The sequence below is a fragment of the Parapedobacter sp. genome (assembly GCF_035556095.1).
GTDB lineage: Bacteria > Bacteroidota > Bacteroidia > Sphingobacteriales > Sphingobacteriaceae > Parapedobacter.
The window spans coordinates 115,344-173,014 of the sequence record NZ_DATMFT010000018.1 but is presented as its reverse complement, the minus strand read 5'-3'; the positions used below and the strand labels follow the sequence as shown (position 1 = coordinate 173,014).

Here is a 57,671-nt window from a genome sequence, read left to right as displayed (position 1 = left end):
GCCCGTTGTGTTCAATAAGGCGGTAATGCTCCAATTCGGTGCCCGCTTGCAGGTACGATTCAAACAAAAAGCCCTGTTTGATGAGCCCCACGTATTTGGCACATTCCTGTTCGGACCACCGTTCGTCGGGAAGTGCAATATGCTTTATCTTAAACACCCGGCTACCTTTCGGTGCAGCCACCAGCATGGGGTCGAGGTTAAAACGCTTGGCGAACGCATCATCGTCTAGCAGGCGTACAGATAAACCTTCCAACCGTACACCGAGAGGGCGTTCCTCATCCGGTTCGAGGTTGAGCAATGCGTTGAAATAGCCCTTGATGGGCAGCACCGTATGGCCATCGAGATCCATCCCTTGCATGCGCCGCTGTTGCCAGAAGGGCAGTCGTTCGGTGATACGGAAGAACGCGTCGGCGAGTTGGTCTTCGGGGTATCCATACCGCAGCAGTGCCAAGGTGGGCTCCACCGCTTCGCCATAGCTGGCGCAACGCCATTTCGCGAACGCAAGGCGCTGTTCACTCATGCCCTTATCGTCAAAAACTACCGCTTGCCGGCGTTTATCGTCGTCAAGGATGTGGTCGAGTTCCGGGATGTCCACATCGGCCGTAAACGTTGGCGGTTGATAAGGCATTTTTCCGATGAGTGCCGGGATGGCACGGAGTTGCTGGTCGGCACTCGACAAGAGGTAGTCGGACAGCAGCATATACGCTTTCAGCTGGAGGATAGCTGCTTCATGCTGGCTGTCCAGCCGGTTGGGCATCCCTTCGGCACCCAAGCCATACAGCTGGGGCATATCGAACTGCATCGAGCGAAACGGTTTTTCCGGTAAATGGACGTGCGTTTCCGCAATCGGTGCACCGCTGGTGAAGCCGGCCATTGGGTCGGCAACCGTGATGCGGTCCCTTTCAATGGATGCAACCACGCGAACATGGCGCATCAACTGTCCCAGTAGCCGTTTCTGCCGGAAAAAAGTGCGCACTTGTGCTTCCAACTGGCCAGCTTGATGCCCATTGCCGGCAACGACTTCCACCACATGGCCCCCATTTTCCATGGTGATACGGCAATCGGTCACACCAGCTATCTGCTCAACAACCAGGCGTTCCTGGTCGGCGGCTGTAACCACACTCGCTGCAAACAGGGCCTCGCCGTTGTGCAGTCCCAGCTTGGCGAAATCGATACGGCCCTGGTCGTCGTGGGGCAGGAAGCTGCCGAAGTCGAGCGCCAATCGGTATTGCAGGTCAAACAATCCGTAAGCCCACACATCCATGATGGTCACCCCCGGGTCGTGCGCATTGAAATCTGTCCAGCGCTGACCTGCCAACTCCTGTACCTTGTGCAGCAAGTGTTCGTTGAGCAACGTATATGGGTGGTCGGAAACCGGCTTTCTACGGATGGACATGATCGTTGTTATCAGCTATAATATCGTAGGTTTTATCATTCTGGGGTTATCCCACAAACTGGTGATATGGTAGGTGATCATCTCATCGCCATCGTATCGGAACAAGGTTCTCAGCTGCAGTCTGCACTTGAATGTGCCTTTAACGGGTAGCCACCGGATCGCAAGCCGGTTGCCGAAAATACCGAAGTGCGATCGGGTTTTCCTGATTTTCCGTTGACTGCCGAAGCAATGCATGGCCAGTGCATGCAGTAAAGCGTACCGTCCTTTATCTCGCTGGGCACAGCCAGCGGCTACCTGAAACATCCAACAGCCTTCGCTTTCCACGGTGTCGTCATCAAGGATGTCATGCCATCGACCGTCGGCTGGCACCTGTCCCGACAGGAAAGCACCTTTGGTGCCTCTAACGTGCAATTGACCATGTACGAATACATCGCCTTTGCTGTACTTTCCCAAGGGATCGTCCGTATGTTTGAGCGTTAAGGCCACTTTACCGCCGGCATTGCCTTCTTTATGCCGTATCAACAGGTCGTGGTTTTCGCGGCTCACGGCGATCTCCCAAATGGGGTGGTCGTCACCGGGTTTGGCATACGTAGAAATCACCACGCCGTGTTCGGTCTGCGGCGCCAAGCCGATACCGATTTCCGGCGAATGCGCGAAAAAACCGTCGTCGAGGGTGTTCAGACTCGAATCGATCAGGTCTTCGAATGCGCGTTCGGTGGGCCGGCGTCCGTGCTTGAAGTAGTCTTTGAGTGTCGCTCTATTCCTCCTCGCCATAGATTACAAAATTGTGGTCAATACTCATTTCGTCAATACCAAAATGCGGATTCAATTCATGGCCGATTACGTGCCGCTGCGCGGTGGTAAGCACGGCATGGCGCATGGATGGCCGTACCTCCTGCGTTGGTTTATCGTACCGTTTGAGGCGGTAGTCGCTCGTGCCTCCGCGAATCAGCTGGAACACGGTAAATACGATGTCTTTCACATAGGCGATACGCATGGCGGCGTCCAGTTGGCTAAGCCGAAACGTGTGCCCCAGGTCTGGAACCTGGTCGGTTTCCTTCCAGGGTGCGATAACGGCATTGATCTGTTTCTTGATTTCCTCATGTACCAGTGCCTCGTCGGCGCCGGGCGTAACTACCACCCGTGCCCGCACGATGATTTCCTCGTATACCGGATTAATCACGTCAACCCTTACTACTCCTTGCGGCATGCGCGGGACCAAGAGTTGGTAAATGTCCAACAGCCGGTTAGCCACACAATAGGGATAGGTGCCCGTGGTTGCGCTATACCGTTTTGGAAACACGACCAGGGTGATTACCCCGGGCCGGGTGGCACCGTTGCCATCATTGGCCGTGATGTCGTAACTATCGAGGCAACACACCGCTGCAATGTCTGCAAAATGCTGTAGTACCAACCGTTCGAAATCACGGGGTGTCACTGCTTTTCCCCGATGCGCAATATGTTCGGCAACCCGCGTTAGCTTATCGCTGTCGGTTTCCCTATCGGTACGTCCGAAAAAGGGGACCACCTGCCGTACACCGGAAATACCGGGCACGCGGCAGTTCGTTAGCTGGAAACCGTCGGGCAATGTCGTATCCATCGCCGACGAATCACGCCGTACCAACGTTACATTCGATACAATCCGTTTCAACAACGGCATGCTTTGCGGATTCTTAACCACGGAGACACATAGCCATACCCGCCCCTGGTCATCGCGTACCCGCTCGTCGGGAATATCTTCAAAACGAAGCACGACCAACCCGTTGACCAGGAAGTTGCGTGTGGTATTGGTACGTACTACACCGATTGGCAACGGTTCCCAGTGGTAACCATTCCCCCAGTACCAGGCCACCTCGGGCAGTTCCAGCAAACCGACGTTCTTCTGTTCGGGCACGAGATCGATAAACAGCTGGAGTTCGGAGTGTGCCCGCACGTGGTCTATTTCCAACATGAGGTTAAATGCGTTGGGCACATTGTATACAAAGGCAACAGGTTCGTTGTCTTTGCGTGGAAACACCTGTTTGGCGCCGAAAGGATAGATGTGCCGCAGCACCCCTTTACCCGCCGATCCCGCGTGCGACAGGTTGATTTCATCTTTTGCCGTGTAGGATAACAGCATGCGCTCTACCAGCGGCGAAATGGGGGGATTGAGTGCATCCACTTTCTTTCGCTTCGCCACGTTTTTAATCATGTTTTCAGTAAACAGCTGGCGGTATCGCCGGTTTCCGAATCCCATGTCGGGTTTATCGAGCACAAAACTGATAAACCCCCGCTTGGATCGTGTACCATAGTGGTATTCACTTTCGGGCACCTCCACGGGCAGCATATCGGCTACCGGTATGCCGTTCAGGTGCGTTTCTGTCGCCAACCGGCCGGTGGGAAGTGGCGTGGGACGCCCGGTTTTGTCAGTGCCCATAAACAGGTAAATCGGGTGTTGTGTAGGGATGGTCCGCCAGCGGTAATCCGCCAGGTATCGGGCTTGCAGTTGGAAGGAAAGGTTGTCTATGGGTAATTTGTACCCTTTATAATATGCGGATAGCCCCCCGCTATCGGTGGGCAACTGCTGCCACGTGATGGACAAGCCGATAGCTTGTGTATTCTTCACAGCCATCTCGTAGTTGCCAACGGCAAACCAGGCGCCCTTTTCGTTGGTTAGCCCAAAGGGTGAGAAAGATACGGCATTATCCACCCGGCCGAGCTCATTATACAGCTGCAGGTTGGTGATGCCTTCTACCCGGGTTTGGATGGTAATCTTGGCCAGGTGGAACTGTTCCAACCAGATCAATGGATATAGCCATGCGTTTCGGTTAAGCAAAATTTTCAGTGCCGGATGATGGGTGTCTTGCCCATGTAATTCGTGCGTACACGGTATCGTCTCCGAGAAATCCTCCGGAAGGTCAAATTTGATAACAAACGCTAGCTGGTCAGGGTGGCGCTCCAAGACGTAAGTCGCCACCGGTGTCCACCCGTCGGCGGTGCTGATCTCGAGGTAGAAAATATAGCCAAAAACCTTTTCTAGGTCCAGTTTTCTTGCCAGCGCGTTGCGTTCGTTGTCCGAACCCATATTTTTGGTGAGCACGTGCATCAGCCAACCGTCATGTCCCCAAGGGTTTCGATTGCCCACGACTTTTTCCGACTCGAAGGTCATATCAACATGGCGCAATCCTTCACGCAGTAGCAATGCCGGCGATTCCACCTGCAGACCCACGGGATGCTTCACTTCGACGGTAGCTGTTTTACCGTATGTCGAAGATTCCGCATTACGATGTGTCAGATCGGCCACCATCAAAGCTGTGGGTGCTTTAAGTACATTGGCCGGAAAGACGTTTCGCTCGCTGTTCAAATACACCTTGAACATCCGCTTCAACGCGATGTCGCTCAACTGCGTTGGCTCTAGGGTGTGGAATGCCACCCCCCCGTGCTTACGGCTTGAACCGGTTATCCGGGTTTCCTTCGGAACGACCAGCGGACCCGGTACTTGTTTGATGAATTGGACATACGTATGGTCCGGTGTTGCGGGCAATGTGTTCACATGCAGTACGCGGTCCGCATACCAAGCGGGGAATGCGCTCCAGCGCCCGTTGAAATTGTTGAGTAAGCTGTGTAAACGTTGCAGCGTGGCATAGATAAGCGCCTGCGAGGGCTCCATATTGCCGTTTGGCGAAAAGTCGCTCAGGGCATCGTCCGCGGCAAGTTTCCGTAAACCATCCAGCAATTGGTCGAAATATACGGGTTGCTGCTGTTGGGTATCGTGGTCGGTGTATTTCAGGAATGAGGCAAACGCCAACAGCCGGTCGAGCAGCGCCCGTTCGTCTGCCTGTACCGGTTGAAATAAACCGATAAGCGCTTCCCAGGCCTGCCTATCCTGTTGTCGAGATCCCTGATAATTTCCGTTGCTCACTTAATCGTTCTTTCTTTCAAGTAAAATGGAAATACGAAATTGCTTCGGCTGTTGGTTTTTTTTACCACGTAATGCAGCGCAATGGAGACGTGGTTTTCCGCCTCGTCTAGTAAGGCGATGACGACCTCTTCCAATGTAATCCGGGGCTCGTGGTTCAACACGGCTTGCCGGATGCTGTCTTCCATCAGCGATCGCGTTGTCAGATCCATGCCATGGAACACCCATCGGTCCAGTACATGGCCGTATTCCCACCGGTATACCCGCTGCCCCACCGGTGTGGCAAACAGGATATGTAAGCTCTGCCGGATGTCGGCTTCGCCGGACACCATTTCCACGCCCGTTTCCCACCGGTTGTGGATAAATCGTGGGGGGAAGGCCCATCCGCTTCCCAGATATGGCTTTTTATCTTCCATTACTAACCTCCTATGATGACGGTGGGTAGCCCCACAATAACGGCACCCCCATGGGCACACGTGTCGCCCTGCCGGACCGCTGGCCGGCCGCCGATCATGACGGTAGCCGATCCTTTCACGATCGTATCGGGTGGGCCCACACAGGTACACATATCGCCAACAACGGCCGCCGGAAGGTTGCCAATTAATACCGTCGGTACACCGGGGCCCACAATGGGCCCGCCGACATGCGGTACGGGCGGTACACCCGGTGTCACCATCGGGCAACTGTGCATATCCGTTATACGTGCTGCTAACGCCATATTAATTGATCATAACCATCGCTCCCTTTACCACGGTCTGCCCCGCTGCGGATAGTTCAGCGCTGGCGTTCCCTTTTACCGTAGCTGATGTATCTGCCTTTATCGCTACATTGGAACCGGAAAGGGCAGCGCCAGCGGTTCCTTTCAGCTGCAATTGTCCTTGTGCTTCCATCGTGATGTTTCCTTTCGTGGCAATCTGGATATCTTTTTGCGCATCCAACCGGATGCCGCCATCGGAGAGCGAAAGTTTATTGCCGTTCATGTCGGCAACCGACACCGATTTATCTTTATCACTTGCCCGGATGGTAATTCCTCCGGGGGTAGCTACATTAACGGCACACTGGTCGTCATCTAGCGTAACCGTGATGCCCGACTTGGTTTTGATGCCGTGGATGTCATTTTCCTGCTTTAGCTCTTCGGGGCGCACGCGCTTGCTACTATACAAGCTCCCCAGTATAATGGGGTGTGATGGGTCGCCATGCTGGAAGCCCACCACCACTTCGTCACCCACATCGGGTACGTTCAATGCTCCGTAACCATTTCCTGCCCAGCTTCCGGCCAGCCGCGCCCACACCTGTTTTGCCGGTTGGTCGATCATCGGCAACTGGATGGCTACCCGGAATTCATTTTTCGGGTCGTCGACTAGCTTAACCACCACGCCGACATGTAATCCGGCAACTCCCTCCATATCGGACATCGAAAATCGGCCGCTAGCCACGTTCTCATCCTGCGGGAGTCCCAACGTTACCTGTGTAAGCCATCCATCGTTGTTTACCGTATGCCACACGCCGCCCACGTACCCGTTGCCATTGAATTTCATGCCCATACCTGCCAGTTCTAACAGCTGCCCCGGTTGGATGTGTGCCGAACCGACAAAGGTGCATGTACCCCGGATGCGGGCAAGTCCCTGACGCAGCTTCCGGGCGTCGGCTTCTTGTTGCATCCGCTGCTCATCAGCCACCTGCGCCGCAACGGTATGAACCGCCTGACCGGCAACAGCCTCCAACTTGGCGATATCCATATCTCCCTGGTCGTTCAACGTCGCCGATTCGGCCGAGACGCTCAACACCGATTGGTTGACCGGGTCCCAAGCCCTTACCACCACATCCGCTGACTGGTCCATTGCCGTCCACTCGGCATCGAAAGCTACCATATCCACGCCATAGGTTACCACCAGCGCCGGCGCACCCGCTACGTCGGGAGGCTTAACGGAAATGGACGTTCCGTTGGTAATCAGCACCCAGCCCTGTGCATCTGCGCAGCGGCGAATAAAATCCCAGTCGTTCTGGAAATACTGAACCACCCGCTCGTGGACGACAGTGCCAGACGCCACGTTGGCCTCGAGTTTGTAGTTGCCGATGACCTGTTCAATAATATCGCCGTCAGACATGTCTTCGTAGCAATCCTGCCGGTTACCCTGCGTCATTGGGTAAGCAAGGTCACGGCATTCCACGGCGAGCTTGATGCCTTCGGTACCGTCTACATTCAATTGGAGGGCCGTAACCATCCCTTCAAAAATCGAATCCTCGTCGTCGCCGTACCCCGCGGAAACGGCTATCGCCTTCCCCGGCTCGAACACAGGCCCGTCTGCCACGGAAATCTGCCCCCATTCGGTATCGCGCACATGCAATACCAGCGCTGCTTTTCCTATCCGATTGACTGCGTTATGAACATCCAATGCCACCAACTGGTAATCTGCGGGCATCGGTTCACCTTCAACATACACGGTAACGCGCAATACGCCATCCTTGTTATATGCCGGAGAACGAGCCATCAGCGTACCAATGGGGGAAAGAGCACCCTTGTGCCCGGTTCGACATGCCGTATGCTTGGGAGGCCGTTAACTGCCGCCACATCCATGCTGTACGACATGTCCCCGTAGATTTCCTGGCACCATGAGGCGATGGTTTCGCCCGTTTTGAGTTCGACCACCCTGGACAGGTCGGGCGATTCCAGCCCGGCCTTTTTTGCGGCTTCTTTTGGATCGGCCACGGCCTTGAAGGAAAAGCTCACCTTCACCCGCAACGGATTCCCATCTGGAGCGAACAAGGTGTATTGATACCCGAGCGAGTCGAGCATACCTTTAAACACAAACGTTCCCCAACTCACCACCAGGAAATTGGGCTGGTGGATTTCGCCGTTGATTAAATAGATGACTTCCTCGATGCGCCGGATTTCTTGTTGGATATCCCGTGCCCCTGGAACAGCTCCGGTAGCGTCTATGATGGTATCAAACGATAGCGTTTCTGCTACATGGCTCAGGTAGCCCATCGACTGTTGCTGCACATTGATCGGGTTGGCCTCTTCCATCTTCAGCCCCTTTTTCAGGTCGATCTGGTTGGGGTTTACCTGCACGGAAAACGATTTTCCCGTTGGTTTCTTATACAGCTGGTCGGCAAACGCTTCCACAGCCAATTTGGTCAACTCACCCATATCATCGCTCCCATCTCCATTTTTCGTGTTTCAACCGCTGTCGCGATAGCTCTTTCGCCACCGCTTCCCGTATTTGTTTCATCCACTCGGTTGACGTCTCGGACGAGGTCTGTTTACGCTCCACCGTTGTTTTTACCACAATTTCTTTAATGATAATGGGCATACCTATTTCTCCTGTTTAATCATACTATACGCCAATACCAATTCGCTTATGGCCAGCTCATTTTTTTGGGCATCCAGTTTATCGGTGCTCCATTTCACCGGATAAGCATTCAGGCAGCGCCAGAGGTGCAGTGTTTGTCCTGTTTCGTCGAGCAGATGCACCAGTACGTCGCTGGTCTGAATACGTTCACTACGGTCGCCGTTAATGACCTTCGCCACCCAGTCGACCAAGGAAGCACCGGTCTCACCGGACTTTCTCGGCAACACCGCACGTCGTAAGGTCAAGCGGCCGGCTTTCACGCTTTTAGGAAGGTGATAGGCCAACTCATTGGCGCCGCCCTCGTGCCACGTATCCACATCCAGTTCCATTTCCAAACCGGTTACCGATTGGAATGGAATGGATTCGGTAACCGGTCCGTTTTGGAATTCCACATGGAAATAGAAAGCCACGGGCAGCGCCCAAGGGTCGCCTACCGCCATGGTCCTATCCGTTTGCGATGGTAATGCCTTCGTGAGCTACTTCCAGAGTTTCCACGGCCACTTCATTGCCGTCCGATTTCAGGTCGGTGCCCGTCACTTTAGTTGGCCATGCATTGTTGAGGGTCCAGCTCATCGTGGGGTTGCCTTCTTCATCGAGCAGATTGATGACGACGGTCTTGCGTTCGATGGTATTCATCTTAATGGCATTGAACCAATCCCAGAAGGTGTTATCGCCCTTGAATACTCCTTTCTTGAGCGTCACATTACTCGATTTCTTGATGCCTGGCATCTTGATGGTTGAAAATTCCTTGCTGTTGCCATGGCGGTATTCGATAACCTGGGCTTCAATGTCCAAACCGGATACTTCCTGGAAAGATACTTCCTGATCCGCTATTTTCACTTGGAAATAAAATTTCGGCAACGGCCATACGTTGTCTTGTGCTTCTCCTGCCATAATATGTTTTTCTCAGTGTTAAAAATGCTATAATAAAAAGCTATTGACTATCTACCCCTCCTGCAGCTGTTGCTGGAAGGTGATTTCGATAAATTCAGCCGGCCGTACCACTGCGATATTGACCGTGATGCGCATGATTCCTTCGAGCACATCGTTGGGTGTCATGGTTTCGCCCAGCCCCACACTCACGTTGAAGGCTTCCTCGGGCGATGCGCCCATCAGGCCACCCCGCTTCCATATGCCGGTGAGGAAACTGGCAATCATGCTTCTTACACTTACCCACGTACTGGCATTATTGGCTTCAAATACGTATGCCCGTGCGGCGTTCTTGATGGATTCTTCGAGCATGATGACGGTGCGCCGCACGTTGATGTATCGCCAATCGAGCGAGTTTCCGTCGAGCGTCCGCGCGCCCCATACCTTGATTCCCTCACCCACGAATGCCCGGATGGCATTGATTGCTTTGCCGCTAAGCGGTACGTTGAGGTCTTCCTGTTTCGCGTGCGAAATATTGACGGTCGGACTGGTTACGCCCACCACGCCCACATTTGCCGGTGCTTTCCATACGCCTTTGGTGTTATCCACCAGTGTGTACACGCCGGCTATAGCAGCCGAAGGGGGGAGCAGGTTCAGGTGGTTTTTCATTGATCGCAGCACATCCTGATACACGTTGCTCACCTGGAACAAGATTTTATGTGCTGTAACTGCGGGCAGGGTACCCTGCGCTACCGGCTCTGTCTCGGCTTTATCAGCCTCCGCTTTGCCTTCTTTGGCCTCTGCCTTACCTGCTTTTGCAGCACCTTTCGTTTGGATAACGTCAAAAATGGCCTTCAGTTCGTCCGATTGGCGCGCCTCCGGCATCTCAGCCTCCAGCAGCGTACGCAATGCCGCCGGGTTTGCCAGGTTGCGGAACGACAGGTCGCCGTCTTGCACAATGCTGGTGTTCAACCACGGGTAGTATGCCGCCCCGAAATCGAGGAAATCGCTGGTAACACCCTCACGGAAGCGTTTCACCGCTTCTTCTTCCGCTTCTGCCTGCGGCACGTCGAGGATGGCAAACCGTGAGCGCATGTCGTAACCACAGTGGTTCAATACCGCGTTTTGGATATCGAAGCAATCCGCTGCAGGAAGGTTTACCCCTTCGGGCACAACAACCATGGTTGGCTCCGGCTCGCTAATTAGGGCATTAATGCCATTTTGGAAGTTGTCTTTTTTCAGGTCGGTTTGGTAATCGCCCACCGACACGATGTAGCATTGTCCACCGCCGTTGGCAAAAAACAGCACCATGTTGTAATACAGGGTGTACTTTTTGGTTTGGGTCAACCGGTATCCTTTGCCGCCCGTGGTCAGGTCGGGCGTCGTACCCTGCGCTGCCTCTTCCAAGTTGAACTCCGCCATGGAGGGGCCGCCGAAAAACGCTTGGAATTCTGCCATTGACGCAATCCGGGTAGGCTTATTCAGCAACGTCTTGTTTCCGTTGGCTGCTTTTTCTGTATACCCGACAAATGCAGGTATCGCCGTGGCCACTTCGACCACCGAATTGGGGAATGCGCTCTTTTCGACCACATATACCCCGGGAGTTTTCATTGTAGACATATATCAATCATTAAACATTAGTTAACAATAACAATAGCTCGAAACGGTATCGCGCTTCAATACAGAGTGCGATGTCGGTGAAGGCAGCGTCAAGTGACGGCAGAAGCGCTCCATCCCGTCTACCTCTTCCCATAGGCCCACCCGGAAGGGATACATCTGCTTCAACGGCAATGCATCGGCTGTTTGCACACGCCATGCTTTTCGATTGACCCCTTTAACGTCAACCCATTCGCCTTCTGTGAAGCGGATGGCATCGCGTGCTTCCTTCACGAGAAAGCGTGCTTGGCTATTTTCCGCTGTATTTTTGGGAAACACCAGGAATTCCCAAAAGCGGCAAACCGGTTCTAACTGAACGGTAATGGAGCATGGTAAATCACCTTCGGGCGCCGCTGGGCAGGTGAGTATAGCCCATACACCACCTTTCCGATGAATAGACAGGTTGGTAGGGTAAGGCGCTGCCACGCTCGCGCCATCGCCCATGACGAAATATTGGTCTGGAAAAGCGGGCGACAATTGAAATGAAATATCCAATCCGGCTGGCACAGTTTGTCGGCCATCGGCTTCGCGGATGACCACCCACAGGTTGTTTCCCTGCGCTTTCACCAGTAACCGGTATTTCGTGAGTATCTCTGCGGTATTGCCGGTGGGTAGCAAGTCGAACCGGAAGTTTGCCGTATCGAAGTAGGGGTGTTGCACACCGATGGTGTGCGTAATTTCGTAGTGCGTCATGGCTCGGTACTTCCAGCGCCACCTCCGCCGGCCTTGGTTGCAGTGTCGTGTCCTTCGACACTTGCTGAAATATTCACAATTTCGCCGCTTTCGATGGTTAATAGTCGAATGCGTGCCAACACGGACGGTTGGTAGGATACGCCCAGCATACCCCAAAGGCTCGCTTGGTCAGCATACGATAAATTGACCGGTTCAATGGCGTATCGAGCTCCCGATTCGGGCACCACAAAAGAGGTATGACGTTGCAGAAAAAGCAAGATCGCTGACAACACCCGCACAGCTTCGCCGTATTGCTTTTCCTTGAATAGGACCGCAAATAGAATATGCGCGTTAACTAACCATTTGGGCGCAGTGCCCAATTGGCTATTGCCTGCCGCTTGTCGTTCAAAACGAATGCCAGCGGCGGTTTCTCGTTCCAGCCCCACGATGCTTACGCTTACGCGGTTATCCGCGTTATCTGCCTCAACTTGGATAGGGGCAAGCTGCACGATATCCGTGGATAACGTGAAGGTAACACGTAAAAAGTCGTTCAGTTGCTCAACGAGCGCGCGGAGTGTCTGGTAGATCATCGCATCCAGGTAGATTAAAATTTGTTGGTTAATTAGTAAACGCCTCGTAAAGGTAAGTGGGGATAGCGAAATTTTAATTCGCCATCGGAAAACCTTGGCGCAGCGGTTTGACGTGGCCGGTTTCATGGCCAGAATCTATCTACATCCGTTGCATTTTATGCAGTATATTCCTTAAACACGAACGCTCATGTTCACTGAGATCGGCTTTCCAACGATTCTTTATCCGTTCCACGACTTCGATTTCATGCACAGAAAACCGGGAATACTGAAAGGTGTAAGTGTTGTCGTGGTAATAGTAGGCTTTGCGTGAGGCACAATAAGATATCGGGGCGAAAATACCCAAGAACTGGTCGTATCGCATGGCTTGTAAATCCAATTGTATGGTTCTCATCGTCACGCTGAAGCCGAGTAGTTCTTCGCAGGCGGCGACGACTTCGGACGTTCTGACAAACTCCTTGGTTGATAGCAATTGATGTATCAACTGGTAACGGGCTAATGAAAATTTATTCAACGGCATGATACGACGCCTTCAACAACACGCCAAATGCCATGCGATGGCTTTTTCGAATATATTGGCAAAGGCAGCAATAGATGTTTTTAAAAGTTAATCACCGTCTTAAAGCAGACGAGTAACAAACTTAGGTAAATTATTGATATTTTGTTGGTTTTTTTGGTATCAATAAAATCGATATGCTAGTTATTGATAATTTTTCTTGTTTTTTTGGGGTATCAATGAAATCGCTACACGAAGTTTGTGTTTATAATTGCGTTGAAATAAAAAGCGAATTTATTCGCAATAATCTGCTTTCATCGGTACTCATGATTGCCTCGCAGTTATCGATCTACTCGACCGCCACTGAAGGGCAACCAAAGCCCGGCGGGGATAGGACAGGGGGTTTGAGGAACGGCGAAGTCATATTGGTTGGCTATTCGGTTGAGGCATAAAGAAAGCCCCGAAACGGGGAGGATCGGGGCTTTCAAAACTAACCAATTATAAACCTATTATGAAAAGACAAATTTTACTAACTGCATATATAACGCATATCGCCCCGTTTTGTTATAACGAATTTGTTAAGAGAATGTTAAATAGACAATGCCGTGACGAAGAGGCCTAAAAAAGAGAAACCCGTCACCTTGTAAGTAACGGGTCTCCGCCCCAATGGGGTTAGGGGCTATCAACCTAAACCTAGTACAATAACGGAAAAGCGTGGAGTTTGTTTTACGTCTGTGTAACTTTTTTCATTATGAGCCTGTACCGGGGTTGATTAGGCTATTATTTACCTAGTTTCTTATCGTTCACTGATAGGTATACGCTTATATCTGCCGCTTCCTGTATTGTCAATGGTATGTGTCGAGGCGAGGGCATAATACTTGTATTCAGGTGCCGCTTACTGGCTACAGCAGAGCCATCGATAACATACTGCTTTCCGTACGTGTCCATTACGGTGACAACCGGACCGTCCGACAGCAGGAGCCCGTAAAGCGCCGCCCCATTCTTCAACAGCACCAAGTACGGTTCCGTCCCAAAGGCCACTGCTGCTGCGGGATGGATGATACCATCGAGTATTGCCTTCCGATCAAACCGGGTGTGGATATTGGTCAAATCGGGTCCGATTTCTTGGCCTACGGCACCTATTTTGTGGCATACCACACAGTTGGCTACGAATAATGATTTCCCCCTATCGGGATCTACTGAAAGTTTCATGGCATCGTCGATATCATACGTTTCGGTATCGCCGCCATCGAAATAATGGGCAACCAATGCATTGAAGTTTCTATCATTGTTTGCCAACACCTGATCTTTCAGCTTGGCTTTTAAAGGAGGCTCCAGCAATCCGGCTGCGGCGAGATCTATCAAGTACAGTTTGCCCGTTTGGTTCCCTACCAATTGTTGGGCTGCTTCCATTTTTTCTTCTGCACTGGCATTTTCCTTTTTGAACTGTTGGTAGTGGGCGAGCGCTTCGGGTTGCGCTTCCAGTAGTTTATCCATGGGCGATTGCCAATCGCCCAGGTATTCGTTCCAGTCATTCGTTTTGCGGAACTGTAACCACCATTGTGCCAAAGCGGCAAGCTCCCCATCGACCACCGCCGCCAGTTCACGCATCGATGTCGCCGCCACTTTCGTGGGGATAAAACCGAGAGCCACCATCGCTTTTTTCCGATCATCCAGGCTGAGCTTTTCGTTTAGCACCCTTTGCTTCAGCGCGGGTGCGGCCACATCGGGATGCAGCTCCCATGTAATGGCAGCAAAAGCCTCGGGCCACTCCTCCGGTTCTGGATTCCCGAAGTGGGCCCTCAAGGCGGCGTAGGCTTCCTGTTCCTTACCTTCCAGTGCTATACCCAGCGCGTTTAGATAAGCTCGATCCACGCCATCGAAGCCCTCAGCTAGTTTCAAGATAGTGGATCGGCTCTGTTCAAAGGGTAAATCGCGCAATGCGATAAGAACCTCCCTCCTTACAGCGGGAGATGTATCGCCCGCCAGCTTTTCGGCATAGACAAGCAATTGCCCTTCATTGGCCTGCCTCAGCGCCCTGAAAGCAGTCAATCGTATCTCCGGGTCCTTATCTTCGAGCAAGCCGACTGTTTTACGAATACCTTCTTGGCCCAGCTGTGCCAGCAGCCAAACTGTCCGAGCACGATGATAGGGATTGCCCGATTCAAGTAGCTTTGCCAGCTCCGGCAAGATAACCGGTCCCTGTGCTTTCAACCGCTCGAACCCTTGGTTGCGAACATTGATAGCCGGACTGAGGAGCGCTTCGATTTGGCCGGAAGTCTGCTCCAGATTGATGCTCGGTTTAACAAGTTTCTTGCCTTTCGGTGCGATTCGATAAATCCGCCCATATCCAATGGAATCCATCATTTGGTGCCCGCCTACAATAGGGTCGTACCAATCCGCCACATAAATGGCGCCATCTGTCCCGATAGCAGCATCACTCGGCCGAAACCATTTCTTTGTGTTTTCGTCTACATTGTTCCAACGATAGAATTCGTCGTCGATGCCGGTGGAGGAAATGAAGGGCTTACCGTTTGACAAATCATAACCAGCGCCCGTGAGTTGGGGCTGAAAGCCGAAAATGGCATTTCGTCCCGCGTCCGCACTTAATAGCAACCCACGGTAATGCTCACCAAGGGCATCGCTTTCATTCACCACGATACCGGTAGGTGCACCAGCACCGTACACTTTGCCGACGGGCATCACCCCCGGGTCTTCCTGATGCCAATGTGCCGTCTGTAGCGATTGTCCCGGCCGCCGGTCGGCACGCCAGGTCCGTATCCCGGTTTCGCTAAAAAAGCCTGCATTTCCCCCTTCCATTATCCAGCTTACCCGGCAGGCATCCACTTCATCATCGTTGTCGTTTTGCCACATGTTGCCGTACGAATCTACCGCTACTTCGTACGAATTGCGGAAATTATGGCCCAGCACCTCCATTCCCGTACCATCGGGATTTATCCGGAATACCAGCCCACCGGTCCACACCTTGCCATCATCACTTTGCTGGGCAGGTACATTTTCTTGGTTGTAGGGCGATCCGCCGGTATATACGCTTCCTGAGCGAAGTGTCCATCCACTTTTATCGGTAACGATGTGTGGTCCGGCATTGCCCATGTTAACGTACCATTTGCCATCGGGGCCGGCTATTCCGGCATGTAGCCCGTGGTCGTGATCTAAACCACCGAATCCGGTCAGGAACACTTCCTTACGATCTGGCACATCATCGCCGTCGTCATCCGTGTATATAATCACCGAAGGCGAGCAGGAAACAATCACTTTGTTCCCGATTACGGCTATGCCCAATGGGGACACCAGATCCTCATCTTGTACAAACACTTTAGCGCTGTCTGCTATTCCATCGCCATCGGTATCTTCCAAGATAAGCACACGGTCCCCGGTAGGGTGTGAAAGACGGCCCGTCGTGTCATTATTAAAGTCGCGGTAATTAACCGCTTCGGTTACCCAAATCCTTCCGCGGATATCCACATCGATATTCGTTGGGTTATATAACATAGGAGATTCTGCCCATACCGTGGCTTCAAGGTCGTCTGGAACGAACAATTTCGGCTCGGCTTTTTGGCCGTCACCCGAGTTGCATGCGCTCCAAACACCGATTAAACATACCGTTGTAATGCTTAAATAAATCCTGTTCATTATCGTTGAAGTGTTTGTTTTGATCATAAAAAACTAAAGGTGATTTATCAGCTGAACACTGACCTGATATAACTAACATTTGCCGGATAAGCTTCTTCCACACCCATTCCGGCAGGCACCCCTCCTTCCAAAACAACCCACCCTTCATACCCTATTTCGTCAAGTGTGTTCCGCACGCTCGGAAAATCTATTTTTCCCTTTCCAAGCAACGCACCGTTTTCCTTTGCATGGACTTCACAAATGTATCGCGTACCTAGCTGCCTCATTTCCCCGTAAATATCATATCCCATTTCGGTAGCATTTGCCACATCGTAATATACCTGCACATGTGTTGAGCCAACTTCTTCGATAATTGCTAGAAGTTGGTCTGCACTGAGCCAAGACTCGATACCTAGGACCACATCTTTCTTTTCGGCCTTTGGAGCAACTTTCTTCAGCCGCCTTACCACTTCCCTTATACCAGCCTCGTCACCGTTGATGTCACCTTTTCCGAAAAAGGCCAGCAAAACAACTCCGCAGCCCATCGCATTTGCCACGTCGATGCTTAAGTCGACCCATTCTTCCGTTTCGGGCTCCGATTTATAGGGTACATTATTTAACTCGCCAATCGCTAGGCTCGATATGTCCACACCGTTTGCTGACGCTGCTTGCAGATAGGCTTTTCTTACGGCCTTTTCGCGTAGGTGCATATTGTTCTGCACCGTACCTAAGCTTACTTGCACCCCGTCCAGTCCGAGTGTTTTTGCCAATGCAAGCGCGCTGACTTCACTCTGTTTGCTGATAGACCAGTCACATACGCTGATGCGATACTTCCGTTTATTTCCAGATATGGCCGACTGCCAGGAGTTGCCTATCGCAATCACTCCGGTGGCAGTTACGATTTTTTTCAGTACTGCTCTTCTATTAAGCGAATAAGCATTCATAAGCTATTGAGACCTACGGTAAGCGACACGAATAAATTGGTTTACTGCAGTCAAAGATAAAAGAAAAATACAAATACCCCAGCTTAGCCCAAACTCTTGATCGGATGGTCGAAGACCGTGTTTCCACCGATGATTGGGACGTTGAGAACGGTACTTTTCCTGGCTCCGGCTTGATGCCTGAAAGATTTTGGATGTAACAGTTAACTTTTTATCTTTGGTCTAACTCATGTAAACTAATGTTAATTGTAATGGATCGGCTAACTAAATTCAATGTAAGAAATGGAATAGCATACGTGCCTGAATTTTTACTGTTGATCGGCGGGTTGTTTTGCCTGGTGGGCGAATGGTTGGGCGCAGCGACCATTAACGGAATAATGGTTTTTGGAGTCTTGACGATTGTGACGCTGTTGCTATGGCAGAATAGGTACCTTGCCCTTGCTATCGCTGTAATATTGGGTGCTGTTAGTGTATTTTTCACGCTCGCGATATTTGCCGAATACAGTGAATTCCCCCCGGGTAGCAGTGATGCGTGGCAGTTATTGGCCGGTATGTTGATATTCGGATCGCTTCTCGGAATTTCATTGATCATGCCCAGAAAGTATTTTAGGTAGAGTTAATTTCTTGATCCGAGAATTTGCCTATTTCGTTCTTGTCGAGTTTTTCCAATTCGATTATTGTACAGCCATCATAAAAGGCGCCTAAATTGTACCCATCTGAATTGGACGTGGGTTCTGAGCCAAAAAAGTCTTATCTTTAAGCCATCAGACTGTATGTATCCAGTTGATAGACATCCATGGCCCAAAACGCCATGTCGAGCAGGTGAACTCCCCGGTCGGTCATCAGCCCACCGCCAAAATCTCAAAAAAGTCGTCAGCTGCCATATGGGAAACATCAGCGCACGGACAGGAGGAGCGGCACTATGCTATGATGATGATAAGCAATCGTTCAATAATACGGCGGCGGATGCTTATATCCAACCGCTATACCGGGAGCCGTGGGTTTTTCCCATTGTGTGAGGTTGGTTGTACTTGGCCGCAATAATCGAATTTAATGAAAAGGGTGGTCGCGTAAAAAATCGAAAATGAGTAGAAAAGCAATTCGTTCCTTTTCCCGTAGGGATTTTATGAAATTTGGAACCGCATTAGCAGGTGTTGTTGCGCTACATCCGATGATATCCATTCCGGCTTCCGGGTATAAAACTCCAGCAGGACCCGCAGCCCTGCCCCTTCACCACTTCCCCAACCCGCTTTATGCTTTTGTTTGGCGTAACTGGGGGTTGGTGCCGCGTCAACGAATGGCAAGTACGGTGGGGGCTACCGAAAACCAATTGTCGGCCCTGGCGTCGGCTATGGGATTGCCGTATGCGCCAGTAGTCTCGGCCGACCAATGGGAGCGGAGCTATCTGACGATAATCCGGCGCAATTGGCATTTATTGCCTACGGAACAATTACTCCGATTGCTTGGCTGGGACCAAACTCGGCTAGACTTTACGCTGAAAGAAGATGATTTTTTCTTTGTCAAACTCGGAAACTTGAAACCCGATTGCCACCCAATCGATTATCAGCGCCAGGTGCTTACTGATGATCCGGCTCTTACTTACTTGCAACGTGTAATAAGTGAAGAATTTCCCGGAGGGCAGCCCCCGCAGGAGGAACCTTATTTCCAGTTTGTGCGTGATCTCTCCTCCCCCGGCAAACATCGGAATATGTTACCATCGGCACCTGGTTTCAGCCCACGGATCGCCTACCCCTATTTTGCATTGATGGGAGACCCACTGATCAGTGGTGCTGCCGATTCCTATCCGGATGGTTACTTGGCAAAGATGGCTGCTTCGGGGGTGGATCATATATGGATGCACATTGTGCTTACCAAGCTGACTCCATTCCCTTGGGATCCGGCGCAGAGCCAGCATTGGGAGACGCGGTTGGCTAACCTAGAGAAACTCACCGAAAAGTGTAGGAAACATGGAATTGGTATTTATTTATACCTCAACGAACCCCGTAACCAGGACGAAGCATTTTTTAGAAAGCACCCCCACCTAAGGGGGCACGGCAACTCGTTATGCACCAGTGTGGCAGAAGTTCGTAATTACCTGCGAGACTCTATCGCATTGATTATGGAAAAAGCACCTGCACTTGCGGGGTTCTTTTCAATCACAGCTTCCGAAAACTCTACTAACTGTTGGTCTCACTACCATGGACATGCTTGCCCTCGTTGCAGTACGCTTGGACCGGCGAAAGTGATTGCAGAATTGAATAATTGCTACTTGGAAGGCATTCGAATAGGATTGGAGCGAGCGAAGGCGTCAACGCTGGTACAGGCGCCTCGGCTCATTGTATGGGATTGGGGCTGGCCGACGGATTGGGCTGAAGGAATCATTTCCCGATTGGACAAATCGGATTCGGCGTTTATGAGCGTTAGCGAGTGGGATTTAACTATCGAGCGGGGTGGAGTTTCCAGCCAGGTTGGTGAGTATTCCATATCGGCCATAGGGCCAGGACCGCGGGCGTTGAAACATTGGCAGATTGCATTGGATAATGAAATACCCGTTGTCGCAAAAATTCAGGCAAACAATAGTTGGGAACTTGGAGCAGTACCCTATATTCCCGCGTTGTATAATGTGGCAGAGCATGTTGCCAATCTACGGGAAACCGGTGTAACAGGGTTAATGCTTGGATGGAGCCTTGGCGGATACCCATCGCCGAATCTCGAGGTGGCCTCTTTGTTGGGAAGCAATAAAGAACTGGGTCCTGAAGAGGCAATTGAGAGCGTTGCCAAAAGCAGATATGGGGCGTTTGCAGGTGACGTAACGACGGCTTGGCGTAAGTATAGTAATGCATTTCGAGAATTTCCATATAACGGTAGCTTGGTTTACTATGCGCCGATGCAATCAGGTCCTTCCAACTTGTTGTGGCCCAATCCCACAGGGTATTCGGCCACCATGGTCGGGATTGCATACGACCATTTGGAAAGCTGGAGGGCTGTTTATCCCGTAGATGTATTTATCCGTCAGCTGAGGCTCGTAGCATCTGAATTTGAAGCCGCAACAGAAGATTTGAAACAAGCGACGGGGTACGCTAGTAACGGCAAATCGAGGATTTTACAGAAAGACATTAACATTGCGGAAACCGTTGCCTGCCATTATGCCAGTGCAGCAAACCAGGCTGAATTCATTCAATTGAGAGACCAGTTGCTGAGGGAAGCACCCGATAATAACCATATAATAAAGCAACGTATTGAGCAGTTACTTCGTGAGGAAATCACTTTAGCCAAACGAATGTCGGCACTTCAGCGGAAAGATTCCAGATTGGGTTACGAAGCCTCTAACCATTATTTCTATGTGCCGTCCGATCTTGATGAGAAGGTGCTTAATTGCAGGTATTTGTTGGATCGATGGCTGCCGACGTTGTAACAGGTATAAACTATTAAAATATGCGGTACGAATTAATGTTTCCCTCCCATGATTAAGGAAGCATTATGGAAATAAACCTGTTGTTTTGGCGTTGCTTACTAACCTTTCATTCAAACTCGAAGCCCGCTAATTGCACTATTATCTTCAGCGCACGATAGTGAACGTTACCGGATTTTAAGTATACTTGCTATTTCCGAGAAAGATGCGGTTATAATGAATAATACAGCTTTCCTTTATAAATCGACTATGGATAATTAGTTTTCTACAATATGCGGCTATTCATTACGTTGCTTTTTTCCATGCTGGCGTTTGCGGGATGTCAGGCGCCCAAACCTTTTTCGGAAGCCGACTGGGCGTATCCCGGCGGTACCGCTGGGCAGACTAAATATTCTCCGTTGGATCAGATCAACACAACCAATGTGGCCGATTTGGAAGTGGCGTGGGTTTTCCATTCCGGGGTGAAAGTTGGGAACGTACAAATGAACCCCCTCATTGTAGATGGCGCGGTTTACATCACCACGCCATTGCAGGAGGTGATTGCAGTGGACGGCGTAACCGGCGAACAAATTTGGCGGTTTAACCCGGCCAGGGAAGGTGAGCAGTTCGGCGGGATCAATAGGGGGATTTCTTTCTGGCGGAAGAAAGGTGAACGTGATCGGCTGTTTTTTACGAGCGGTGGTTTCCTAAATGCGATTTATGCAGCGGACGGATCGCCGGTGCCTGAGTTTGGAAACCAAGGCCGCATTTCGTTGAACGATGATTTAGTAAAGCCAGCTGAACAAATGGGGATAACGTCCCCCGGCGCCCCGGTTGTATATGGTGACCTCGTAATTGTGGGGGCCATGACGTGGTCCTCGCCAGCGAATGTAAGTGCATTTAATGTGTATACCGGTAAGCGTGAGTGGATTTTCCATACCATACCGCAGCCCGGCGAGCATGGGTATGAGAGCTGGGGAGCGAAAGATTTTTGGAAAACGGGCGCGGGTGTAAATGTATGGGGTGGTTTGAGTGTCGACATCGAAAATGGCATGATATATTTTGCTACGGGCCAGCCAAAAGATGATTTCTACCGACCCGATAACGAAGGGGAACAGCTTTTCGGCAACTCCATTGTGGCGTTGGATGCTAAAACCGGCGAAAGGGTGTGGCATTACCAGGCCATCCACCACGATTTGTGGGATCTTGACCTGCCCTGTGCGCCCATACTGACTACCCTTCGTAAAGATGGAAAGCCAATTCTGGGTGTGGTGCAGCTGACGAAAACAGGCCATGTGCTCCTATTCAATCGGCTTACCGGTGAGCTGTTGTCGGAGGTGGAAGAGCGACCGGTGCCGACCAGTACATTGGCCGGCCAATATGCCTACCCCACGCAGCCGTTCGTGAAATGGCCGGAGCCTTTTTCTAAACAGGTGGTCACGGCTGACGACTTGACGGATATCAGCGAAGAGGCGCACGTTTATGCACGTGAACGGTTCAATAATGCCGATGCGGGGTGGTATATCCCCCCTTCTACCAAAGGTATTATCTATTACGGCATACACGGTGGCGCCGAATGGGGCGGTGGTGCTTACGATCCGATGGATGGTATGATGTATGTCAACTCAAACGAACTAGCCTGGCACATCACGATGCAGGATGTCAATAACCATGGGCCGGAAGCGGGGGCCCCGAAAGGTACTAGCGAACATGGTGGGCACCGGCTTTTCCTAGCCAGTGGATGTGCAAGCTGCCATGGCGCCGATCGCCAAGGATTGGGGGGGACGCCCGTATTACGGAATCTCTCGGAGAAATATACGCAAAAGGATGTTGCGGATATTATCAAGAAAGGGAAGGGCACCATGCCACCATTTGCCCACCTACCGGAGGATGATGTGCAACTGATTGCATCTTACCTGCTTGATATGGAAGCAGCAGGCGAGAAACAGAAAAAAGAAGGCGTAAAACCATACTACAATTCGATGGGGTACGTCAAATTTCTCGATCAGCAAGGGTATCCGGCTACTAAACCGCCATGGGGGACGTTGAATGCGATTGATCTCGAATCAGGTAAGATTAAATGGAAGGTGCCTTTGGGCGAATATCCAGAGTTGACCGCAAAAGGGATACCGTTAACCGGGACGGAAAATTTCGGGGGTAGTATCGTCACCGCCGGTGGGTTGGTTTTTGTGGGGGCTACGCGCGATGAACGCTTCCGGGCGTTCGATAAAAATACCGGCGCGATTTTGTGGGAAACGAAGCTGCCATTCGGTGGATTTGCCGTACCCAGCACATACAGCATAGGTGGAAAACAATATGTAATCATCCCCGCCACCGGAGGCGGAAAATTGGGCACCACTACCGGCGACGCCTACGTGGCATTTACCTTGCCCGATCGTTTATTGCAAAAATGACGATATACTTTTTAAAATAACTTTATAATACGAAGTGAAATGAGCCGATTAATGATTGCTGTGGTGGTTGCCGCCTTAACATTGCTCGCTGGCTGCGACGTACTGAAAAATAAAACAGTTAAGGATGTATTTGTTAAACAGAACCTCGTTGCTTGGTGTGTTGTTCCCTTTGATGCGAAACAGCGTGGGCCTAAAGAGCGGGCACAAATGCTGTCCGACCTTGGTATCACCAAACTGGCCTACGACTGGCGGGAAGAGCACATCCCCACGTTTGATGAGGAATGGCACGCACTGAATAAACACGGCATCGAATTAACCGCTTTTTGGATGATGTCTGGCGATAACCCCCAGGATGATCGGTACATCCGGGAAATATTCGATTTTTTGGAACGAAATAAGGTTTCGACACAGATTTGGCTGTTGATGGGCGAGTGGCCAGGTTTCAGTGACTTTAGTCAAAGGGATAAAGTGATGGCAATGAGTAAACCCATTGCATACATCGCGGACCGGGCCAAGGAACTTGACTGCCAGGTGGCGCTTTACAACCACGGCGGTTGGTTTGGTGAACCGGAGAACCAACTTGAAATCATTGAAGAAGTAAATCGTAAAAACGTGGGCATTGTTTATAACTTCCATCATGCCCGTATGCACCATGATCGGTTTTCGACGTTCTTCCCTAAAATAGTACCCCACCTTTTTGCGTTGAATATCGCAGGGCTGAAAGCAGGTATTACCGACCGTTTTTTCCGGACCGGCCAAGGCGATTTGGAAAAGGAGATGATTAAGCAAGTGTGGAAAAGTAACTACCGCGGGCCAATTGGTATTATCAACCATGACACGAATGTAGACGCTGAAAAAGGACTGTCTGAAGAAATCGATGGACTTAAACGCATACTCAAAGAAATCGGAAATGAGCGCGCGTTAGCCACTTACTAGTCCACAGATCGGTTATTCCATAACGATTGCTTGCTGGACATTTGCGGAGTAGGGCTCACACGCTAGCCGCTAGGAAAAGGGTCACAAAGCTCGTTCTTAAGCTGCGTAAAGAACTTCAGTGAGAACTGAAAAACAGGACTCATGATAAATGTGTAAAGAAAGGTAACGAAGAATACGGGCCCTCCCAGCAGGTATCCCACGAGCAACACGAAACATTCGACGATAATGCGCGCCCGGCTGACCGAAAGGCCTGTTCGCTTCGCCATAGAAAGCATAAAGCCGTCGCGGGGTCCAGCACCTATTCCGCCCGATACGTATAGGCCACCTCCGGTACCTACAATCACGATTCCTACCAGTAGCCACAGGTAATCTGTCCAGGTGAAAGTGGGTGCAGGCAAAATATCCAACCAAAGAAAGAAGTCTAGAATGGGTCCTATAAGCAAGGCGTTCAGAAAGGTCCCGAGGTTGACGTACTTGCGACTTACAAACAGAGAGACCGTTATTAATATAAAACCAATGATAACTGTCCAAGTGCCTATCGAGAGTCCGAAACGCTCAAAAAGCGCAATATTCAGCACGTCCCAAGGATGTAGGCCCAGATGCTGCATTTTTACGGAAATGGCGACCCCCAGCCCGAAACACACCAATCCTAAAAAGAAAAAGCTATAGCGAATCAGCCAGTTGTGCAGGCTGTCTTTCCCGAGAAGACTTTCCATATGGGCGCAAAAATACGGTGCAGGATATGAAACGTGTATCACCGCAATATCATTTTCGTAAGCTATGCATCATCACAAGTATGCAATGCGGATACCAATACGGTTATTTGACTTGCAGTAAATATTCTAAAAGCGCACCGAAGTCCTCTTCCGAAAGGGTATGCCTGAATTGATCCGGCATCAATGTGTAGGGCGAAGGTGTATACGAAGCCATGTCTTTTTTTGCAATTTTAAATTCCTTTCCGCTGATGTCTGCAAAAACCATCACCTCACCTTCGGTCCGGCGGTACAATCCCGATTGTTGCTTCCCGTTGGCAAGGGTGATGTTATAGGTGCGGAATGATTCTGAAATATTCCGGTTGGGATCCAGTATCTTTTCCGTGAGCGCCTGTACGCCCCAATTGCCGATTCCGTCAAGTTGCGGTCCGATTAGACTGCCAGTGCCTCCTATTTGGTGGCAGATGGCACAGTGTGTCTCAAATAAAGCGTGTCCATTTTCCACTCTTTGCCCTGTTGCTTCGAAACGTGCAATCCGGTCCTCGATCAATTGCTTTCGTGTTTCCCGCTCATCTTTCCCCTGAGCCAGTACCTGCTTGATTCGCGTATGCTGGTTGGCCTGGGCCTTTGCATCCAACAGTTCTTTCACCTTGAATTCAGCGAGCAGGTCGGCAGGGGCGTGGCCAGCTGCTATGGACTGCAGCAACAAATCGATACCCGCAGGCGATGCGGCCAATGCCGTGGTTGCTGCCAGTTGGACTGGTCGAGCGCTGCCTTCCATGCCCTGTGCAAGAAATTGTAGCGCTTGTGTTCCGGGCAGCTGCGCTAAGGTAGGTGCCAGCCGCTCCCGCAGCAGCGCAGGTTCGGCTTTATCCAAGAAAACGTTACCAAGCAGTTTGGCATCGTCTTTTTCCGGCATGTTGGCCAGCGCATGGGCTGCTGCCAGCCGCGTATCAGGATTTACCCACGGCGTTCGGAATATTTCGACCAAGCTGCCCCGCAATTCCTCTATTTTCAAACTGCCGGCAATGTCGGCTGCCCGTTGCCGTTGTAAGTCGATATCCGATGGGGTATATGGTGGCATTTCTACCACAGCAGGTTCTAATTTCCCGATGCCGATAGAGCCGGTTTCCGAGCTATCCACCACTTCGATATATCCCATCTTCCCTTCCTGTGCACGCAAATCCAGTGTAGTTGATTTAATGAGATCCGCGAATTCCATTTTCGTGTGCGCCGGCTGTTCCATCCGGTACTCGGCAACCAACCGATGGCCATCAGCCAGCCGTATGCGCACCACGTTTTTCGAAGTGCCGACTTTTTCCTCCGTGTTGTGCACATCGTTATCAAATACGTTCATGTGCAGTTCGGCAGGTAGCTTGAAGGGCTTTGTGTAGAGTGTGGCCCGAGGCTTGTAGCCATTGCGCTCGCTCAGGTAGATCCGGAAAGCGGGTGCAACATTCGTTAGGAATTCATCAGACACCGCCCAGGGGCTCAAGTCATCTGGTCGGCTGTCCAGCGGTTTGCTCCGCCAAACATCGTCTTCGATGGGAACATTATTCAGGAAATGATGGGAAAGTTGAGCGCCCCATGCCCGGAGTGCCGGGACAGTAGCCATGCCTCGCTGGGCAATTCCTTCCTGTATGTTCAGGAATAGTGAAAGCTGTGCCTGCTTATCATTGGCAAATTTTTCAGTGATAATGGGCACCACCTGTGCCAACTGTGCGGCCTGCGCATACCGCCCCACAAACGCCAAGTTTTTTTGCAGCGCGTCAAGTGGCATATCGTGGTGAAGCAGGTAATCGAGTACAAACGTAGCTGCCGCTGGCGATTCCACATCGCGCATTGCCAATGCAATGGTAGCTCGTTTGGTCTCGTCCCATTGCATCCCGACAACCTGCTCGGCTACCCCTATTCCCCGCAGGTTGTTGCGGATAGCCAATAGCGCCGTGTATTTCAAGTGTGAATCTTCGGCAGGGCAGTTGGTATGCAACGCGAGTAAGGGGTCTACATGCGTAACATCGGGAAAGCGGCTGAGCACTTCTGCAGCGGTGCGCTGGATAAACGGATCACGATCAGTAAGTGCAGCCAATACGCGGTGCTGCTGTGCGTCGGTAAGTGCTTCCGATTCAGCCAATATGCGCAACGCGTGCTGACGGACTATACCGTCGTCATGTTGCAAGGCCTCCTTAAGTGTATGTTCGGGCAAACGCTTCAGGCGGTGCAATACCCATAGGGCATGGATATAACCTGTAGGTGCCGAATCTGTAGCCGATACCCGATCAAGCGCGGGCTCCACAGCTTGATCTTTAACAACTTCAACGAGTCGGTCTGCCACCTTTAACCGTACGGACAGATGCGGATGGTCAAGCGCCGCAATCAATTCGCTTACATCCGCCGTAGCCCAGTTCTTAACCGGGACGGTACCCTTATCCTTGCCTGTATAAGTAATCTTCCATATGCGGCCGCTTAGCCGGTCACGTCCGGGGTGATCCAGCGCTACTTCGTAGTGGCCGATGATGCGATTATAAAAATCGGCCACATATAACGATCCATCCGGCCCGGTTTTGATATCCACCGGACGAAACCAAGGGTCTTCGCTGGTTAGAAATGGCTCTTCCTTTTGTGCGATGGGCGTCGTACCCTGATAGGTCACCGTATTGCGGTCGATGCGACAGGTTACCACGTCGCCCGTGAAGAAACTGTTCCGATAAGCCTGCGGGAACTGTTGGTCGGTATAGTAAACCAACCCCGAAAGCGCTGTGGAGCCCAGCTCGTAACTCATCATTTCGGGCGCATAGCCAATGGCCGGGTCTTTACGTCCCCATTGCGGGTAGTCGCCGCCTGGCACCAGCTGAAATATGGGTTTGCTGTGGCAATCTACGGAATACAGATAGCCCCGTTCATCCAACGCCGAACCAAACGGGTTGATACGCCCATTGGTGGTTTGTTCCGCGCGGCTGCCATCCAAGCGGAAACGGAACGTATTGCCTGAGACCATTCTGATGGAGTCGCCATCGGTGCCGGCAATGGTGGAAATATTGGTGAAACCATGGCAGGCATGGATCCATCCGTCATACCCGCGAATGAAATTATTGACCATGCCATGGGTATCATTAAATCCGAATGGCCCCACCAGTATGTCTTTTTTTTCGGCGACGCCATCATGGTCATGATCCCAAAAGCGGTAGATATTGGGGATGCTGAACCCCACCGCCCCATCGGCAACGGGCATGATACCGATAGGAATATTTAGGCTATCATCGAAATGCGTGAATACGTCCGCTTTTCCGTCGCCATCGCTGTCTTCCAAAATGGTAATGCGATCTTTTCCGGCACCAGGGCCCGCAGCAACTGGGTATTCCGATGACTGTGTGACCCACAGACGTCCCTGGTCATCGAACTCCATGTTGATTGGTTTAGTGATATCCGGTTCCGAGGCAAACAAGGTTATTTCAAAACCGGGCGGAAGCTTGAATCCTGCCATCTCCGCTTCCGGTGTCTGAAACGCTGTGGTCCTTACGTGGTCGGCGAATTTGTCCGATGCCTCGTTGCTAGGGTTTCCGCACGCCAATGGTAACATGCAAGCGCAGTACAGGCTAATGCTACCTATTGCGGTTTTATATATTAATCTTTCCTTTTCCATAATGGCAGGTCATAAACGGTAATTTGTGAGATGCGATTCTCGTGTAAGCCAAAAGTAGGCAATCGTCAAAAAAAGGCAACCCGCACCGTCCTGACTGCCGGGATGACGATGGTGAAATGTCGGCCGCTTTTTTAATAAAAAGGTTGACCAACCATCAGCGGGATTTTAAAAAACGAAATGAAAGGAAACTGTTTACTGATTGTTGTACATTGATCGAAATCGCTGGATTAATTTCAACAACAGCTCCTGGTGATTGGTGTCCTTAGCCCATTGCGGCAAGCGATTGGCCAGGCTATGGTTTTTAAGTGGTAAGCCATTCTGCTCGCGTTTGCAGTCGGCGATATATTGTTCAATCACGGTAAGGTGCGCGAGATTATAAGCCCATAAGGTGCCGTGGGGCGTCTCGATAACGTACCATAAACGGAAGCCGAAAAAGGGATCACAGGTGGTATTCAACAACAGCATGCGTCCGCGTACTGCCCGGCCTTTGCTGTTCACAAACGCCGTAAGTTTCGGTGTGTTGCCGTACTTCACAGCGTAACCACACGTTGCGCATGAAAAATGTACATGTTCTTCATATTGTGCAACCGAAGCGTCCATACGTGCGCCGACAACCGTGGCTTGGTGCCCGCATTTGGGACAAACTACATCTATTTTCTCTGTGAAGTCGCTGTTGCGAACTGTGTAAGCATTTACGTTCATACAAGGGATACCGATTGTGCCGCATGGTCGAAAAGTTGCCAACTGCACGCGAGCAAAGATATTGCTAACCTGTATGCTTGTAAATACTTAGTGCAGGGTATTTTGATGTTTCAGATTTAACATTATCTTCGCACGGTGAGTTAACATTGCGCAACCTATGAGCGACCAATTAGATTTACAGCTTCACGGACTTTCCAAGAGCCTAAAACGGGGCGAGATGCACGTACCAGACTTCGGCGAGATCGCTCCGGCATCGGTGATGCTGCAGGACCTTGATGGTTTCCAGCCCATCGGCTGCTCCTATATGAATAATTGGGGGCTTGAGCGTTTGGGTACTTCCTTAGCCGAAGTCAATGCAATGGGTGAAAGTTATTACGAAAAATTTTTCGACCCGGAAGAATTGATGCCTATATTCCTGGGGATGGGCAACTACTTGGCAAAAGGTGATTTTGACCAACAATACAATTTTTTCCAGCGCGTAAAACTAGATGGCGATAGTGACTATACCTGGTTTTACACCGTTTGTAAACTGATCCAACTCGGCAGGGCCAATAATGGGGAGAATAACAAACTCGTACTATTGTCTTCGCCGGTTGTCGGCATGGGCAATGTGATAGCTCGTGTGACCAAGACGCTTGACCAGGATTCTTATATCCGTAAGCATTATCGGAAATTTTCCGAACTGACATCGCGCGAAAAGCAGATTATCGCCCTTCTCGCAAATGGACATTCGTCTGCAGAGATTGCCGATATGCTATTCATCGCGCTGCATACCGTATCGACGCACCGCAGGAACATCATCCGCAAAATCGAATGCCGGACGTTTGCCGAACTACTCCGGTTTGCAATGGCCTTTGATTTGGTTTGAGATACCCACAATTGTCGGGTTTCTTTATACTTTTGGCCCAGCATAAATTCTGGTAATTAAAAAACACATGATGAGATTCCTTGCTGTGGTACTCCTTCTTTTCGTTGGTGTATTATGCCGGGCGCAAGAAGAAAGAACCGCTGTTGTTACTTTTGAAGACGCATATAAACGGATATATCCTATCACCAAGCTCGATACAGCGCGCTTAGAAATCGATGGGAAACTCGACGAAGGGGTCTGGCAGCACACCGGAGTATGGTCGGAGAAATTTTCACAGGTTATCCCGTTCGAACGAGTACACACGGATTCATGGACCCGCATGAAGATTTTCTACGACGACCGGTATATTTACGTTGGCGTATACTGTAAGGATGTACATCCTGAAACGATGAACGCATTTATAGGCAATCGGGACGACAACAGCAACGGCGACCTAATTAGTATCGCTTTCGATACCTACCACGATTACCGAGTGGCACCGGAATTTAACATCAACCTTGGCGGAAATAAAACAGACCTGACGGTAACCGACAAACTTTCCGTAAACCTTAGCTGGAATGCGGTGTGGGAAGGGCGCACACACATCAACCTACCGGATTCGAGTTGGACAGCTGAATTACGCATCCCGTTCAGCCAGTTGAGGTATAACCAAAAAGATATGGATGGCATTTGGGGATTACACGTAAGGCGGATTATACGGCGGAACAATGAAGTTCAGAATTGGAGTCTGATTCCCATCAAAAACAACGGTCACGTCTTTTCTTTTGGCGAAATGCATGGCATGACCGATTTACCCAAGCCTAGGGGAGTGGAGTTCGCGCCTTATGCGATGGGTAAGCTTAGCGTTGAGCCCCGCATACCCCATAGCCCATTCCAGCAAGGGAGCCAGTGGCGGGCCAGTGCCGGGCTTGACGCAAAAGTTGCGCTTCAGGACTTTACGTTGGACCTAACTTTCAACCCCGACTATGGTCAAGTGGAGGTCGATCCTTCGGTAATGAACCTGTCTGCCTATGAAGTGTTTTACGATGAAAAACGACCGTTCTTTTTGGAGGGCAAGCATATTTTGGAGTTCGGAAACAACAACGACGGGATGATGTTCTATTCTCGCCGAATTGGCGCGATGCCATCGTATCAGCCCCGCAACATAGACCAAATGGAGCACTTTGCCAGTACCCCTACGTTTATTCCGATTATCGGCGCATTGAAATTGACGGGAACAAACCGAAAAGGACTCACGGTAGGGCTGTTGGAGAGTGTTACTGCCCAAACCTCATCTAAAGTATCTCGCAATGGCGTGTACGACAGGGAAGTAACCGAACCGCTGACCAATTATACCGTTGCACGAATACAGAAAAACTGGGATGGCAATACGCTATTGGGTGGTATGATTACCGCCGTAAACAGGCATCTCACCAAAGAACACCTGCATGAAGAGTTGGTAGGAAACGCATTCACCGCAGGAGTGGATATCACTCACTACTTCGTAAACCGTCTTTACTATATCGATGCAAAGGGCATGGTCAGCACCTTGCATGGTTCTCCGGCGGCCCTATTTAAAACAAAAACAAATGCCGTTCATTATTTTCATAGAGAATCCGGGGCCGGCTACCTGGACCTCAACTCCGGCAGCCGCTCGATGCAAGGAACGGGCGGTTATGTAAAGGTTGGGAAAAAAGGAAATGCACAATGGAATTTCTCCCAGCTATTCAGCTGGTCGTCGCCGGGGTTTGACCTCAACGATGTCGGGTACATGAAGCAATCGGACTATAAGCTGAACGAAACGGAAATTGCCTTCCGGAAAACGGATCCTTGGGGACCGTTCCGGTTTGCAGGGATCAACCTGACACAGAAGAATATTTGGAATTATGGCGGCGACGCGATCAATAATGACGTGGCGCTGCGTTGGCGGAGCCTGAGCATTGCCCACCGCATCGAAATGGACGTGAAAGAAACCTTTAGTTGGAACACGGTGGATAGCCGCCGACTGCGGGGCGGACCGGATTTGCGGTATAATGCGAACTTCGAAACCAATGTGAGTCTTAGTACAGACCGCGCGAAGCGCGTGGTGTACAAGCTAGTTTATGACGGCAGGCATTACCTTGCCGAAGAGACTGGCTATAATCAGATACATCCGGGGGTCATTTTCCGTATCGGGAATCACATGCGCTTGGCCGGACAATTCGATTATGCTTGGAATAAAGACAACCTGCAGTATGTAAGTAGCATTCCGTCGACGGATTCAGATGGCGAGATAACGTATGTAATGGGCCTGATGAAGCAACAGACCTACGGCCTAACATTAAATATGCAGATCAACGTCACCCCGGATGTTTCCATCCAATATTACGGGTCACCGTTTACCTCCGTAGCGAAATACAATGACTTTAAATTGGCGGCAGATACACGGTCGCCCATATATGCCGAACGGTTTCGACCCCTAGCCGATGGTCAGCTGGCTTTCGATAATCCAGATTTTAGTTTCAACGAACTCCGCTCTAATCTAGTGGCTCGCTGGGAGTACCTTCCGGGTTCAACGCTTTACCTGGTGTGGCAGCACAATCGGTCTAATCAAGATAACATATACCAACCAGGGTGGGAAAGTAACCTCGATCGAATGCTTGGCCTCCCGGCCACCAATGCATTCATGGTGAAAGTAAACTATTGGTTTAGCCGTTGAGCGTTTTAATCCGCTCCTCGCCCCCCATGAAATTCGCTAGCAAGAACCGAAATTGCATCCAAATAATTCAACGCAACCGATTGATTAAAGATAAAAATGCTATTTTTGCTCGCGTTGATTTATTGAAAAACGTTAACTAAATAAGCACTATGTGTGGAATCGTTGGCTATACCGGCCGGAATCAAGCCTATCCCATTCTGATTAACGGATTGAAAAAATTGGAATACCGGGGTTATGACAGCGCAGGCGTGGCGCTGCATACCGGTAACCACCTCGCGATATATAAGAAGCAGGGGATGGTGGCGGCATTGGAAGAATTTGCCGGCACAACACCCGCCCTATCCACCACTGGCATTGGTCACACCCGCTGGGCTACGCACGGCGAGCCGTCGGACCGGAATGCGCACCCACACCTCTCCAAATCGGGTAAAATTGCGATGATCCACAACGGTATCATCGAAAATTATGCACAGCTCAAAGACGAGTTGCTCAAAAAAGGTTATACATTCCATAGTGATACCGACTCGGAAGTGCTGCTCAATTTTATTGAAGACATCAAGCTAAACAACGAATGTTCGCTGGAAGAGGCGGTTCGGATAGCGCTGAAAAGAGTATCGGGTGCTTATGTGATCTTGCTCATCGAAACCGACCACCCCGACACGATTATTGCTGCCCGTAAGGGAAGTCCACTCGTGATTGGTGTGGGTAAAGACGAACATTTTCTGGGCTCGGACGCCTCGCCCATGTTAGCCTATACCAAAGAGGTGGTATATATCAATGATTACGAACTCGCCATTGTTCGGCCCGATGAATTGATTCTGAAAAATTTGGGTAATGAGCGCATCACGCCTTTTGTACAGAAGCTGGATCTCGAACTGGCAGCGATTGAAAAAGGTAACTTCGAGCATTTTATGCTGAAGGAAATTCATGAACAGCCAAAGACAATACGAGATTCGCTGCGCGGCAGGCTTAATGCTGAAGACGGGAAAATCACGCTGAGTGGGTTGGACAAGATTGCGGATAAGCTGCGTGCTGCCAACCGCATTGTCATCGTGTCTTGCGGTACCAGCTGGCATGCGGGCTTAGTGGGTGAATATCTCATCGAAGAGCTCTGTCGACTGAACGTGGAAGTGGAGTATGCCTCGGAGTTCCGCTACCGCAACCCGGTGGTATCGGCTAACGATGTAATCTTCGCGATATCGCAAAGCGGCGAAACGGCCGATACCCTTGTGGCGCTCGAAAATGCCAAACAACAGGGGGCCACCATCTTTGGCATCGTCAACGTGGTGGGCTCATCTATCGCCCGGATCACCGATGCGGGTGCATATACTCACGCCGGGCCTGAAATTGGTGTAGCCAGCACCAAAGCCTTCACTGCGCAGCTTGCCGTATTGCAGTTGATTGCACTTAAGTTGGCTGAAATTCGCGGTACCATTTCAAGCGAGTTATTTCATACGCTGCTGAAAGAACTGGATGCAGTGCCTGCCAAGGTGGAGTGGATCATCGAGCATCAGTTGGAAAACATCAAAGAGATCGCTGAACGGTACCAATACGCACAAAGCTTCCTGTTTTTGGGTCGGGGTTATAACTTCCCCATCGCGCTGGAAGGGGCGTTGAAGCTGAAAGAAATTTCGTATATCCATGCAGAGGGATATCCGGCGGCTGAGATGAAACATGGTCCCATTGCCCTGGTAGATGACCAATTGCCGGTGGTCTTTGTGGCTACGCGGGATGCCTACCACGAGAAAATTGTAAGCAACATTCAGGAAATCCACGCGCGAAAAGGCAATGTGCTGGCGGTGGTATCCGAAGGTGATAATTCGGTGGCCGGCCTTGCCCAGGCGGTGATGGTGGTGCCCCAAGCACACGAAGTGATTGCACCGCTCCTTTCGGTTATTCCCTTGCAACTGTTGTCGTATTATATCGGCGTGGCGCGTGGCCTAGACGTGGATAAGCCACGGAACCTCGCGAAATCGGTTACGGTGGAGTAGGGGATATTGGCGGCCTTACGTTTTTTCTCGATGTAGCCTTGCTATAACCAGAGCCGGCGGTGCCGGCTTTGATGATGAGGGCCGTTTCCACTACTTGTAACGCGTCCGATATTCCCGCGGACTAATCCCCATTTCATGCACAAACGACTTCGAAAAGTGGAACGCATCATAATAACCCAGTTTGAACGCAATCTCCTTAATTTTTAAATCGGAGAATTGTAGGAGCGAACATGATGCGAGTGATTGGTGTCGGCTTAATCGCAGCTGCCTATGCGGGCAGTTGGTGGTGTTGAGGAAAAATTCCAACCAAAAATATGGGCAAAAGGCTCGTAGCATGCCGATTATTGTGTAGCTTTGGGTTTGCCCTGTCGTTGAAAGAAAATACGATCAGTTCATCAACGGACTAACGGTGCTAACCAGTAAACGGAAAGAATCGCGAGATGTTGAAAAAAATAGGTGTATATAGCGTAATCGGCACAGCCATACTGCTTATCGGGTTCTTTAGCTTGCGGCGCGAAAAGCGGGTTGATTTCAGTGCAGACGTGAAACCTATCCTCAACAAGCATTGTATCAGTTGCCACGGCGGTGTAAAGAAAAATAGCGGCTTCAGTCTGCTATTCGAGGAGGAGGCTTTCGCCTCAACGGAATCCGGAGAACCGGCCATCAAGCGGGGCGATGCGGCCCATAGCAATTTTATTAAGCGGCTTAATGAAGATGATCCGGAACTTCGGATGCCTTACAATGCGCCGCCACTTAGTGAAGAGGAAATCGATGTGTTGACACGGTGGGTGAACGAAGGGGCGGAATGGGGGGCGCATTGGGCGTATGACCTGCCCGAATCGGTACCCGTACCCAAGCCCCGTTTTTCATTCGGGGGTCTATTGGGCGGTGGTGGAAGCCGATTCCCTAGCAACATTGATTACTTTATCAAGGAGAAACACAACGAAAGAGGTATCGGCTTTTCGCCTGAAGCAGAAAGGGAAACGTTGTTGCGGCGCTTGCACCTCGACATCACAGGCCTGCCGCCTACACCGGAACAGGTGGAAGCTTTCGTCGGCGATGCTCGCAAAAATGCATACGAACTCCGCGTGGATAGCCTGCTCGCATCCCCGCATTTTGGTGAGCGGTGGGCGGCATGGTGGTTGGACTTGGCAAGGTACGCCGATACCAAGGGCTATGAGAAAGACAATGGGCGTGAGATGTGGGCCTATCGCGATTGGGTGATCAAGGCCTTCAATACTAATATGCCGTTTGACCAATTCACCATTGAACAACTTGCTGGCGATTTATTGCCGGAACCGACCAAAGATCAGCTGATTGCAACCGCTTTCCATCGCAATACGATGAATAACGATGAGGGGGGCACGGACGACGAGGAATTTCGCGTGGCGGCCGTAGTAGACCGGGTTAACACCACCTACCAGGTGTGGATGAGTACCACGTTTGAGTGTGTGCAGTGCCATAGCCACACCTACGACCCCATCAAATTTGAAGAATACTATAAGTCGTATGCTTTTTTTAATAACACGCGCGACGAAGACACCTTCGGCGAGCACCCGAAGCTACGGCTATACGGTGCCGCAGAGCAACGACGGATAGACAGTATCGAAACGTGGTTGGCACAATATGCCACGCCCGAACAGTTGGCATCGGCCGACCTGTTTCTTACTACGCTGGAACCGAAATACCATGCGCATTATTGCGACTCGTTGGAGAATGGTGCGTTGGCGGACACCAAATGGCTGGCTATGCGTAGTGGCGGCACAGCCCGGATGAAAGCGATTACGCTGGATGGGAAGGACGCGTTTTACCTGAGTTATTTTGGGGCGGCCCCAAACGCGCGAATGGAGATACGTGTAGATCATCCTACCGGACAGGTGCTGGTTGATTTTACCATACCGCCCACACAGGGTAGTCAAGTCGTTATGGTTCCCATGCAGCCCATCACAGGAATCCACGATCTGTATCTGACGTTCCGGAACCCGTCGATTTCGGGTGAACAGGCCGTAGCGATGGTCGAATGGATGGCCTTCCGACCCCGGTTGGCGGGGGCCGAAGATCCGGCTTATGAAGAAAAAGTGGCCGATTTCATACAGTTGCTGAATCACCAACCACCTGCAATACCGATTATGGTTGAGAACCCCCCGGATATGATGCGTAAAACCCATGTCTTCGAGCGAGGCAACTGGATGGTGCACGGAGACGTAGTGGAGCCGGCCGTGCCCGAGGCGCTGAACGATTTCCCCGAGGGTGCCCCCAACAACCGGCTTGGGTTTGCCCAATGGGTAGTGAGCAAGGACAACCCGCTCACTGCCCGTACGGTGGTGAACCGCCTCTGGGCACAGCTGTTCGGCCGCGGGCTCGTGGAGCCGTTGGGTGATATGGGGACCCAAAGTACACCGCCCATACACCGCGAACTGCTCGATTGGTTGGCACTGGAGTTTATGCACGGCATGGATTGGCACATAAAGGACCTTCTGAAGGAGATGGTGATGGCGAAGACCTACCGGCAGTCGTCTACGATTGCCGATGGGGCTATGGAAGCCGACCCGGCGAATGAATATTATGCCCGGGGGCCGCGGTTTCGCCTCGGAGCAGAGCAAATCCGCGATCAGTCGCTGGCCGTTAGTGGGCTATTGAGCGACAAGATGTACGGTCCCAGCGTCATGCCTCATCAACCCGAAGGGGTATGGATGACCGTGTACAGTGGGGCAACCTGGCGGAAAAGCGAGGGGGAAGATCAATATCGTCGGGGGGTATACACATTTATCAAGCGTACAAGTCCCTACCCGTCGTTCGTTACGTTTGATGGGTCTAGCCGCGAGGTGTGCGTGGTAGATCGGATACGGACCAATACGCCGTTACAGGCATTGACCACACTCAACGACCCCGTATACCTCGAAGCGGCGTACCACCTAGGAAAGCGGATGGCTGCCGTCGCTGACGATGGAATCGACAACGGGATCACGCTAGGCTACCGGCTGGCTATGCAGCGGGATCTGGCCGAGGAGAAAAAGGAAGCTTTGCGCAAGCTTTACGACGAGGCATACACCTACTACTCGACTCATGCCGAGGCATTGGTACAGTTTAACAGTGATTTCCGTGCGACCGAGCAGGGCGACGTCCGCGTGGCTGCTTTTTCAGTAGTGGCAAATGCCCTAATCAATTTGGATGAATTCTTAACGAAATCATAATAGCTATGGATATCGATAAGTTGGCGAAAGAAGCACAGCAATATCAATTACAGTCGGTAACCCGGCGGCATTTCCTACGGGAATGCGTGGCCGGCATCGGCGGTATGGCGCTGGGATATATGTTGGGTGGATGTGCATCGCGACCCGATGGCCAACGGGCCGTGGGTATGGCGCTTGATTCGATGAACCCGATGGCGCCGCGGGCGCCTCATTTCGCTGCCAAGGCAAAGCGCGTCATCTATTTGCACATGGCGGGTGCGCCGTCGCAGCTGGAACTGTTTGATTACAAGCCGGAACTCCAAAAACTACATAACCAACTGTGCCCCGAATCCCTGCTGGCAGGCAAGAAATTCGCCTTCATACGGGGAGTACCCAAGATGCTAGGTCCGCAAGCGCTATTTAAACAGCATGGTCAGAGCGGCGCATGGATTTCTGATTACCTGCCCCATTTCAGTAAAGTAGCAGATGAGGTGAGTTTCCTGAAAGCGATGCATACCGAGCAGTTCAACCATGGACCGGCCCAGCTTTTTATGCATACCGGCCACGCACGTTTGGGCCGGCCCAGTATGGGGTCGTGGGTAACCTACGGTCTCGGTACGGAAAACAGCAACCTGCCGGGGTTCGTGGTACTGACGTCGGGCGGGAAAACGCCCGATGCAGGGAAAAGCGTGTGGGGCAGCGGTTTTTTGCCGTCGGTATATCAAGGGGTACAATGCCGATCGAAAGGCGACCCCGTTTTGTATATCAGCGATCCGGATGGAATGGGCAGGGATTTGAAGAGACAAACTATTGATGCTATCAATGCCGTGAACCAGGAAGAATACAACAGCTATGGCGACCCGGAAACGTTGGCACGCATTGAACAGTACGAAATGGCTTTTAACATGCAGGTGGCCGTACCCGAAGTGATGGACATCGAAAGCGAGCCCGAATACATTCACGAACTCTACGGCACACAGCCCGGAAAGGAGTCGTTTGCCAACAACTGCTTGCTGGCCCGGAAGCTGGTGGAACAAGGGGTACGCTTCGTGCAGTTGTTCGACTGGGGCTGGGATAGCCACGGGACCAACGCCAGAGACTCCATCGATATCGGTTTTAGGGATAAATGCAAGGAAATAGACCGGCCCATGACGGCGCTGCTGCTTGACCTGAAGCAGCGCGGCTTATTGGACGAAACGCTTGTGGTGTGGGGAGGCGAGTTTGGGCGCACGCCTATGCAGGAAAACCGCGACGATAAAGATATGCCATTCCTCGGGCGTGATCATCACACTGACGCGTATACCGTTTGGCTGGCGGGCGGTGGAATAAAACCCGGCGTGAGCTATGGTGAAACGGATGAAATCGGTTTTGCAGGCATCGGTGGACGTACGTCGGTACACGATCTCCATGCCACCATGCTGTATCTGATGGGCTTTGACCACGAGCGCATGACTTACGAGTTTCAGGGACGGCCCTTCCGGCTTACCGATGTGGAGGGAGAATTAATCAGCGCCATTGTTTAATTGAGACCTACTGAACGATGAAGAAAAAACAGCAAAGCGGGGATAGGCGCTGTACAGAGCACCCCGTGGCCAATCGGTGGCCGATAAACAAGTACATGTTTAAACGGCTTAAAGCGAGGCATAACCAATAATGGAAAACGGAGGGGATCTGATCTTGTTCTTTGGTCGGTGGCATCCGTTACTGGTACACTTGCCCATAGGCATACTGTTGGTGTCGTTTATTATCGCTTGGGTTTCCAAGCGCGAGGTGTACGCCGGACTTCGCCCGGCCGTACCCTTTACCCTGCTCGTGGGGGCGATATCTGCCGTGTTGGCCAGTGTATTGGGGCTGTTGCTTGCCAGCTATGGCGGCTATGACACCCGCACATTGGATTTCCATCAATGGTTCGGTATTGCGGTGGCTTTGCTGAGCGTACTTGTGTGGTGGCTTTACAGCAAGGGTACCGAACTGCGTGCTGGCGTACGGTTGTTGGTAAAGGGGAGACTTTTGATTTTCAGCATATTGATGGTGTTGCTGTGTGTAACCGGCCATTACGGGGGAACACTGACCCACGGAAAGGGGTATTTGACCGAGGCGATGCCGCCCGCGCTCGGCAAACTACTCGGTGTGGAGCAAGAAGAGGAGCCATTTGTGATTAAAAATGTACAGGCTGCGGCGGTGTATGACGGATTAATCCAGTCCATTTTGGCCCGGCGTTGCCAAACTTGTCATGGAGCAACCAAGCAAGAAGGTGGGCTGGCATTGCATCAACAGGCGAGCCTATTGACCGGAGGTGACGGCGGCACCGTAGTGGTGCCCGGCGAGCTTGATGAAAGTGAGCTCTATCGCCGGCTGACGCTCCCCACGGGTGATGAGGAACGCATGCCGCCGAAAGGCCGCACGCCGATAACACCCAATGAAATTGCCTTAATTGGTTGGTGGATTGAAAATGGGGCACCATTTGATGGCCATGTTGCCGATGTAGAGCAGTCGGTTGAAATTGCCGCCATATTGGCGGGGTTGGAAGCGGGAAATGCCGAGCAAGCGATGCCTGAAGCGCCGCCGCTCAATCAGGATGCGGTACAACAGCTTGCAGCGCGGGGCATTAAGGTGATGCCGATTGCGCAGGGCAGCAACTATGTGATGGTAAGTGCAATCAACGCACCGGACTTCCATGATGCCGATGCCGCATTATTGGTTGGCCTCAAAGAAAACGTCATACAGCTTCAACTGGGCCGTACAGCGATTACCGATGCGGGCATGATCCATATTGGTGAACTGGCCACGTTGCAGAAACTACACTTGGAGCACACGGCTGTGACTGACGAGGGCCTCAAAGCGTTGGTCGCATGCCAGCAACTGCAATACCTCAACCTGTCATCGACCGCCGTAGGAAACAAGGGGGTCGGCTACCTGAAAGCGTTGCCTGCATTGACGCACGTTTATTTTTTTGGAACCGACGTCACAAATGAAGCGATTACCGATATGCAGCTAGCGAAACCTACACTGGTTATCGATATCGGCGGTTATGTGTTGCCGATATCTTAATCAACGTACCTAATTGCACTTCGTCAGAATCTCTTTCGCAAGAGCAACGGTAATGGGGAGCGTGGTTGCTGCTTCGGCACTGAGCTTGGTTCGGAGCGAAAAAGAAGCCGTACCCGCTAGTACGTTCAACTCAAGACCATATTGCCCCCAGCTCCAGTAGGCCCGGTCGCCCAGTTGATCTAGCCGTTTGTAATTGAAGTTCAGTCTGGCATCCAAGAGCTTATTGGCTTGCTCCAGCCCTGCCGGATCACCGGCATATTGGCGCTCCAGATTTTCGCGCATTTCCTTTACCTCGGCATCGGACAGCTCTCGGTATTCGATGTCGAATAGGTCGATGACAGACTGCTGGCTATACAGTTCGAGTTCCTTTGCGTTATAAAAGTGCAGCTGAGTGAACTCCACCCGGTTTTGGTCGGGCACCATAAACTTCTGGCCCAATAACTCCATTTCCACATCGGGACGGTTGCTGTTCCACGAATAAGTAGCGTTTCCGTACTGGCCCTTTATGCTGCTGACATCGAGTTTGTAGCTTGCTTCGTCGATAGTTATATGTTTGTTCACATCGGCCTTTGTCAACATCTTTTCGTATTGATAATCGAAGTTTTGAAAACACGAGCCGAACTTGTCGTTCCATGTCGGTCCGGAATCGTCTTTTGAGCAGGCGGCCAGCAGGCCGGTAGCAATGAACAAAATGTGTACTTTTTTCATGATCTTGTGAGGTTTTTGTTTAAAAGGAGTGAATAGCTGCTTAGCGCCTGAAGGCACTCAACAGCATACTGCCTTGCAATTTATCTTTATCGTCGTACGTATCTTGCCTGATGACACCAATGCCGGGGGCAAACCAGAGGTATTCCGTGCCACCGTCAAGCACTTTGTCCATTCCCATGACTTTCATGCGGGTATGGCGGCGGCCGCTGATTTTTATGCATTCGAATTGACCCGCGGGGGTCTGAATGGTTTCTTTAGCTTCCACTTTTCTTCCCGAAAGGGTGGAGGTGATTTCCAAGGTCATCTGTGGTGCAGGGCTCGTCTTGATGGTGACTTCCGCATCGGGCAGGTACTGGCCTGCATAAAAGGCGTCCGGAAAGACCAGAAACGCGTCATCGAAACTGATTTCGGTGGTCTTTACGGTGTTTTCAAAGGCCGAAGTGTCGATACCCGCCTGGCCTGACTGCGCTAGGGCCTGCTTCATGAGGGAACCGAAATCCATATAGAGGTTGCCACCGCTACACACCATTTTGAGGTCGAAGCTGTGGCCGCTTTCGCCGGATGAACGGACCAGTGCAATTGTCCCTTCGCCGGTCGTTTGGACCTCGGTGACGGTCATCCGTGTTTGGTTAATGAGCTTAGCATTCGCATCATGATAGGTAAACTCTATCATGGCGTCTTCACGGAACCAGATGAAATCGGCACAGCTGCCCCCGGCCATCAGCATGACCGATCCTTCTCCCGGCGATGCTTCCCGTACCGGCTCGCTTTCCACAGTTGTGTTCCCATCGCGGGTAGCTTCCTTTGCAACCTCCTTATGGGCCTTATTCGTACTTGCTGGCTGGTTCAGTGCATTGTCGAGGGGTTTGTCCGTTTCCTTGTCGGCTTTATCCAGCACTTTGTCGATGCTGCGGTCTACCTTCCGCTCCACCCGTTCGTTCAGCTTCTTTTCAACTTTGTTGCCCAACTTTTTAAGCACCTGAGCTTGGGCGGCGGGGGCCGCAGCCAAGCTCAGGGCAATCAGGGCGATCCATGCTTTCATTGCCTTTCCCTAAAAACCGAACCCGTTCCGTACGGAGAATTTACCATCGGTAATCACGACTTCACCGGCGCCCCCCGAGCCATCGTTTTTCACCCCAGTTAGGGTCATGTTGAAGGTACCCTGTAGTTTCGTAAAACCTTTGCCGGAAATACCTGGAATGCCGTTTTGATTGCCGATGGCATAATCGGTGATGGTGAGTTTGCCAACTGTTTTATCTGCATCGACAATACCGTATGTGTTGCCCGCCTGGGTACCGATACCAACCTGATAAAGGGCATAGACTGTGGGCTGTCCTTCCATATCGCTTTCTTCAGCAACCACATCGTAGGTGCCTTTGGGGCTATTGAATTGGGCGCCTGTCATTCCCATGTAAATGTGGAAGGCGTCGCCGGCCTCTTCGTCATCGGTGAATCCTTCGGCAGTAAAAAAGCCTGTAATTCCAACGAGATAATAGTCGTTCTCGGGCTCGTACGCCGTAAATACAAAGGCCGACCCCGCTTCTTTTCGGTCACCATTAACGTTCATGCTCATTGAGCCGGGTTTAAGCAAGTCGCCGGGACCGCTGTCGTTTTTTTTGCAGGAGGTGGCTGTGATGGCCAGCAACAGTAACGTTGTAATCAGATAGTTGAGTTTCATCAGTAGTTTATGATATGAAAATGTTTAACAATTGGACGCAGGCGATTACAGGCGATTAGTTAAGCTGGAAGTTGTACGCTACTTTGGCTGCAACGAAATCCAGGCTACCACCAGATCCGGATACCCCTTGGAAACGGAGGCCGAGGTCCCAATTGCCCATTAGGTAGCCGCCGCCAATGCCGTAGCCGAGGTGGGTTGCGGATGTGCTTCCTGCGAGATTACCGATACCGAAATCGTCGTCTTTAAATTTGATGGATGTGCGTACGACAGTGAGTCCCAGTTGCCCTTCAGCATAAAGGTTGCCAAACCGATGGCGGTAGCCGGGTAGGAACGGGATAAGTGCCGTAGAGCCAGAGACTAAATCACTGTCGTCTTTCATGCCGAAGCGCAGGAAGCCCAACGTAAGGGTAATTTGGCCAGCGTCGCTGATGCCGTACAAGCCCTTGGCCGATGCTCCGATGCCGATGCCGTAGCCTTCGCCGAAGTTTCCGAGAGGCAGGCCGATATCCACGCCGGCGCCGATGTGGATGCCGCCTTTTTGTGCCGATGCCGTGAAGTACGTGCAGGTGATGAATGTGATAATGAATACGAGTTTTTTCATGGCGTTAATAAAATTTAGTTAATATAATTACGATACAAAAGGACACTAAATAAACCCCTGTGACAATAGTGGGTGAGTATATGCTAGCTATTAGGGAGAAAAGTGTAGGTCCGGGTTAGAATTGGCAAATCTGGGTTATTGCGGAGTGTACAGAAATTAGATACTTGCTGATTAGGGCCGAATGCTCACTGCAATGGGCGATTTGGTAACTGACTCTTCCATAAATATTATTAAAGCCTATATTTATAGATTTTACGGATTAGACGAATACGGATATGGTCAGATGTATACCTAAGATAGCATGCGGGAATTGACCGAATTACCGCATCGCACGGACATCGTACATCAATCGGACGTTGCCGGATTGCTTTTTTGCGGCGCTGTAGCCGTGCTGATATTTTTTGTTTCAATACTGTATTTCAAGAACAGGGAACGGATTTACCTTTTTTATACCTTGTTCCTCCTTTGTTCGTTGGTGTATGGTTTTATCAATATCAAAGCCTCCACCTGGATCGGTGAGCTATTTGGTAATTATTTCTATGCCAACAGGCGCATTATTGAGCCCATCACCTTGCTGGCGTTCAGTGCGTATATTTTCTTTACGGTAGAGCTAATTGACATTGGCAACCAAAGCCGGCGTGTGGCCCAGGCCTTTTATATATGGGCGGTAGCCTGCGTAGTCTATGCGATTGCGTACTATGCGTTATACCCGATAATCATCGCCTATACGTCGTACATCTTTATGACAGTGCGCGTGATTATCTTCTCGTTGAGCACCTATTTTATCATATGGATTATCAGACATATCCAGTCGCCCGTAAAGGGCCCGTTTGTGCTGGGCAGCTTGGCCTATTTTATTGGTTCGATTGTAGCGTCGGTGCGGTTCTCGTTTAGTGATTTGCCCCTGCCGGGACTCTATGCCGCCACGGCGCCTACATATTTTGAAGCGGGTATTCTTGTGGAAACGCTTTTCTTCGCGCTTGCACTGGGACAGCGGTTCGTCCACTTGGTCGAGGAAAAACAGGTGGCTCAAGCAAAGCACATTGAGCAGCTCAATGAGAACCGCTTGTTGGTAAGCGAGATGAATAAGCGGCTTGAAAAGAAAGTGAAATCACGAGAGGAGGAAATCATCCGGACACAAGAAAACTTGAATAAAGAGGAGAAGAAGCGGCTGAAAGCAGAGTTTGATATTGAAATGGCAAAATCGGAAATGCTGACCCGTACGCTGCAGATCAATCCGCACTTCCTGTTTAACTGCCTTAACTCCATAACTTATCTGATCCAAAGCGACCAAAACAAAATTGCGATCGAGTATCTTGTCGTGTTCAGCCGGTTTATCCGCATGGTGCTGGAAAACTCCCGGAAACAGGTGATTCCCATCCAAGAGGAACTGAGCCTTATCGAAAAGTACCTGAAGCTCGAAAAGAATAGGTTCGACAATGATTTTTCATATTCAATTAGCGGCGCAAACAACCCGCTGCTGCAGGGGGTGATGGTACCGCCCATGCTCTTCCATCCTGCGGTGGAAAATGCCGTGTGGCACGGATTGATGAATAGCCCAAAGAAGAACAAGGAAATTACGGTAGTCGTAACAGCAGGTGACAACCAGCTTGCCATCACAATTACCGATAACGGGGCGGGACCTGGAAATAGCGACCAAAAGAAGACAACCGACAAGCAGTTGGGCATTTCTTTGACCAACGAGCGGATCAAGTTATTCAATTACAGTTTCGACGATAAAATTGATTTCAAATTGATCGAATTCAATGATGGCAGGCGGGCAGGAACAAAAGCGGAATTTATAATCACTTTAGCCCAAAAGTAATCACCTTTTGCCGCGTAACTACTATGGACGTAACGAAATATATAGCCTTGTCCTTTATATTAATAACGAGTGTAACATCCGGAATCGACCGGGGTGCCCTGTCGGATAGCTTGTTGGATAGTCTACAACGGTTGCTGCAGCACGAGCAAAACGACTCGGTGCGTGTAGAACTGCAGATTAAGCTGTCGCGGCAGCGGCACCGAACCAGCCACAATGAAGACGATTGCCTCGGTGTAGCCGCAGCCGCTATGAAAAAGGCGGCAACACTCGATAACATACTCTTGTATGCTAAGAGCATGGACAACCTAGGGCTGCTTTACCGCTATCATCAGCACTATGCGAAAGCCCTGCCGCTGCACATGAAGGCATTTGATTTGATCGAAAATGAAGATACGCCCTCGTTGAGCAAGATGATTTTTGCCAATAATGCGGGGGTGGCAGCACGTCATAATGGCGACAACGATATCGCGGTGAACTATTATCTGAAGTCTTTAGTTATTGCCGAACGCGCTGGAGACAAGAAGAATATGGAAATTGCCTCCAATGGTCTCGGAATAGCATTAATGAGTTTGCCGGGTAAAAGCGAGGAAGCTCTGGCCTATCTGCATCGAGCCCTTCAGATTGCGAAAGACGCAGGCAACACGTTAGGGCAAGCGATGAATTACCTCTCTATCGGCGGATATTACGATGAGATAGGACAGCACGGGAAAGCCCGGAAATATTTTCGTGAGCTGGAGCTCTTGAACGGGGACCTAGGCGATGAAAACGGCATGGGCATTACCTTCCAAGCTATCGGTAACAGTTTCCTGAAGGAGGGCAGTGACCTGACTGCGGCACAGTTCTACCTCCAGCGGGCCCGGCAACGTTTTGAGAAAGTGGGCAATGAAATTGGCGTGGCCCAAGTGCTTTATGGCCTTGGCGATATTCATTTTAGGAGCCAGCGATTGACGCAGGCGCTGGTGTATTTTCGGCAGGCTATGGATGTGGGTGTCCGGTTAAACAACAAGCACTTGATTAAGGAGAGTGCCGAGATCATATCACGTATCTACGAAGACCAGCACAATCCTGTTGACGCGCTGGAGTACTACAAAGTAGCCCAATTGTATAAAGATAGCCTAGCCCTTATTGAACAGGAAACAGCAATCGCAGCCATTAAAACCCGTTATGATTTTGAAAGTAAGGAGACGGAAATCGAGTTGCTCACCAAGGATAAATTGCTTCAAAAAGCGCAGTTGAGAAGCAGTATGCTCATCATTTACCTGATGTCAGGACTACTGATTTTGTTGCTGGGGCTGATTTTCTTTCAGGTGCGGATACGACGGATGCGAAAGAAAGCCACCGCCCTTATTGAAGCACAGAAGCGCGACAAACTGAAAGCGCAGTACGAAAAGAGCGTGATGGAAGCAGAAATGATCGCTACACGCATGCAGGTGAATCCACATTTTATGTTTAACAGCCTCACGGCCATCAAATACATGATTCAAAGTAATGAAAATGCCAAAGCGATGGCGTATTTGGTTACATTCAGTCGGTTTATCCGGAACGTGCTGGAAACCTCCGAAGAGCCGGTACTTACGGTGGCGGCTGAGTTGCAACTGCTGGGGCATTTCCTCAAGCTGGAGGAAAATCGCTTTGACGGTGACTTCAGCTACCGTATCACCGATGAAGTTGAGCATTGGGCTGATAGGAAAGCTATACCTGCACTGCTGTTGCAACCGTTTGTGGAAAATGCCATCTGGCATGGCTTGCTGCCCAGCGAGCGGCGATACAAGCGCATCGCTATTAGCGCCCGATCGGATATCACGGGTATAGTGATAGTCATTGAAGACAATGGGGTGGGATTTGTACCAAAAGCGCCGTCGGTCGATGGCCATACCAGTATGGGGCACAGTATAACAAATAAGCGTATTGAGCTGTATAACAGTAGTTTTTCGGACCACATCAACTGGCGCATCGAGCCGATGACAGATGTGAATGGGAACCTATCCGGTACGCGTGTGGAGCTTATCATACGTATCGATGCCTGCAGCTTCGACCGCCGAGAACCTGCTATACCCCTGATTGTTTAAATGATTACCGACACCACTTGAAATAGAATCTATGTTTAAGATTGCCCTAATAGATGATGAACAGCATTGTGTGAAAAGCCTACTTTTACATATCAATCATCTATTCCCCGATTTTGAGGTGGTATTTCACAGTACCAAACCTCGTGAAGCGATTAAGACCTTGCAGGAAACGGCGGTTGACCTCTTGTTTTTGGATGTAGAGATGCCCGGAATAAGCGGATTTGAATTATTGGATCAATTTGAGCAGCCGCCTTTCGACGTGATTTTTACCACGGCTTACAGTCAATATGCCATCCAGGCGTTTAAAGTACGGGCGGTGGACTACTTGCTAAAGCCCGTAGACGAAAGGGAGCTGATGGATGCGGTGATGGGCTGGCGGGAGCGGCGCGAATTGGAACAGGATAACAATCAAATCAGCGCCTTGCTCGACAGCCTCAAGAAGGATGGTCTGTTGGGCAACAAGGTGGCGGTGCCCATCCTGGATGGTTTTGAGTTTATCGACGTAAAGACCATTTTGTACTGCCAAAGTGAGAACAATTATACCAACATCCATTTCGAATCGGGTAAGACATTGTTGATTAGCAAAACGCTCAAGGAGTTTGAAAAAGTGATGGAAAAGTTTCTCTTCATCCGTACCCATCAATCGTATTTAATCAATCCGCAGTATATGCGGAAATATGTACGCAACGATGGCGGGTACATCGTGCTGGTGAATGGGAAGGAAATTCCAGTAAGTGCCTCGCGCAAGCGGCTGATTGTTGGATTGTTTGAAGCAATAAAAAGATAATAACAAAAAAATAAAACAGTAACTTCGTTGTTATAATGTGCCAGTTATGACATTGAGTCTCCTATTGAAACAAACGGCCATGATTATCTTGGGTGTCGTCATTTCGTTGCCGATCGCCGTGCAGGCCGATCCCTTGGATAGCCTGGAACGGCTGTTGACGAATGCGCCTATAGACTCAGCTTACGTGAAGACGCAACTTGAGCTATCGCGGCTGTACCACCGCCAAGCGCATCATGGCGATCGCTGTATGGTGGAGGCAACCCGAGCAGTGCAGCACGCGGTCGATCTGGGCGATACCTATCTTTATGCTAGGGCGCTGGACAACCTCGGATTGCTCTACCGTTACCATCAATACTATGCACAGGCGGTGCCCCTACACCGGAAAGCTTTCGATCTCACGGAAAACCTCGGCATCCCGCCGCTGAGTAAAATGATTTTTGCTAATAACACCGGGGTGGCGGCTCGCCATAACGGCAATTTCGATGTATCGGTTGCGTATTACCTGAAAGCATTGGCTATTGCCGAAAAAGAGCAGGACAACAAGAACCGGGAAATCGCTAACAACGGACTGGGTATTGCGCTGATGAGCATACCTGGGCGCCAGGAGGAGGCATTGGAACACCTGCGGCAGGCGTTGGAAATTGCAAAGGCGTCCGGCAACACGCTGGGGCAGGCGATGAATTATCTTTCGATAGGAAGCTATTACGATGAGGTTGGGAATCATCAGCGTGCGCGCGAATACCTCGCCGAGCTGCAGCGGTTGAATGAGGAAATGGACGACAAGAAAGGCATTGCCATCACTTTGGAAGCCTTTGGCAACAGCTATCTGACAGAAGGGGGAAACCAGCAAATGGCGAAAGCTTATTTTGAGCGCTCACTATCATTGTATGAGGAGCTGGGCAACGTACTTGGGCAGGCTACCGTGGTGAGTAGTATTGGCGACGTTTTTCGGCAGAATGGCCAGCTGAACCAAGCGTTGGAGGCTTATGTGCGAGCGTACGCGGTCGGCAAGGAACTGGAGCACTATGCCATGCTGCAACACAGCGCGGCGGCGATATCAGCAACCTACGAGCAGCAAGGTGACAATAAGCAAGCCTTGGTTTATTTCCGGATCGCCCAACAGTATAAAGACAGCTTGGCCTTACACGACCAACAGGTTGCAATTTCGGCGATCAAACAGCAATATGATTTGGAGAGCAAGGAGGCTGAAATCGAGTTACTCACCAAAGATAAGCAGTTGACAGAAGCCAAGCTGAACACCCGAAACGTAATCATCTTTGCGATGGTAGGGTTGCTGGCCGTGGTGGCTGGTTTCACGTTTTTCAAGCTCCGCATGCGGCGGTTGAAAATGCGGTCGGACGAATTGATTAAGCAGCAGAAAGACGCCCACCTGAAGGCGCTGTATGAGCGGAACCTCATGGAGGCCGAAATCATCGCTACGCGGATGCAGATCAATCCGCACTTCATGTTCAACTGCTTGGGCTCAATCCGTTTTTTGGTGGAGCAGCGAGAATATGAACGCGCGCTCAACTACCTCGTCCATTTCAGCCGCTTTATTCGCCGGGTGCTGGAAATTTCGCACCGGCCGGTGCACCGTGTATGCGATGAGTTGATGTTGCTCGACCAATACCTAAAGCTGGAAAAAAACCGCTTTGATGGTGAATTTACGTACGATATTGTCAACGAAATGGAAGAATGGGAGCACCGCGATGTCATCCCCGCCCTGTTGCTGCAACCCTTTGTAGAGAACGCGATCTGCCATGGCCTGGCGCCCTCCAAACGGGCGTATAAGCACCTCCGGATTGTGGCCACATCGGGCCGGTCGGCCATCCAGCTTACCGTTGAGGATAACGGGGTGGGGCTGGGAGAGCCGGCTATGGAGCCTAAAGAACACAAAAGCATGGGGCATCGGATTACCGACAAGCGAATAGACCTATTTAACAAGAGCTACCGTGACCATATCCAGTGGTATATCGAAAACCGGATCGCGCCAGATGGGATGATAGAAGGCACCCGCGCCCATATTGCCATTCTTATCGAAGATACGCAGGTAACCGAAATGCGGCGTGAAGTATCTTAGTTAGCCCGTCATTTCCGAACGATTTTTTACATCCTTTTAGTTAGCATGAGGCCTTAATTTATGGTAAAGTGCGAGCCAGCACGGTGTACTTAAGGTTGGAGGAATCCCTAAAAACTACACAAACGATTGCGTTAATTACACAAACGATTGCGTTTCCTAGTGGCTTGCATCCGACTGGATTTATCGCTACAATTGTTCTCAACAGCTACTGATTTAACCAAAGGAAAGTTTTTAAACTGGAAAACTGACTGTGAGAGGATACAGTAATTAGCACGTAAGAAATGGCTGCAGTTTGCAATAGGATAGTGAGATGGGCCTACCTTAAAGTTTGTTTAGTTATAACCTATTTAACATGATGAAATATCGAACTAGTATGAAACAGTTACTTCTTTTTGGTTGGGTGGTTTGTTTTGTATTAACGGCTACTACTATGGCCAATGCGGCCCCGCCGACGAGCGAAGCACCCGATATGCAGCAAGATGACATCGAGGTGCGGGGAACGGTCTCCGACTCGACCGGATTCAAACTTCAGGGTGTGAGTGTAAACCTCAAGAATAACCAATCAATAGCTACACAGACCGATGCAAACGGGCGGTTCATTCTAACAGTAAAACGGGGCTCGACGCTTGTGTTTAGTTATATCGGCTATTTGACGCGGGAGATTGAAGTAACCAGCGAGGTGATCGATTTGGTGCTTAAGGTTGATGAGATGGGCTTGGAGGAAGTGGTTGTGGTGGCATTTGGCCAGCAGAAAAAACAAAGTGTGGTCGGCGCACAGGCCACTGTAAAGCCTAAGGATTTGAAAGTACCCGTACGGGATTTAACTACCGCTATTGCCGGACGGCTGGCCGGTGTAGTAGCTACGCAACGCGGAGGTGGTCCAGGGGGCGACGCTGCAAGCTTATTCATCCGGGGTGTGGGTACGTTTGCATCCAGCCCGCAAGGGCCCCTGTTAGTCGTTGACGGCGTGCCGGACAGAGCGATCAATAACATAGACCCCGAGGACATTGAAAGTTTCACGGTTTTGAAGGATGCTACAGCTACCGCGGTATACGGTACACGCGGTGCGAACGGCGTAATCCTAATCTATACAAAGAAGGGTAAGGTAGGGAAACCTCAAATCAATGTCGAATTGAATCAAGCCGTCAATGAGTTTACGTTTTTACCTAATTTCATCGATGGACCCACCTTTATGGAGCTATTCAACGAAGGGTTGGAAATGAGGGGTCGCACAGCTTATTATAGCGACGAAATCATCGCAAAGCACGCTAGTGGTGAGGACCCGGATTTATACCCCAATGTAAACTGGTACAACACCCTTTTCGACAAATATGGAAGCAATAACCGGGCTACACTCAACGTAAATGGAGGTTCGGAGAATGCTACCTATTACATATCAGCCGGCTACTTCGGCGAAGTTGGCCAATTTAAACGGGACAATGTGCAGACCTATAACTCTACCCTGCGATTAGATCGCTTCAACTTCACGAGCAACGTCGATGTTAACGTAACCAAAACAACCAAATTGGAATTAGGGGTGAACGGCTTTATCACCAACTTAAATCGGCCGTCGTATGGCGTCAATACAATTTTCGACTTAGCCACTGCATCAGCACCCCACATCATCCCGCCACGTTACTCAAATGGCCAGTGGCCGCAGTTAAAGGGTACCTTGCAAAGCCCCTATATGGCATTGACTCAATCGGGTATTACCAACTCGTATGACAACACGGTGCGGTCTAATCTCCGTGTAACGCAACAACTGGATATGCTGGTGGATGGATTGAGCGCAACAGGTATGTTCGCCTTTGATGTGAACATCAACAACAATCTGACCCGAGGGCGCACGTTGCAGACGTATTGGGCGCTGGGTAGGGATGAAAATGACGAGCTGATTACCGAGATATCCGAAACCGGCACAAATGCACTGAATTTCGGGCTCTCCAGATACGGTGACCGGCGCTATTACACCGAGGGCGCAGTCAACTACGCGTCACGGTTCGGTATGCACGATGTATCGGGCATGCTCTTGTTCAATCAATCGGATTTCAGCGATGCTTCTAGTAGGGTGGGCACGTATACTGCGGCAATCCCCTACCGGCAACGGAATTTCGTGGGCCGAGCCAATTATGGTTACAACGACCGCTATTATGCTGAGGCCAATTTTTCGTATTCGGGTTCCGATAATTTCGTACCGAGCGAGCGTTACGGGTTCTTTCCGTCTTTCGGCATCGGGTGGGTCGTATCTAACGAAGGCTTTTTTGAACCCGTCAGCGACGTGATTCAGCATTTCAAATTGCGGTATACATACGGCCTGTCGGGCAACGCGGCGGTAGACGACCCGAACCTGCGGTTTCTCTACCTCACCACCATCGGCGAGGGCGGCGGCTATACATTTGGCGTACCTGGATCTACCCGCGGCTATACTGGTTACTACGAGTCGAGGATTGGTGGAAATGTACGCTGGGAAACATCTTACCGGCAGAATCTGGGTGTAGAGCTCAACTTCTTGCAAAATAACCTACAACTGATTGTCGAACTCTTCAAGGAGAGACGGGAGAATATATTACTGCCCAACTACGTTATTCCCTACGCCTCGGGATTCACCGTAGGCAACATCCCGTACAACAACATCGGTATCACCAACAATAAGGGAATAGATGTAACACTGGATTACAACAAATCCTGGTCTCCAAAAAGCTTCTTTTCATTCAGGGGTACCTTTAACTACAACCAAAACTTGGCAGTATTTGACGGACTCCCACCGTGGCGATATCCTTACTTAGACCGGATCGGCCAACGCATCAGCCAACGCTTCGGCTATATCGCTACCGGCTTGTTCCAGAGCGAGTCGGAGATTGAAAATGCGGCCAGCCAAACCGGTGATGTGCGTGTGGGTGATATCCGCTACAAAGATTTAAACGGGGATGGGCTTATCACCGGAGATGACCAAACTGCTATTGGTTACGGCGATATCCCTCGTATGGTATACGGGCTAAGCTTCGGTGGCGGATTTGCTGGGTTCGACGTAAGCCTGTTTTTCCAGGGTGTGGGCCAGGTTGATTTCAACTATGCCGGCGGTTATGGTACCACGCCATTCTCACAGGGCGCTACCTACGGTAATATGTATAAGTATGTGTTGGACCGGTGGACGCCGGACAACCCCGACCCACGTCCGTTTTACCCGAGATTGTCGACCAATCAGGACCAAACCACCAACTACTACACGAGCACATGGTGGATAAAGCGGGCAGATTATTTACGGCTCAAGCAAGCAGAAATTGGCTATACACTTACGGACAACGCGTTTTTGCAGCGACTCGCTATCCAACAGATTAGGATTTTCACCAACGGCACTAATCTGCTGACGTTTTCTCCCTGGGAATTCTGGGATCCTGAACTCGGCGACGGCCGTGGCGTAGCCTATCCGAATATCACCACCTATAACGTAGGTATACGCGTCAATTTCCAATAATGGTTGAACAAAATCGACAAGTAGAAATGATGGAAAGAAACATAATATACAGCAGTTGCTCGGGGTGGAAAAAACCGGGTGTTAGGCACCTCGTGTTGATACTGTGTAGCATAACAGTACTACTCTTACCCTCGGGGTGCAATAAAGATTATTTTAACACGCAGCCGGATAATATCGTATCCATCGATGAAATTTTTGCCAACCGTGGTCAGACCGAACGTTGGTGGGCGGGGCTGTTTACCAACATTCCCGACCCCTGGGACCAACCCTATGGTATGCCCTATTCGCTTAGCTCGGATGAAATGGATGCCAGTAACTGGACGAACCCACCTATCAATAGTGGTGGAAGGGGTTCTTTCGCATTCGAAGCACATTATGAGCGGATCCGGTTGGCGACGATATTTCTAGAAAATGTGGATCGTAACCAAGAAATCCTAGCGCTGGAAAACGGTGCCCAGCAGATTACCTGGTATAAGGCAGAAGCCCGTTTTCTCCGGGCCTACTATTATTGGCGAATGATGAAGAATATGGGGCCCGTAGTCATCATGCCTACGACGTCATCAAGTCCTGAAGATAATTTCCAGATTCCACGCAGTACCTGGGATGACTGCGTGACGTTCATTTTGAGCGAAATGGCCGAAGCCAAAAAGGACCTTCCCACAGACTATTATCTTTCAGGCACCAGCACGGTAGACGGAACGCAGGTTGGCCGCATCAACCAGCAGATTGTCGCAGCGGTGGAGTCGCAGGTGCTGCTCTTCCATGCGAGTCCGCTATTTAACGGCAACACCGAACTGGGTGATTTCAGAAACCTTGATGGAACGCAGTTGTTCAACCAATCGTACGATGCTTCGCGCTGGGCACAGGCTGCCCAAGCGGCGAAGGCCGCCATCGACATTGCCGAATCGAACGGGAAACACTTATATAAGGTGTCGGATGCAGATCCCTTCCGGGCAGCCTACTTGTCGTCGCGCAACCTGTTCTGGGATGGTTGGTCATCAGAGGGGATCTGGCTGAGGCCATCGGCCGCAAACTGGAACTGGGAGATCCATGCATCGCCTCGTTCTACACAAGGCACTGCTTACAACGGCCTCGCAGTATTGCAGGCGCTGGTCGATGATTTTCGCATGGTTGATGGTTCTTCCATCGAAGACAGCGATGACTATCAGGAAGACAGTTACGTCACGGAAGGAACTCCCTACTACGTAAGCGGCACCAATATGATGTACGTTAACCGTGAACCCCGATTTTATGCGTATGTGACTTTCAACGGCTCAGTGAGCCCTGTAACGCCTAAAACCGGAGAAAACAATGCTCGTGTGGAATTTTTTAATACCGGTTCATCGGGTAAGAACGGTGCGCCGCGCGATTGGCCGAAGACAGGATATACCGCCCGGAAAAACATCCACCCCACATTTAGTGTAAACCCCGGCATCAATGTGGATCGCCCTGCCATGATTATCCGGTTGGCTGAGCTGTATCTCAACTACGCCGAGGCCCTCAATGAATCGGACCCCGGAAATCCGGACGTACTGACGTATTTGAATGCCGTACGCACGCGCGGAGGAATATCTGCATTGGGCACGGACCTTTCGCAGTCCGAACTGCGGGAAGCTATCCGGCTGGAGCGACGTTTGGAATTGTGTTATGAAGGGCACCGCTACTTCGACGTGCGACGCTGGAAAATACCCGATCTGCCCGGCTCGAACCAAGGCGGCGAGTTTGAAGGGATGAATATGGATGCGGGCACATACCTGTCTGACCCGGCTTACCATACCCGTGTGGTTGCATTACGGCGCGCACTGTGGCAACGGCGCTTCTATTTTATGCCCTATGGCCAAAACGAAATGGATAGGAACAAGCAACTGGTGCAATTTCCCGGATATTAAGCTTGTACCAATCAGGGACTGATATTGACGTACGTATCGTTTAAAAACAATTCGAAATGCATAGAAAAAATATAATACATATCGTTGCCTGTTGCATCACGATGTCGATCGTGACCGGCTGCGAAGAAAAAGTAGCCCCTTACGAACAGTTAACTGATGACAAGACAGGTGCCCAAGTATACATTGCGAAAGCCGTTGACGGTATGCATGACCTCACTGTTTTTCCTTATGTGGATGAGCGTGTGTTTACTTTTGGTGTTAGTTTCGGAGCCCTAGGCCTACCCGGCACCGAAATCGCGGTGAAGTTGACAGAAGATGTCGAAGCTTTTGACAGCCTGAATATTGTGCGGGAACTTAATGGGTTGGAACCCTATGAGCGGTTTCCTGTTGAGGCGTATAACATCGACAAAATGGATGTTCGGATACCGAAAGGCGAAGTTTCTTCCGAGCTGATTTCGGTAACTTATTATCCGGAGGCGTTCGAGAGTGACAAGGATTATTTGTTACCCCTTTCGATTATAGATGCCTCCGACTACGCCTTGCTGCCCTCCGGAAAAACGCTCTTTTTGATCGCCCCGAAATTGGAAGCACGACCCGCAAATACCAAGGGATGGGTGGCTAGTGCGTCCAGCGCCCAGGATAACGGGCAGGAAAATACCGGTTTGGCATCGGCTTTACTGGATGGCGACCTCAATACCATTTGGCACTCCAGATACAATCCGGCGTTGGATCCATTCCCCCACGTAATCGACATCGATATGCTGTCGTTGACCTACGTAACCAAGGTAGCATTGGCGCCGCGCACCGACAACCCGAACGGCCCGACGAGGTTCAAATTGGAAGGAAGCATAGATGGAACTTCTTGGGATGATCTCACTGGTGAGCAGTCGTTTAATCCAGCAAATTCGAACTATCAGGAATATCCCATCGAGCCCCAAGACCTGAGGTATCTGCGGCTGACGATATTAGACGGGATGCAAGCCTCAGGGATCGCATTCCTCGCGGAGTTTGTGGTCTATTCGTATTAGTCCGAACGATAAGTTTGTATTCATTGCTGGTGCGATAAGCTGAAAGATACCGACCATTGCTCGCTTTCTAAGACAAAACATAGTTGAGCTTCGCTTATTTTTTACGTACCTTTGTCCGCGTTTTACGACAGTGGGCATAAGTGATATTTTAACGAAATTTGGCCAGAGCAACTCGGTAACGGCACTGGCGAAGGCCTTGCAAGGCAAAAACCCGAACATTCACCTCAAAGGACTGATCGGGTCGGCTGATGCGATGGTGGCCGTGGCATGCTACCAACTGCAAGAACGTCCACTTGTATTCGTAATGCCCACCCATGAGGAGGCTGCCTATTTCCTGAGCGACTTGGAGGGGCTGCTTGACAAGCAGGTGCTCTTTTTCCCAGCCTCCTACCGCAAGGCATTCGACTTTACCCAGACCGATAGTGCCCACGTGTTGCAGCGGGCGGAAGCGCTGAGCACACTCAACCATG

The 57,671-nt window shown here is 50.7% G+C and carries 43 protein-coding genes (2 of these 43 cut by a window edge); 19 read left to right on the top strand and 24 right to left on the bottom strand.

The window, feature by feature from the left end; genetic code table 11:
• From VNQ80_RS09145 to VNQ80_RS09070, 16 genes are all read right to left on the bottom strand, one after another.
• Positions 1-1,396, bottom strand: the 5' portion of a protein-coding gene (locus VNQ80_RS09145) for a hypothetical protein (RefSeq protein WP_325637707.1). The gene continues 431 nt to the left of window position 1, outside the view; the window shows 1,396 of its 1,827 coding nt (coding positions 1-1,396); the start codon lies at positions 1,394-1,396; its stop codon lies beyond the left edge, outside the window.
• A 15-nt stretch (positions 1,397-1,411) separates the two neighbouring features.
• Complete coding sequence (locus VNQ80_RS09140; protein WP_325637705.1) at positions 1,412-2,170, bottom strand: hypothetical protein; 759 nt, start codon at positions 2,168-2,170, stop codon at positions 1,412-1,414.
• Positions 2,154-5,297 carry a hypothetical protein gene (locus VNQ80_RS09135; RefSeq protein WP_325637703.1) on the bottom strand — a complete coding sequence of 1,048 codons (3,144 nt, stop codon included), beginning with the start codon at positions 5,295-5,297 and terminating at the stop codon, positions 2,154-2,156. The genes VNQ80_RS09140 and VNQ80_RS09135 overlap by 17 nt, the downstream gene beginning before the upstream one ends.
• Entirely contained in the window at positions 5,294-5,710 is a 417-nt protein-coding gene (locus tag VNQ80_RS09130) for a GPW/gp25 family protein (RefSeq protein WP_325637701.1), read from the bottom strand. Before VNQ80_RS09130 ends, VNQ80_RS09135 begins: the two co-directional genes overlap by 4 nt.
• Positions 5,711-5,712: 2 nt before the next feature.
• Complete coding sequence (locus VNQ80_RS09125) at positions 5,713-6,012, bottom strand: PAAR domain-containing protein (protein ID WP_325637698.1); 300 nt, start codon at positions 6,010-6,012, stop codon at positions 5,713-5,715.
• 1 nt (position 6,013) lies between these two features.
• Positions 6,014-7,786 (bottom strand): type VI secretion system tip protein VgrG, encoded by a 1,773-nt coding sequence (gene vgrG / locus VNQ80_RS09120; protein WP_325637696.1) that lies wholly within the window; start codon positions 7,784-7,786, stop codon positions 6,014-6,016.
• A complete protein-coding gene (locus tag VNQ80_RS09115) occupies positions 7,786-8,445 on the bottom strand; it encodes a hypothetical protein (RefSeq protein WP_325637694.1) in 660 nt (219 codons plus the stop codon). The genes vgrG and VNQ80_RS09115 overlap by 1 nt, the downstream gene beginning before the upstream one ends.
• 1 nt (position 8,446) lies before the next feature.
• Entirely contained in the window at positions 8,447-8,608 is a 162-nt protein-coding gene (locus VNQ80_RS09110) for a DUF5908 family protein (protein ID WP_325637692.1), read from the bottom strand.
• Between the two features lie 2 nt (positions 8,609-8,610).
• Positions 8,611-9,087: a phage tail protein gene (locus tag VNQ80_RS09105; protein WP_325637690.1), complete on the bottom strand. Its 477-nt coding sequence runs from the start codon at positions 9,085-9,087 to the stop codon at positions 8,611-8,613.
• Between the two features lie 4 nt (positions 9,088-9,091).
• Positions 9,092-9,541, bottom strand: coding sequence for a phage tail protein (locus VNQ80_RS09100; protein WP_325637688.1), 450 nt, complete (start codon positions 9,539-9,541; stop codon positions 9,092-9,094).
• Between the two features lie 51 nt (positions 9,542-9,592).
• Positions 9,593-11,137, bottom strand: coding sequence for a phage tail sheath family protein (locus tag VNQ80_RS09095; protein WP_325637686.1), 1,545 nt, complete (start codon positions 11,135-11,137; stop codon positions 9,593-9,595).
• 21 nt (positions 11,138-11,158) lie between these two features.
• Positions 11,159-11,866 carry a hypothetical protein gene (locus VNQ80_RS09090; RefSeq protein WP_325637684.1) on the bottom strand — a complete coding sequence of 236 codons (708 nt, stop codon included), beginning with the start codon at positions 11,864-11,866 and terminating at the stop codon, positions 11,159-11,161.
• Positions 11,863-12,435: a DUF4255 domain-containing protein gene (locus VNQ80_RS09085; RefSeq protein ID WP_325637682.1), complete on the bottom strand. Its 573-nt coding sequence runs from the start codon at positions 12,433-12,435 to the stop codon at positions 11,863-11,865. Before VNQ80_RS09085 ends, VNQ80_RS09090 begins: the two co-directional genes overlap by 4 nt.
• Before the next feature lie 139 nt (positions 12,436-12,574).
• A complete protein-coding gene (locus VNQ80_RS09080) occupies positions 12,575-12,952 on the bottom strand; it encodes a hypothetical protein (RefSeq protein ID WP_325637679.1) in 378 nt (125 codons plus the stop codon).
• A gap of 756 nt (positions 12,953-13,708) precedes the next feature.
• Positions 13,709-16,582 carry a PVC-type heme-binding CxxCH protein gene (locus tag VNQ80_RS09075; protein ID WP_325637677.1) on the bottom strand — a complete coding sequence of 958 codons (2,874 nt, stop codon included), beginning with the start codon at positions 16,580-16,582 and terminating at the stop codon, positions 13,709-13,711.
• Positions 16,583-16,629: 47 nt separating this feature from the next.
• Complete coding sequence (locus VNQ80_RS09070; RefSeq protein ID WP_325637675.1) at positions 16,630-17,505, bottom strand: sugar phosphate isomerase/epimerase family protein; 876 nt, start codon at positions 17,503-17,505, stop codon at positions 16,630-16,632.
• Between the two features lie 248 nt (positions 17,506-17,753).
• On the opposite strand from VNQ80_RS09070, the gene VNQ80_RS09065 reads away from it, so the two are divergent.
• The 5 genes from VNQ80_RS09065 to VNQ80_RS09045 all read left to right on the top strand — a co-directional run bounded on the left by VNQ80_RS09065 (position 17,754) and on the right by VNQ80_RS09045 (position 24,243).
• Positions 17,754-18,116 carry a hypothetical protein gene (locus VNQ80_RS09065; protein WP_325637674.1) on the top strand — a complete coding sequence of 121 codons (363 nt, stop codon included), beginning with the start codon at positions 17,754-17,756 and terminating at the stop codon, positions 18,114-18,116.
• Positions 18,117-18,386: 270 nt separating this feature from the next.
• The gene (locus VNQ80_RS09060; RefSeq protein ID WP_325637672.1) at positions 18,387-18,521 is read left to right on the top strand and encodes a hypothetical protein; all 135 of its coding nucleotides are present in this window, start codon (positions 18,387-18,389) and stop codon (positions 18,519-18,521) included.
• A gap of 107 nt (positions 18,522-18,628) precedes the next feature.
• Entirely contained in the window at positions 18,629-20,917 is a 2,289-nt protein-coding gene (locus VNQ80_RS09055) for a hypothetical protein (protein WP_325637670.1), read from the top strand.
• 269 nt (positions 20,918-21,186) lie between these two features.
• Positions 21,187-23,307, top strand: coding sequence for a PQQ-binding-like beta-propeller repeat protein (locus tag VNQ80_RS09050; protein WP_325637667.1), 2,121 nt, complete (start codon positions 21,187-21,189; stop codon positions 23,305-23,307).
• A 39-nt stretch (positions 23,308-23,346) separates the two neighbouring features.
• The gene (locus VNQ80_RS09045; RefSeq protein ID WP_325637665.1) at positions 23,347-24,243 is read left to right on the top strand and encodes a sugar phosphate isomerase/epimerase family protein; all 897 of its coding nucleotides are present in this window, start codon (positions 23,347-23,349) and stop codon (positions 24,241-24,243) included.
• Between the two features lie 62 nt (positions 24,244-24,305).
• Here VNQ80_RS09045 and VNQ80_RS09040 read toward each other — a convergent pair whose 3' ends face one another.
• The 3 genes from VNQ80_RS09040 to VNQ80_RS09030 form a co-directional block, all read right to left on the bottom strand.
• A complete protein-coding gene (locus tag VNQ80_RS09040; protein ID WP_325637662.1) occupies positions 24,306-24,959 on the bottom strand; it encodes a YczE/YyaS/YitT family protein in 654 nt (217 codons plus the stop codon).
• Between the two features lie 103 nt (positions 24,960-25,062).
• Complete coding sequence (locus VNQ80_RS09035) at positions 25,063-28,599, bottom strand: PVC-type heme-binding CxxCH protein (protein ID WP_325637660.1); 3,537 nt, start codon at positions 28,597-28,599, stop codon at positions 25,063-25,065.
• 192 nt (positions 28,600-28,791) lie between these two features.
• The gene (locus VNQ80_RS09030) at positions 28,792-29,301 is read right to left on the bottom strand and encodes a hypothetical protein (protein WP_325637658.1); all 510 of its coding nucleotides are present in this window, start codon (positions 29,299-29,301) and stop codon (positions 28,792-28,794) included.
• Between the two features lie 157 nt (positions 29,302-29,458).
• Between VNQ80_RS09030 and VNQ80_RS09025 the strand changes: the two genes are divergently transcribed.
• From VNQ80_RS09025 to glmS, 3 genes are all read left to right on the top strand, one after another.
• Complete coding sequence (locus tag VNQ80_RS09025; RefSeq protein WP_325637656.1) at positions 29,459-30,169, top strand: helix-turn-helix transcriptional regulator; 711 nt, start codon at positions 29,459-29,461, stop codon at positions 30,167-30,169.
• 67 nt (positions 30,170-30,236) lie between these two features.
• A complete protein-coding gene (locus VNQ80_RS09020; protein ID WP_325637654.1) occupies positions 30,237-32,846 on the top strand; it encodes a DUF5916 domain-containing protein in 2,610 nt (869 codons plus the stop codon).
• 149 nt (positions 32,847-32,995) lie between these two features.
• Complete coding sequence (gene glmS, locus VNQ80_RS09015; RefSeq protein WP_325637650.1) at positions 32,996-34,837, top strand: glutamine--fructose-6-phosphate transaminase (isomerizing); 1,842 nt, start codon at positions 32,996-32,998, stop codon at positions 34,835-34,837.
• Between the two features lie 90 nt (positions 34,838-34,927).
• Here the strand turns inward: glmS and VNQ80_RS20955 are convergent, their stop codons facing one another.
• Positions 34,928-35,173 carry a helix-turn-helix domain-containing protein gene (locus tag VNQ80_RS20955; RefSeq protein WP_414692990.1) on the bottom strand — a complete coding sequence of 82 codons (246 nt, stop codon included), beginning with the start codon at positions 35,171-35,173 and terminating at the stop codon, positions 34,928-34,930.
• Between the two features lie 104 nt (positions 35,174-35,277).
• Between VNQ80_RS20955 and VNQ80_RS09010 the strand changes: the two genes are divergently transcribed.
• From VNQ80_RS09010 to VNQ80_RS09000, 3 genes are all read left to right on the top strand, one after another.
• Complete coding sequence (locus VNQ80_RS09010) at positions 35,278-38,031, top strand: DUF1553 domain-containing protein (RefSeq protein WP_325637648.1); 2,754 nt, start codon at positions 35,278-35,280, stop codon at positions 38,029-38,031.
• Between the two features lie 5 nt (positions 38,032-38,036).
• Positions 38,037-39,533 carry a DUF1501 domain-containing protein gene (locus VNQ80_RS09005; protein WP_325637646.1) on the top strand — a complete coding sequence of 499 codons (1,497 nt, stop codon included), beginning with the start codon at positions 38,037-38,039 and terminating at the stop codon, positions 39,531-39,533.
• A 130-nt stretch (positions 39,534-39,663) separates the two neighbouring features.
• On the top strand, positions 39,664-41,061 hold the full coding sequence (locus VNQ80_RS09000) for a c-type cytochrome domain-containing protein (protein WP_325637644.1): 1,398 nt from the start codon (positions 39,664-39,666) through the stop codon (positions 41,059-41,061).
• A 9-nt stretch (positions 41,062-41,070) separates the two neighbouring features.
• Here VNQ80_RS09000 and VNQ80_RS08995 read toward each other — a convergent pair whose 3' ends face one another.
• From VNQ80_RS08995 to VNQ80_RS08980, 4 genes are read right to left on the bottom strand one after another with little or no spacing between them, the layout of a single operon-like run.
• A complete protein-coding gene (locus VNQ80_RS08995) occupies positions 41,071-41,769 on the bottom strand; it encodes a hypothetical protein (protein WP_325637642.1) in 699 nt (232 codons plus the stop codon).
• A 40-nt stretch (positions 41,770-41,809) separates the two neighbouring features.
• Positions 41,810-42,811 (bottom strand): hypothetical protein, encoded by a 1,002-nt coding sequence (locus tag VNQ80_RS08990; RefSeq protein WP_325637640.1) that lies wholly within the window; start codon positions 42,809-42,811, stop codon positions 41,810-41,812.
• A gap of 9 nt (positions 42,812-42,820) precedes the next feature.
• Positions 42,821-43,447 (bottom strand): hypothetical protein, encoded by a 627-nt coding sequence (locus VNQ80_RS08985; RefSeq protein ID WP_325637638.1) that lies wholly within the window; start codon positions 43,445-43,447, stop codon positions 42,821-42,823.
• Positions 43,448-43,502: 55 nt separating this feature from the next.
• Positions 43,503-44,048 (bottom strand): hypothetical protein, encoded by a 546-nt coding sequence (locus VNQ80_RS08980; RefSeq protein ID WP_325637636.1) that lies wholly within the window; start codon positions 44,046-44,048, stop codon positions 43,503-43,505.
• A gap of 301 nt (positions 44,049-44,349) precedes the next feature.
• Between VNQ80_RS08980 and VNQ80_RS08975 the strand changes: the two genes are divergently transcribed.
• From VNQ80_RS08975 to mfd, 8 genes are all read left to right on the top strand, one after another.
• Complete coding sequence (locus VNQ80_RS08975) at positions 44,350-45,873, top strand: sensor histidine kinase (protein WP_325637634.1); 1,524 nt, start codon at positions 44,350-44,352, stop codon at positions 45,871-45,873.
• 23 nt (positions 45,874-45,896) lie between these two features.
• On the top strand, positions 45,897-47,942 hold the full coding sequence (locus VNQ80_RS08970) for a tetratricopeptide repeat-containing sensor histidine kinase (protein WP_325637632.1): 2,046 nt from the start codon (positions 45,897-45,899) through the stop codon (positions 47,940-47,942).
• 31 nt (positions 47,943-47,973) lie between these two features.
• Positions 47,974-48,729 carry a LytTR family DNA-binding domain-containing protein gene (locus tag VNQ80_RS08965; protein ID WP_325637630.1) on the top strand — a complete coding sequence of 252 codons (756 nt, stop codon included), beginning with the start codon at positions 47,974-47,976 and terminating at the stop codon, positions 48,727-48,729.
• 46 nt (positions 48,730-48,775) lie between these two features.
• Positions 48,776-50,809 carry a tetratricopeptide repeat-containing sensor histidine kinase gene (locus tag VNQ80_RS08960; protein WP_325637628.1) on the top strand — a complete coding sequence of 678 codons (2,034 nt, stop codon included), beginning with the start codon at positions 48,776-48,778 and terminating at the stop codon, positions 50,807-50,809.
• Positions 50,810-51,182: 373 nt separating this feature from the next.
• Positions 51,183-54,284, top strand: coding sequence for a TonB-dependent receptor (locus VNQ80_RS08955; protein ID WP_325637626.1), 3,102 nt, complete (start codon positions 51,183-51,185; stop codon positions 54,282-54,284).
• A 26-nt stretch (positions 54,285-54,310) separates the two neighbouring features.
• The gene (locus tag VNQ80_RS08950) at positions 54,311-56,173 is read left to right on the top strand and encodes a RagB/SusD family nutrient uptake outer membrane protein (RefSeq protein ID WP_325637622.1); all 1,863 of its coding nucleotides are present in this window, start codon (positions 54,311-54,313) and stop codon (positions 56,171-56,173) included.
• A gap of 56 nt (positions 56,174-56,229) precedes the next feature.
• Positions 56,230-57,201, top strand: coding sequence for a discoidin domain-containing protein (locus VNQ80_RS08945; RefSeq protein ID WP_325637620.1), 972 nt, complete (start codon positions 56,230-56,232; stop codon positions 57,199-57,201).
• A gap of 130 nt (positions 57,202-57,331) precedes the next feature.
• On the top strand, positions 57,332-57,671 hold the start of the coding sequence (mfd, locus tag VNQ80_RS08940) for a transcription-repair coupling factor (protein WP_325637618.1). The gene runs 2,993 nt beyond the window's last position; only the first 340 of its 3,333 coding nucleotides appear in the window; its start codon is at positions 57,332-57,334; its stop codon lies off the right edge, out of view.

Bases quoted from the DNA above. Each gene is read 5' to 3' on its own strand.
- VNQ80_RS09030 (WP_325637658.1), bottom strand. From the start codon at position 29,301: ATGAACGTAAATGCTTACACAGTTCGCAACAGCGACTTCACAGAGAAA.
- VNQ80_RS09080 (WP_325637679.1), bottom strand. From the start codon at position 12,952: ATGCCGTTGAATAAATTTTCATTAGCCCGTTACCAGTTGATACATCAA.
- VNQ80_RS08990 (WP_325637640.1), bottom strand. From the start codon at position 42,811: ATGAAAGCATGGATCGCCCTGATTGCCCTGAGCTTGGCTGCGGCCCCC.
- VNQ80_RS09025 (WP_325637656.1), top strand. From the start codon at position 29,459: ATGAGCGACCAATTAGATTTACAGCTTCACGGACTTTCCAAGAGCCTA.
- VNQ80_RS08955 (WP_325637626.1), top strand. From the start codon at position 51,183: ATGAAACAGTTACTTCTTTTTGGTTGGGTGGTTTGTTTTGTATTAACG.
- VNQ80_RS20955 (WP_414692990.1), bottom strand. From the start codon at position 35,173: ATGCTACGAGCCTTTTGCCCATATTTTTGGTTGGAATTTTTCCTCAAC.
- VNQ80_RS09045 (WP_325637665.1), top strand. From the start codon at position 23,347: ATGAGCCGATTAATGATTGCTGTGGTGGTTGCCGCCTTAACATTGCTC.
- VNQ80_RS09010 (WP_325637648.1), top strand. From the start codon at position 35,278: ATGTTGAAAAAAATAGGTGTATATAGCGTAATCGGCACAGCCATACTG.
- VNQ80_RS09115 (WP_325637694.1), bottom strand. From the start codon at position 8,445: ATGGGTGAGTTGACCAAATTGGCTGTGGAAGCGTTTGCCGACCAGCTG.
- VNQ80_RS09005 (WP_325637646.1), top strand. From the start codon at position 38,037: ATGGATATCGATAAGTTGGCGAAAGAAGCACAGCAATATCAATTACAG.
- VNQ80_RS09070 (WP_325637675.1), bottom strand. From the start codon at position 17,505: ATGAATGCTTATTCGCTTAATAGAAGAGCAGTACTGAAAAAAATCGTA.
- glmS (WP_325637650.1), top strand. From the start codon at position 32,996: ATGTGTGGAATCGTTGGCTATACCGGCCGGAATCAAGCCTATCCCATT.
- VNQ80_RS09065 (WP_325637674.1), top strand. From the start codon at position 17,754: ATGGATCGGCTAACTAAATTCAATGTAAGAAATGGAATAGCATACGTG.
- VNQ80_RS08945 (WP_325637620.1), top strand. From the start codon at position 56,230: ATGCATAGAAAAAATATAATACATATCGTTGCCTGTTGCATCACGATG.
- VNQ80_RS09075 (WP_325637677.1), bottom strand. From the start codon at position 16,582: ATGAACAGGATTTATTTAAGCATTACAACGGTATGTTTAATCGGTGTT.
- VNQ80_RS08980 (WP_325637636.1), bottom strand. From the start codon at position 44,048: ATGAAAAAACTCGTATTCATTATCACATTCATCACCTGCACGTACTTC.
- VNQ80_RS09020 (WP_325637654.1), top strand. From the start codon at position 30,237: ATGATGAGATTCCTTGCTGTGGTACTCCTTCTTTTCGTTGGTGTATTA.
- VNQ80_RS09050 (WP_325637667.1), top strand. From the start codon at position 21,187: ATGCGGCTATTCATTACGTTGCTTTTTTCCATGCTGGCGTTTGCGGGA.
- VNQ80_RS09090 (WP_325637684.1), bottom strand. From the start codon at position 11,866: ATGACGCACTACGAAATTACGCACACCATCGGTGTGCAACACCCCTAC.
- VNQ80_RS09110 (WP_325637692.1), bottom strand. From the start codon at position 8,608: ATGCCCATTATCATTAAAGAAATTGTGGTAAAAACAACGGTGGAGCGT.
- VNQ80_RS09140 (WP_325637705.1), bottom strand. From the start codon at position 2,170: ATGGCGAGGAGGAATAGAGCGACACTCAAAGACTACTTCAAGCACGGA.
- VNQ80_RS09100 (WP_325637688.1), bottom strand. From the start codon at position 9,541: ATGGCAGGAGAAGCACAAGACAACGTATGGCCGTTGCCGAAATTTTAT.
- VNQ80_RS08985 (WP_325637638.1), bottom strand. From the start codon at position 43,447: ATGAAACTCAACTATCTGATTACAACGTTACTGTTGCTGGCCATCACA.
- VNQ80_RS09095 (WP_325637686.1), bottom strand. From the start codon at position 11,137: ATGTCTACAATGAAAACTCCCGGGGTATATGTGGTCGAAAAGAGCGCA.
- VNQ80_RS09130 (WP_325637701.1), bottom strand. From the start codon at position 5,710: ATGGAAGATAAAAAGCCATATCTGGGAAGCGGATGGGCCTTCCCCCCA.
- VNQ80_RS09125 (WP_325637698.1), bottom strand. From the start codon at position 6,012: ATGGCGTTAGCAGCACGTATAACGGATATGCACAGTTGCCCGATGGTG.
- VNQ80_RS09105 (WP_325637690.1), bottom strand. From the start codon at position 9,087: ATGGCGGTAGGCGACCCTTGGGCGCTGCCCGTGGCTTTCTATTTCCAT.
- VNQ80_RS09060 (WP_325637672.1), top strand. From the start codon at position 18,387: ATGGGAAACATCAGCGCACGGACAGGAGGAGCGGCACTATGCTATGAT.
- VNQ80_RS09000 (WP_325637644.1), top strand. From the start codon at position 39,664: ATGGAAAACGGAGGGGATCTGATCTTGTTCTTTGGTCGGTGGCATCCG.
- VNQ80_RS08950 (WP_325637622.1), top strand. From the start codon at position 54,311: ATGATGGAAAGAAACATAATATACAGCAGTTGCTCGGGGTGGAAAAAA.
- VNQ80_RS08960 (WP_325637628.1), top strand. From the start codon at position 48,776: ATGACATTGAGTCTCCTATTGAAACAAACGGCCATGATTATCTTGGGT.
- VNQ80_RS08975 (WP_325637634.1), top strand. From the start codon at position 44,350: ATGCGGGAATTGACCGAATTACCGCATCGCACGGACATCGTACATCAA.
- VNQ80_RS08965 (WP_325637630.1), top strand. From the start codon at position 47,974: ATGTTTAAGATTGCCCTAATAGATGATGAACAGCATTGTGTGAAAAGC.
- VNQ80_RS09085 (WP_325637682.1), bottom strand. From the start codon at position 12,435: ATGATCTACCAGACACTCCGCGCGCTCGTTGAGCAACTGAACGACTTT.
- vgrG (WP_325637696.1), bottom strand. From the start codon at position 7,786: ATGGCTCGTTCTCCGGCATATAACAAGGATGGCGTATTGCGCGTTACC.
- VNQ80_RS09055 (WP_325637670.1), top strand. From the start codon at position 18,629: ATGAAATTTGGAACCGCATTAGCAGGTGTTGTTGCGCTACATCCGATG.
- VNQ80_RS08995 (WP_325637642.1), bottom strand. From the start codon at position 41,769: ATGAAAAAAGTACACATTTTGTTCATTGCTACCGGCCTGCTGGCCGCC.
- VNQ80_RS08970 (WP_325637632.1), top strand. From the start codon at position 45,897: ATGGACGTAACGAAATATATAGCCTTGTCCTTTATATTAATAACGAGT.
- VNQ80_RS09040 (WP_325637662.1), bottom strand. From the start codon at position 24,959: ATGGAAAGTCTTCTCGGGAAAGACAGCCTGCACAACTGGCTGATTCGC.
- VNQ80_RS09035 (WP_325637660.1), bottom strand. From the start codon at position 28,599: ATGGAAAAGGAAAGATTAATATATAAAACCGCAATAGGTAGCATTAGC.